Genomic DNA, 57,671 nt, shown 5'->3' with positions numbered 1-57,671 from the left:
ATACTTACCGGTTCCCACTGCTACCACACTCATTGCATCCTGCACAGTCAGTGTGCTTACTCCTGTTCTCTGCTCAATCAGCGTATCTATCCCATGAAGAAGGGCACCTCCGCCTGTAAGTACGATTCCTCTGTCTACAATATCCGCAGCCAGTTCCGGCGGTGTCTTTTCCAGAACTCCATGGACAGTCTCCACAATCTGACTTGTAGCATCCTTTAATGCCATGCGAATCTCTTCAGAAGTAAGTGTTACTGTCTTCGGCAGACCGGTGATCACGTTTCTCCCCCTGACTTCCATTGTTCTTGGATTTGACTCCTCAATAGCTGTTCCGATCTGTATTTTAATCTTCTCTGCCATGTCTTCTCCGATAAAAAGTCCATGGTTCTTTCTCACATAATTCAGTATAGCCTGATTAAAGTTGTCCCCTGCAACCTTCACTGACGCAGAAACCACAACCCCTGCAAGGGAAATAACAGCAACATCCGAAGTTCCGGCTCCAATATCCACAACCAGATTTCCAAAGGGCTTGGTCACATCCACCCCGGCTCCGATTGCCGCAGCTATAGGCTCCTCTACCATATAGACATCTCTGGCACCTGCCTGATAGGTTGCTTCCTCCACTGCTTTTCTTTCAATCTCTGTAATTCCGCTTGGAACACAGATACTGATCCTGGGCTTGCGGAAAGCTCTTCTTCCTATTGCTCTGGATATAAAATATTTCAGCATCTTCTCTGTAACTGTATAATCAACGATCACACCCTGTCTGATAGGACGGATGACCTCCATATCTGAAGTAATGCGCCCCTCCATCAGGCGGGCTTCTTCACCAATCGCACGTATCTTCTCTGTATTTTTATCATAAACTACAATGGAAGGCTCATTTAATACAAGCCCCTTTCCCGTAGAATAAGCCAGACTGTTCCTGGTTCCCAGGTCAATTCCAATATCACTTGCCGGCATGGAAATCCCCTTTCTGTTTTTGCGTTCTCTTAATCCTCTTCAACTGATCATTATTTTTTACAGCCTTTACAGAGGACTTATCCGGTTTGTTTATAACAACTCCATAAAACAATGCAACCAAAACGGTCCAACAGGGCTTCACACCATGATAAGCCGGATCAGGATACATTATTTACGAGGACTGCTATAAATAATCTCTTCTATTATATACAACTTCCATTTAAAAAGAAAGTCCTGCAATATGATTTCAAAATTATTTCAGGTATTTCTTTACATATTTTCCGGTATAGGAAACCGGTGACTGTGCCACCTCCTCAGGAGTTCCCAGGGCAACTACGGTACCGCCTTTATCTCCGCCCTCCGGTCCGATATCAATGATATAATCTGCAGTCTTAATCACATCCAGATTATGCTCGATCACAACTACTGTATTACCGCCCTCTGATAATCGTTTCAGAATCTCCACCAGCTTATGCACATCCGCAAAATGCAGACCTGTGGTAGGCTCATCAAGAATGTAGATTGTCTTACCTGTGCTGCGTTTACTCAGCTCTGTGGCAAGCTTGATCCTCTGTGCCTCTCCTCCGGAAAGCTCTGTGGACGGCTGTCCCAGCCGGATATAGGAAAGTCCTACATCATAAAGAGTCTGTATCTTTCTTTTAATGGAAGGAACATTTTCAAAAAAGGTCAGTGCCTCTTCTACAGTCATGTTCAGTACATCGTAAATGCTCTTATCCTTATATTTCACTTCCAGAGTTTCTCTGTTATATCTTTTTCCTTTGCAGACTTCACATGGTACATATACGTCCGGAAGGAAATGCATCTCAATCTTGATAATACCGTCACCGCTGCATGCCTCACATCTTCCGCCCTTTACATTAAAGCTGAAACGTCCTTTCTTATATCCTTTTGCCTTGGCATCTGCTGTTGCTGCAAAAAGATCTCTGATCTGGTCAAATACCCCTGTATAGGTCGCAGGATTGGAACGCGGTGTACGGCCAATAGGTGACTGGTCAATATTGATAACCTTATCCAGTTGGTCTGTTCCCAGAATATCCTTATGTTTTCCCGGAATCACTCTTGCCCGGTTCAGGTCTCTTGCCAGACGTTTATAAAGAATCTCATTAATCAGAGAGCTCTTTCCGGAACCGGAAACTCCTGTGATACAGGTCATGATCCCAAGGGGAATTTTCACATCAATATTCTTGAGATTATTCTCTGCCGCTCCCTTGATAGTAAGAAAACCAGTTGGCTTCCGTCTCTCCGAAGGTACCGGAATCTTTAATTTCCCGCTCAGATAAGCTCCTGTAATGGAATCCTCATTCTTCATCAGATCCTCTGCTGTTCCCATGGCAACCAGTTGTCCGCCATGCTCCCCTGCACCGGGTCCGATATCTACAATACAGTCTGCAGCACGCATGGTATCTTCATCATGCTCTACAACGATCAGGCTGTTTCCAAGATCACGCAGCTTCATCAGTGAACTAAGCAGTCTGTCATTATCCCTCTGATGCAGTCCGATGCTTGGTTCATCCAGAATATAGGCAACTCCCACCAGTCCGGAACCGATCTGGGTAGCCAGACGGATTCTCTGCGCCTCGCCGCCGGAAAGAGTTCCTGTCGCACGTCCCAATGAAAGATAATCCAGTCCTACATCTGACAGGAAACTTACCCTTGCCCTGATTTCCTTCAGAATCTGCCGGCCAATAAGCTGCTGCTGCTCAGAAAGCTGCATATCTGCCAGAAATGCTTTCAGCCTCTCTATGGAAAGATTGGTGATCTCATAAATATTCTTATCCGCCACAGTCACAGCCAGTGATTCTTTCTTTAATCTCTGACCTTTACAGGTTTTGCACGGAGTAATGCGCATGAAGGATTCATACTCCTGCTTCATGGTATCAGAACCCGTCTCTTTGTAACGCTGCTCCACATTTCGGATCAGTCCGGGGAATGCCACATCATAAACACCCTCCCCACGCTGTCCTTTATAGTAAACCTTTACAGAATGTCCATTGGTTCCATTGATCAGAATGTCCTGTATCTTCTCCGGATACTCCTCAAAAGGTGTTGCCAGGCTGAAATCATATTCTCTGGCAAGGGCATCCAGGATTGCTCTGGAAAAGCTTCCCTCATTTGTGCAGGACTGCCATCCTGTAACCACAATGGCACCATCCAGGATACTCAGAGATTTATCCGGGATCATCAGGTCAATATCAAATTCCATTTTATACCCAAGTCCCAGACAATCCGGGCAGGCACCAAAAGGATTATTGAAAGAAAAGCTTCTCGGTTCAATCTCATCCACACTGATACCGCAGTCAGGGCAGGAAAAGCTCTGGCTGAAATTGTGGATATTTCCGTCCATAGTATCTACCATCAGAAGTCCCTCTGCCAGATCCAGAACTGTCTCAACGGAATCTGAGAGTCTCTTCTCAATCCCCGGCTTCACGATCAGACGGTCTACCACAATCTCTATGTTATGCTTGATATTCTTGTCCAGACTGATCTCCTCAGAAAGTTCATACAGGTTTCCGTCAATCTGCACACGTACATATCCGCTTCTCTTTGCCTGCTCCAGAAGCTTTGCATGAGTTCCCTTGCGGCCCCGCACAACAGGAGCCAGAAGCTGGATCTTCGTTCTCTCCGGAAAAGACATGATACTGTCCACCATCTGGTCAACTGTCTGCTTCTTAATCTCTCTTCCGCACTTCGGACAATGGGGAATTCCCACTCTGGCATACAGAAGTCGAAAATAATCATAGATTTCTGTCACTGTTCCTACTGTGGAACGTGGATTGCGGTTGGTAGATTTCTGATCAATGGAAATGGCAGGCGGCAGACCTTCAATACTCTCCACATCCGGCTTCTCCATCTGACCCAGGAACTGTCTTGCATAAGAAGAGAGAGATTCCATATAACGGCGCTGTCCCTCTGCATAGATGGTATCAAAAGCCAGCGAGGATTTACCGGAGCCGCTCAGTCCTGTAAATACCACAAACTTATCTCTGGGAATATCCACACTTAAATTCTTAAGATTATTAACATTAGCACCTCTGATTCTGATAAAGTGCTTCTTCGTTGTATCTGCTGCCATTGTGGGCCTCCTGTTTCTCATTTATAAATAATAACTGTTTCTTACCTTGACAGTTACACCTTTGTCGTATTTTATGATATTCATGGATTGTTGCACAGTTTCGCTGCTCCGCAATCCTCATGGCATCAGTATAGTACAGGAACATTTGTTCGTCAAGGCGTTTACGGCAAAAAATCCGCCATAACAGAATTGCTTACATGGATTCCTTCTCTGCTCAGAAAAATCCTTCCATTTTCTTCCAAAAGCAGTCCCATTGACTTATATTTTCTCAGAACATCCCCGTATATTGCATCTATTTCACTGCCAAACTGCCGCTCAAACTCAGCTTTTGAGATTCCTCTGGTCATGCGAAGTCCCAGGAACATGAACTCCGCCATCTCATCCTCTCTGGTGAGGGGCGGCTCCTTTTCTCTTATTTTTTCCGGAATTCTGCTGTTTTCCAGATATTTTTTCATATCCGGTGTATTGGCAAAACGTTCCTTTCCATAAAGGGAGGAAGCCCCCAGGCCAAACCCCAGATAATCCTGTCGGATCCAATAGCCCACGTTATGCCTGCATTCTCTGCCCTTCTTTGCGTAATTGGAAATCTCATACTGCTCAAAGCCATATTCTCTCAGAATCTGTACTGTTGCCTCATACATATTGTACTCCGTATCTTCATCCGGCAAACTCAGCGTCCGCGATGCAAAAGGTGTGCCCTCCTCAATAATCAGGCTGTATGCGGAAATATGTTCCGGTTCCAGTCCTGCAACAGTGCGAAGATTGTGGATCCATCCTTCATAAGTCTGATCCGGGATTGCACTCATCAGATCAATATTGATATTGTCGAACCCTGCATCTCTTGCACTTCTGTAGGTCTCCAGAAACTGCTCATAATTGTGGATCCTTCCAAGAATTTTCAATTCCCTGTCATCCGGTGACTGTAAGCCTATACTCAGGCGATTGATTCCATATGTTCTGTATGCCTGCAGTTTGTTTCTGTCTGCAGTCCCCGGGTTTACTTCTATGGTAATCTCAGCATGATCCGCAATCTGAAATTTTCGTCTTATATGATTTAAAATATCTCCTATGAATCTCTCATCCAAAACAGAAGGAGTGCCCCCTCCAATAAATACAGAGGATACACTCCTTCCTTTTCCTTCTTCTGCTGCATTGATTTCTTCAAGCAGAGCTTCTACATAATCAGCCTGCTTCTTTGGACCTGACGGACCGGAAAGGAAATCACAGTAATCACATTTTTTTATGCAAAATGGAATGTGGATATAGATTTCCATGGGAGAATCTGTGATATTCCTTCTCTCCATTGTAATCTGCTCCTGTTATGACCTGTTTTCTATTCCTCAGTATCTGATGTACTGCTGTCTTGCTCATTGTTATCTGCTGAGTCGACACTGTTATCTGTACTGCCGGCATCACTTTGGCTGTCTGAACTTTCCGCAGATGAGATACCTGCTGCATTCTGCTCTGTCAGATACGTATTTACCATTGTCAGATTACCATTGGTGGTAACTGCTGCGGAATCTACCTGATCCGGTGCCGGAGTGGGACTTGTCTCTTCCGGTGCAACACTGATCTGGATCACTTTGGAGGACGTTTCATCTACCTCCTTGGTTTTCCCACATCCGGAGACAGAAATTCCAAGCAATAACATACATAGTATAACTGTTTTTCGCTTAATCATTTTCTTCAATATCTTAACCTTTTGTTGAGATGAGCACTATTCACAGGTAACTGTTCAGTACCTTCACAGTTATGTGGACAACAGACTGCCGAATAGTTACATTCATACTTTATTTATCATCCAGTTTCAATACACTCATAAATGCTTTCTGCGGAATCTCCACATTGCCTACCTGACGCATACGTTTCTTACCTTCCTTCTGTTTCTCCAGAAGTTTCTTCTTACGGGAAATATCACCGCCGTAACATTTGGCAAGTACATCCTTACGCATGGCTCTGACTGTCTCTCTGGCAATAATCTTGCTTCCGATAGCTGCCTGGATCGGAATTTCAAAAAGCTGACGTGGAATCTCGTCTTTTAATTTCTCGCACATCTTACGGCCTCTCTCATAGGCTGTATCTGCATGCACGATAAAGGAAAGAGCATCCACCTCTTCTTTGTTTACCAGAATATCCAGTTTCACAAGCTCACTGCGCTCATATCCGCAGAGCTCGTAATCCAGAGAAGCATAGCCTCTTGAGCGGGATTTGAGGGCATCAAAGAAATCATAGATAATCTCATTTAACGGCAGCTTATATTTCAGAAGCGCACGTGTTTCTTCCATATAATCCATTCCCAGATACTGCCCTCTTCGTTCCTGGCAAAGATCCATAATTGCACCGATAAATTCGGTTGTTACCATGATCTCGGCATTTACCATTGGTTCTTCCATATATTCAATCTCTGACGGGTCCGGCAGATTGCTTGGATTTGTCAGATTGATAACTTCGCCGTTAGTTTTGTGTACTTTGTAAATAACACCGGGAGCTGTGGTCACAAGATCAAGGTTGTATTCTCTTTCCAGTCGCTCCTGAATAATCTCAAGATGGAGCAATCCCAGAAAACCGCATCGGAAACCAAAGCCAAGGGCTACGGATGTCTCTGGTTCATAGAACAGAGAGGCATCATTGAGCTGAAGCTTCTCAAGAGCATCTCTCAGATCACCGTATTTGGCACCGTCTGCCGGGTATAATCCGCAATATACCATAGGGTTTACTTTCTTATAGCCCGGAAGTGCTTCTGCACATGGTCTTTCCTTGTCTGTAACTGTATCACCTACACGGGTGTCGCCAAGATTTTTGATGCTGGCTGTAATGTATCCTACCATACCTGCTGTCAGTTCCTCGCATGGAATGAACTGACCTGCACCGAAGTATCCGACTTCCACAACTTCTGTGGTAAAACCTGTTGCCATCATATGGATCTGGGTGCCTCTTTTCACACGGCCATCCATGACACGGCAGAATACAATAACGCCTTTGTATGCATCATAAACGGAGTCAAAGATCAGGGCTTTTAATGGTGCATCTACATCACCATGCGGTGCCGGGATCTTTGTTACAATCTGTTCCAGGACTTCTTCTACATTAAGTCCTGTTTTAGCAGAAATTCTTGGTGCGTCATGGGCTTCAAGGCCGATGACATCTTCGATTTCATTTACCACACGATCCGGTTCTGCACTTGGCAGGTCGATTTTGTTGATAACCGGAAGGACATCCAGATCATGGTCAAGGGCGAGATATACATTTGCCAGCGTCTGGGCTTCGATTCCCTGAGCTGCATCTACTACCAGGATTGCACCGTCGCAGGCTGCAAGGCTTCGGGATACTTCGTAGTTGAAGTCTACATGGCCGGGGGTGTCGATCAGGTTGAAGATATATTCTTCGCCGTCTTTGGCTTTGTATACGATTCGTACTGCCTGAGATTTAATGGTGATTCCACGTTCTCTTTCGAGTTCCATGTTGTCCAGTACCTGTGACTGCATTTCACGTTCGGTCAGGGTACCTGTCATTTCGATGATTCGATCGGCAAGAGTGGATTTGCCGTGGTCTATGTGTGCAATAATACAGAAATTTCTGATTTTGCTCTGGTCTATCATTAAGGATTTCCCTCCTGAGTTCTTTCTTATATACTGTAATTGATGGGTTTGCTAATTCTGTATTATAGCATATGGAGCGAGGGTTTGTCATCTATTTATCTACAGGGACGCACAGAAATCAATCTGCATTATTTATGAGGATTGTTATAGCCTTGCAGTACCTTGTCTAAGATGTCGGCAAATGGTTCCATAGCATTTTTTACTTCCTGGACAGTGTTGGTCTGGGCTCCGGCTTCCAGAAGAAGGGAGCGGGGACGGAGGTGGAGGTTGTAGCGGTAACCTGCAAGGTAAATTCCCCGGTAAAATTGAGGATAGTATTGGGCTGCCTGGTATTCCAGCTGGAAGGAGAATGCCAGATTTTGCTGTATGTAAGGATTGGGCAGATAGTCCAGAGAACCTTTGGATGACGTGTAGCTCAATCCATTGTAAAAAAGAATCTGGGCTGTTGGCTTTCCGTTGATTTCCGTTACAAGATGGCGGTCTTCGGGGATGCCGTCCCGGTGCAGGTCTATGATTACCTGAATATCCGGGTTTTCCTGAAGATAAGGTTCCAGATAATCACGGGCATAATCATAAGCGGCGCTGCGATCCAGTTCACCGCCTGCCATGTCGAACTGCTCTTTGAGATGGACTACCTGATAACCATAGTTTTCTGTGAGAAGCTGTGTCAGATAATCTCCTACTCCTACAATCGTGTCGGATTCTTCCCCCTCTCTGGAATCTGCGAAGGTTTCCTGAGAATGGCTGTGATAGATCAGGATCTGAGGAGTATCGGTTTCTTTGGTGATTTTTAAGTCCTGTTTCAGAAAATCTTCGGCATTGATCTGTACGGCATCTGCTTCTGTGTTGGAATCTACGATATAGAATTGTCCCAGAAGATAATTATAATCTGCCAGTTTTTCGGGGGACAGGTCGATCATTGGATGAGGAACTGCAGCAGCAATGGTTTCTGTACTGTCCTGAATATTCCGGACATTCTGCGCTGCTGACTTTGGCGGCTTCTGTGATTTGTCCGGTTCAGGATTTTCCGGTGACGCAGTTGTTTTTTCCGGCTTAGGTGTCTTGTCTGATTCTGATATTTTCGCTGATTTTACTGTTTTTGAGGGGATTGCTGTTTCTTCCGGTACCGGTGTAGATTCTGGTGTCTGTAATTCTTCAGATTCACCTTTTTCTGCCAGCAATTGTTCGGACCGTGCACGCTCCCCCAGATATTTTCCGTTTTCTCCTGCTATTTTTTTATAAGTTTCAATATCTTCATAGGAACTCATATGAGCTCTTTTTTCCAGAAAGCGGTACAGGGGCAGATGCCTGTACACATTTTCTCCTGTAAAAAATGTCCCTGGCAATACTGCCAGAGTGGCAAAAAAGCACATGCTAAGCAGAATGCAGAACGCTTTCTGAACGTTTGTCACATGGATCACCTCTTGACTTATCCTATGTCCATGTTTTCTCATTTATAACCGGTTCACACTGACGGAACAATTTTCCGGTCAGCCGCCTATTTCCTCAAACGCCATATTCAGTCCTTCTGAGATTGTGAAGCTCAGATATTTTACTGTCTCGTCCACATCTTTAGGAGTTACAAACATGGTGTGAAGATGAGGAGATATCATTTCTTCCAGAAATTCTTTCTGTTCTGCCTCTTCCAACGTTTCCAGAAGGTGTGCCATAGAATCATGAACAATAGTTGCCGCATCTACTACAGTGGGTATTCCGATCCCGATCACTTTTACCTGCAGATTTTCTTCTGTAAGTCCCACCCTGTGATTGCCCACACCGGAACCCGGGTTAATTCCTGTATCTGTGATCTGGATCGTACGGTTCAGGCGTCTGGTGCTTCTTGCTGCCAGTGCATCAATGGCGACCACTATGTCCGGCTTTGTCTCTGCCACGATTCCCTGTATGATCTCAGATGTCTCCATGCCTGTCTGCGCCATTACTCCCGGGATAATTCCGCTGATACGGTGCATTCTTTCTTTCCCAAGACTCTGCAGGCCATACTCTCTTATCATATGCCTTGTTATATGAAGATTCTCTACCACATGGGGTCCCAGGGAATCGGCTGTGATTGCTGAATTTCCCAGGCCTACTACCAGAATGGACTGCTCACGTTCCAGATTGATCATATTCTGTAAATGACGGGCAATTTCCAGGGAAATTTCTCTGTGATAATCCTCATCATGTACAGAAAGCCCCGGAGCTTCTATTGTAATATAGCTTCCCTGAGGCCGTCCCATTGTCCGGGCACCGTTTTCTGTGGTGATCTTTACCACAGTGGTACGGATATCTTTCTCTTCATTATAATCTTCGTGGATTTCCACCCCCCGGACTTCTACTTTTTTTTCTGTAAACCGTTCGGTTGTCTCCAGTGCCAGGTCTGTTCTTATTCCGTAATTATCCAGCATCTCTTTTCCCTCCGTACTTCATTCAATATTTGTTACTGTTTACTCCGTTCTTATAACAACTTTTTATATCTATTTTTAGCTTTTTTTATGGAAATATGTATTGACAAGAAAAGCTATTTGAGATAATATATATAAGCATGTTCATAGGAGCGCCCGTGTCTGTTTCTATGACAGGAGTATAATAATATTTTACCGAATTAAATTGGAGGTGTACGAATTGGCTAACATTAAATCTGCTAAGAAAAGAATTTTAGTAAACAGAACTAAAGCAGCAAGAAACAAAGCAATCAAATCTGCAGTTAAAACTTCTATGAAGAAAGTTGAAGCAGCAGTAGCAAATAAAGATAAGGCAGCTGCAGAAGTAGCATTAAAGGATGCTGTTTCCACAATCAGCAAAGCTACATCCAAAGGTGTTTATCATAAAAACAACTGTGCAAGAAAAGTTGCCCGTTTAGCTAAAGCTGTTAACAGCATTAACTAATTATAGATTGAATTTTTAATTATAAGCTTATGATTAAAAAGGACAGCCATCACCGTCATGTGGCTGTCTTTTTTGTTATTATCTTTTGTAACTGCCAGAATATCCGGCAGTTACCGTTTTTCCTATTTTACTTTACTACTGTACTTAATGATCAGTAATTCTACGCTCAGCTTATCTTCCAGTCGTCCTGTTTTTACTGATTCTTCCGCATCCACAAAATCTTTTACTGCCTGTTCCAGTTCAGATATGGTGTAAGCTCTGGCACATGTTGTAATGTTTCTCACAACAAATCCGGGAACTCCCAGTTTCGAAGCTATTTCTGTCTGTGCAAGTCCTGCTGCTGCAAACTGTTTTGCCAACAGCAGCTGGCGATACTGCTTCGCAAGAAGAAACAGTATCCTCATCGGTGGCTCTTTCAATGTCAGCAGATCATAATAAAGTTCCAGTGCACGCTTCTGATTTTTCTCTGTTACTGCACGCACCATATCAAAAATTCTGTTGGTTGTCTGGGTGGTGCAGATTTCTTCAATATCCTCTGCAGTCACCACATCCCTGCCTTCTGTATAACTGATAAGCTTCTCCATCTCCATCCTGAGATTCCCCATATCAGTTCCTGTTTTGGTCAGCAGAAGTTCCATGTCTCTCTGGGTGATCTTTTTCCCGGCTTTCCCCAGGATCCCTGCTGCCCAGCGCATCAGAGTTTTTTCATCCTGTCTGATAAATTCCGCAATACTTCCGCAGGCTTTTACTGCTTTGTACATGCGGTTTCTCTTGTCTACTTCCGTTTCTGCAAAAACCAGATACAGATAGTCCGGCAGCTCTTTCATATAATCTGCCAGTTCCTCACACTTATTTTTGAAAAAACCTGTATCTTCCAGCAAAACAACTCTGCGCTCTGCGAAAAATGGCATGGTTTCACAGAGGTCGATCAACTGTTTTACATCAATCCCCTTGCCTTCATAGTGATTGAAGTTCATAGTATCCCCATCCGGATTCAGTGCCTTTACCAGATTCTGTTTATACTGTTGTTTCAGATATGCTTCCTCTCCATAGAGAAGATACACCTGTTTAAAATTTCCTGATTTAATGTCTGCCTGTATGTTTTTCAATTTTCTACTCCTGAGGCTGTTTTGTCTGTAACTGTTCAGCAATCTGTTGTTCTATTCACAGATACCAAGATATCAGACTGCAGAGCAGTTACTTTGTTACTGTTCTCAGTAACGTTACTTTTATTGTATCAATTCCATGACATAATAGCCAGCAGAAAATTTCAGATTATTATTCAGCCGCCCAGCTCCACCATTCTGTGAATGCATCTTCCGGCGCCTTCCATGATATTTTCCGGAAGGAGGATTTCTTCCCCGCCCTGTCCTTTCAGGCAGTTGTAGATGTCCATTAAGGTGGTAACCTTCATATTCATGCATGTAAGCTGTACTGCAACCGGGTAAAATTTCTTATCAGGACATTCAAACTGAAGATGCTCTACAATGCTGTTTTCTGTTCCGATGATAAATTCTTTATGTTCAGATTTCTTTGCAAATTCCATGATTCCTGTGGTGGAGCCTACATAATCAGCCTGCTCTACTACTTCCTGACGGCATTCCGGGTGTACCAGGAAAAGTGCATCCGGATGCGCTGCGCGGGCTTTTTCTACATCTTTTGCACTGACCACGATATGTCTCGGACATCCGCCTTTATAAAATGCAAAAGTTTTCTCCGGAAGCTTTTCCGCCACATAATGTCCCAGGTTCGGATCCGGAATAAATAAAATCTTATCCTGCTCCAGCTTTTTGCAGATTTCAACTGCTGATGAGGACGTAACGCATACGTCACATTCTGTTTTCAGTTCTGAAGTTGTATTAATATAGGCGACAACTGCATAATCCGGATACTGTGCTTTTAATTCACGCAGACCTTCCAGATCCAACTGCTCTGCCATAGGACATCCGGCTACAGGATTAGCCAGCCAGACTTTTTTCTTCGGGCTTAAAATCTTGCAGGTTTCTGCCATAAAACGAACGCCGCACATGATCACACCGCTGCAGTCTCTTTTGGATGCCTGTACACTCAGGCCATAGGAATCTCCTGTATAGTCTGCTACTTCCAGAATCTCCTGACCCTGATATGCGTGTGCAAGAATACAGATATCCTGTTCTTTTTTCATTCGCAGGATTTCCTGCTGAATTTCTGCTATTGTCATCTTCTGAATCCCTTCTTACTTATATATTATGATGTTTTTCCTTTTCCCATGGCTGAAGTGGTGCAAGGAAACCTGCTTTCTTTAACTGTTCTCCGATCAGATCCAGCCTTTCCTGGCTGGATGCTTCTATCAGATGATAATGATACCCGGAAGTAGCACTGCTTAATACGCTGGAATGGCTGCTATTGATCGCCCGGACAAATTCATTCACATCCTGTCTGGAACGAATATCCATCTCTGCAGTGACACGGCCATAAACCCTGTGGCTGATGCTGATATTTTTCACTCGCCCGCCACAGTCCACGATCAGATTCAGTTCCTCCGCTGCCTGTTCCTGCCCATGGCGTACTTTAAATTCTCTGGTGCATGCAATATCTTTATCCTGCTGCAACACATATCCTCTGGTCGTTGACAGGATTCCCGGTGTAGATGCACGTATCACAGCCATATCCTGCACGATCACCTGTCTGCTTACTCCGAACTGTGATGCCATCGCCCTGGCAGCCACAGGTTTTTCTTCCTGCTGAAGGAGCTTTAAAATTTCAGTTCTTCTCTGAGCAGTATTCATACTTTCCCATCCTTTCTCCACGATATAATCCTATAGCAAATTATCCGCTGCAAAACAGCTTCGCTGCCATGTTATTATATTGCATGAAGATTCTTCATGGAAATGTCAAGGATTGGAGCAGAATGTGTCAGTGCACCGCTGGAAACAAAATCCACACCTGTTTCCAGGATTTTGGCGATATTTTCCTTTGTGATATTTCCGGAGCATTCTGTCTGTGCCCGGCCTGCGATAAGCTCTACTGCTTCTTTCATCATTTCCGGTGTCATATTGTCAAGCATAATGATATCTGCTCCTGCTTCTACTGCTTCTTTTACCTGTTCCATAGTCTCTACTTCAATCTCGATCTTACGGACAAATGGTGCATATTCTTTTGCCATGGCCACTGCTTTCGCTACGCTTCCGGCTGCTCCGATATGATTATCCTTAAGCAGTACTCCGTCAGAAAGATTATATCTGTGGTTGCATCCGCCGCCTATGCGTACAGCATATTTTTCAAAAACACGACAGTTCGGAGTTGTCTTTCTGGTGTCCAGAAGTGTTACCTTACTTCCTTCCAGAAGCTTTGAAACCTGTTTTGTATAAGTAGCGATACCACTCATTCTCTGGAGATAATTCAGGGCAACTCTCTCTCCGGAAAGAAGCACCCGGATATCTCCTGTTACTGTTCCAAGAAGATCGCCCTTCTTTACTGCCTCACCGTCTTTAAAGTTGAAACTGATCTCTGTTTTCTCATCCAGAATCTGGAATACTCTCGCATATACATCCAGTCCGGCAATGATTCCGTCTTCCTTTGCGATCAGATCTACGGTTCCTTTTACTGCGCTTCGCATCACTGCATTCGTGGAAACATCCTCACTGGTAATGTCCTCCTGAAGCGCCATACGGATCAGCTTGTCTGCCTGCATTTTCATTGTAATACTATTCATGACTTTTTTTCATCCTTTCAATCTCTTTTAATACGGTTTCGTGGCAGGCATTAAGCAGTTCTTCTCTGCTTTCATACATATTCATATCAATTGCATCTGCCCGCACATATTCCGGTGTCTGTCCAAATATCATATCATCTGCAGCCTTTCTTGCAAAGACCAGAGATTCCAGAAGAGAATTACTTGCCAGACGGTTTCTTCCATGGACGCCATTACAGCTTGTCTCTCCACAGGCATAAAGTCCCTTCATGGAAGTTTTGCTTCCCAGATTTACCTTGATCCCACCCATAAAATAATGCTGTGCCGGAACAACCGGGATTGGCTCTTTTCTCGGATCAAAGCCTTCTTCCACGCACTGTTCATAAATATGAGGAAAATGTTCCAGAATTGTTTTCTCTCCCAGAGGGCGCATATCTTCCCATACAAACTCTGTTCCATCCTTTTCCATCTGGGCAAAAATCTTCTGGCTCAGCAGATCTCTCGGCTGTAATTCGTTTGTAAAACGCTGTCCGTTCTTATCATACAGGAGTGCACCTTCTCCTCTGACTGATTCTGAAACCAGGAAACGCCGTCCGGATTTCTTTGAATAGAGAGTTGTCGGATGAATCTGGATATAGTCCAGATTTTCCATTTCCACATGGTGCTTCATGGCAATTCCCACACCATCTCCTGCAATATGCGAAAAGTTGGTAGAGTTTTTAAAAAGCCCGCCGATTCCGCCGCAGGCAAGAACCACATACTGAGAATAAACAGGAAATGCCTGGTCATTCCGGTCCATTGCAATGATTCCGCAGACTGTATTGTCTTTGGAGATCAGGTCTACCATAGTCATATATTCACAAATTTCAATATTTTCTTTTATTTTTGCAGCAGTTAAGAGAGTCTGTGTGATTTCTTTTCCTGTAATATCTTCATGAAAAAGAATCCTTGGCTGGGAATGTGCTCCCTCTCTGGTAAATGCCAGATTTCCAAGACCATCCCTTGCAAAATCCACATGATAACGCAGAAGATCTCTGATAATATCATTGGAGCTGCGGATCATCAGATCTACTGCCCGTTTATTATTCTCATAATGTCCTGCCCGCATGGTATCTTCAAAATAATTTTCATAGTCATCTTCGCCGCGCAGCATACAGATTCCGCCCTGTGCCAGGAATGAATCTGACTGGTCTGCCTCCTGCTTGGTGATAAGCAGGATTTTCATTTTCTCCGGAAGGTTCAGTGCACAGTACAGTCCGGCTGCCCCTGTTCCCACAATAATGACATCATAATGTTCTTTCATCTTTCTTTCCTCACATCATGCCTGATTTTCGTTTGTCTGTGCAATTATACTCCCCGGATATACAGGTGTCAAGACACCTGTATATAATTATGACAACATTGTTTGCTTTGAGGTTACTGTTCAAACACCATTATCCCGAGACATACCGCGCGAATTTATGCGATTAGCATAAGTTCTGTGCATCGCGAAGCGTGTTGCTTTGAACGTAACCACTTTGAAAATCCTACTGCTTATTGCTTTTCACATCTCCACAGGGGTCTTACTTGATTCGGTTAAAGGCAGAAACAGATTTTCCATTGACTATTGTAACCGCCCCACAGTCTCTGGTGATCAGTACTCTGCTTCCACTCTTCTTCAGCCGTTCCAGCGTATCCGGCGACGGATGCCCGTATGTGTTTGTTGCAGAACAGGAAACAACAGCCAGTTCCGGTCTGACGATTTCCAGAAACTCTGCTCCTGTAGAATATCTGGAACCGTGATGAGCAGTTTTCAGGAAGTCCACATCTTCAAGACACCCATTCTGTATCAGCTCTTTTTCTGTCTCCATCCCGATATCTCCGGTAAAAAGCCCTTTGAAATCTTTACTTATCATTTCCAGAACCATCGCATCTTCATTTACTTCCTTCCCTGATGCTCCGGACTCCGGCCACAGAGCCTTCAGTCTGACAGTTCCATATCTGATCTCATCTCCTGCTTTCACAGTAAGCACCCGGACTCCCGCTGCCTCTGCCAACTTTGTCAGTTCCTGATAATTTTTATTTTCCTGAATATCGCTCCATTTGGGCAGGATCAGATTCTCTATACGCAGAGAAGTCAGATCTTTCCCAACAAATTCCAGAAGTTCCCGCACCCCGCTGATATGATCTTCATCTGTGTGGGAAACATAAATTCCGTCCAGTCTGGAAATCCCTCTGCTCTTCAGATATGGAAGCAGTTGGTATTTTCCCAGTTCATTCTTATTCGTACTGCCCCCGTCGATCAGGATATTCCATCTGTTTTCTATTTCTACCACAATTCCGTCTCCCTGTCCCACATCCAGACAGGCGATACGGAAATCTTCATGCGGTCTGTAACTGATCAGCAGAATTGCAAAACATACCATACCTGCATATACAGCCCGGATTTTCCACGCAAAGATCTCACCATTTTCACTTTTCTTCACGCCCGCTCTGTATATCCACACCGCCGCTGCCAGGAGCAGATAATATCCCACGATCTGCCACATCTCTGACTTTCCGCCAATCCATGTACAAAACGAAAGTCGCCCCAGCAGCACTGTCAGGAACTCATATCCTCTCAGAATAATCCTGCCCGGAACAACAGCCAGAAATGCTCCTCTGACAGTGACTAAGCCAAGCAACGCACCAACCGTTCCACTTCCCAGTACGATTCCCACAGTAGGAAGCACAAGCAGATTCAGAAAAATCCCCATCACCGACACTTCTCCGTAAAACCACAGCACTATGGGAAGTGTGGTAAGCTGCACGACTCCGGATGCCAGAAATGACACCAGAAGTTTATCTCTGATTTTCCCCTTATCCTTAAACTCACTTCGTTTTTTCCGGTTTAATACATCCATCCCCTCCTGCACTAACGGCCAGACACAGCCAATCCCAATCACCGATCCAAAAGACAGCAGAAAACCTCCATCAAGCAGATACGCCGGGTTTTCCATAAGGATCAGAATCGCCGCTGCCGCCATTCCTGTAGGCATATCATAAATCCGTCCTGCGATCTTTGCACCTACAGAAAGTAAAAACATACATACGGCCCGCATAGTTGAAACAGTCCCTCCTGTCATCATCCCATACTGAAGCATGAGCACCAGTGACAGCAAGCCGGCTGGCCAGATACCCAGACCGATTTTTTTCAGCAGATTATACAGTCCCATTCCAAGAAGACTGATATGAAGCCCCGAAATCGCCAGGATATGGATAATTCCTGCCATCTGATAACGCATTTTCAACTCCGGATCCAGATTTGTTTTATCTCCCAGCACGATTGCTTCAAACGCTCCAGCTTCCATTCCACAGGTTTTCTCCAGAATACCTGCAAATTTCTGCTGCATATCGATCAGGAACTGCCCATATACAGAATGACTCTGCGACTGCTTCTTTATCCTTCCTTTCTTCATTACATAGTAGATCCTCTGGCAGCCATAGTATGCTTTGCTGTCAAATTCTCCCGGATTCGTGGGACTTTGCACCTCTTCCAGTTTTCCGGACACCAGAACAAGACTTCCTGCCAGAAGTTTATCAACATCACTGTTACCGCTATGATTCTTTTTTTGTTTTAAATAAACCTTTATATTATCAATGGAAACTTTTTCAGAATTGTAAATAAGATAAGTATTTCTAAGATATACAGATTGAAAATCTTCATTCTCCCGGCACCTGACCACCTCCCCGCAGATGGTGGATTCCGGATGCTTTCTGATCCATGTCTGCACAGACTGTGGCAGCGGATTCCCCCTTATCAGGGAAAATCCCAGCCAGTCTGTCACACACAGAAAAACAACCAGAAGCATGCACAGGATACACACAGGGCGTCTCCTCACTTTTGTGCCTCCTCTTTGTTTATGAATATCACTCTTTTTATTTGACTACCAGCTTATCATTTTTTTCATAAAAACGATACAGCTCCATTTTCTCACCAAAGGTATCCAACTTGTCCTTCCCGCCGACCGTAATCTGCACTTTGTCTGCATCCAGCACATCCAGCAGTGAATTTACCACAGAATATACCGGTATTTTCTCCGATACATCCAGCGCATAGGAAGAAAATACTCCATCAAATGCCACATAACAGATTCTGTCTGCTATGGTCACATTCAGAACCTCCGTATTCTCCGGAATTGTAGGGTAATGCCCTTTTTCCAGCGGTCCCTTCATTAACTGTTCCAGAACGATCCTCTCTTTGGGGATACTGCGTTTATACCGCACAGTACGCTGTTCTTTTACCAGCTTCTGACCACTCTTATCAGTAAAATAAAGCGTAAAGGTATTGCTGCAATAGGCATCCGGTTCAGTCCCCGTGAACTCGGCAAAGGTATCTGCAGTCATATTTCCCACCGCCTGTCCTTTGGAATCCGTCAGATCTTCATTTTCTATTGTAAAACGTACAGAATTAATTCCCGGAACCTGAAGGAAAGTCTTCACAACGCCTGCCCGCACAAGCAGTTCTCTGGCGCGGCTCATGCTGCTGTACTGACTGTTAAAGTTTACCACCAGCACGTCCTCTTCTATACTGTAATTCATCTGTACTCCTTCAGGAAGCAGACTGATCCGGTTCTGCGAATCTGTCTGCTGGCTGTTCATCCGCTGCATCATATCCTTAAGCATATAGTCTGCAGTTGTCTCCTCCGGAGAGTAACCTTCTTTCTGAAGCTGAGTTTCATCAGAGCTGATATGGTACAGATAATATTTGGCATCCTGCTTACCCGGATCTTCATGCACCTCCACAGAACACCCGGCCGTAAGGATGCTTAGTATTAACGCTGTTATAATAATTGAAAGTTTCTTTTTCACAATGGCACCTCCTATGACGGTATATAAGACAGAGGAATACGCACAGAAAATGTAGTTCCCTCTCCCTCTTTACTGAGTACTTTAATCGTTCCATGGTGCATTGCAATAGAACTTTTGGTGATCGCCAGTCCCAGACCGGTTCCCCCGATTTCTTTTGAATGTGATTTGTCCACACGATAGAAACGCTCAAAGATCCTCTCAATACTGTCCTCAGGAATTCCCATACCGGAATCTGCCACTGTTACATAGAAATATTTATGGTCTGCATCCAGAGACACACGGACCCAGCCATCATCTACATTATATTTGATACCATTTTCCACCAGATTGCTGATAGCAAGAGTAAACTTCACCTCATCCACATCTGCATCCACAGGGCGGAAGCAATCCAGGATCAGATCAATATTGCGCTTGTCTGCAATGGGACGCAAGCGCTTGAGGATATCCTCCAGAAGCTGATTGATATCCATATGGGTGATGTTCACATCTGCTGCTTTCTTATCCATCTTTACCAGTGAGAGCAGATCTGTAATAATCTTATTCTCTCTGTCGATCTCAGCAGTAATATCGCCCATAAACTCCTGATACAGTTCCTCCGGGACTCCCTGCTGTCCAACCAGAGAATCTGCCAGAACCTTCATGGAAGTCAGAGGTGTCTTCAGTTCATGGGACACATTGGATACAAACTCCTGCCTGGATTCATCAAGGATTTTCATGCGGTTGACCATCTTGTTGAATGCATCTGTAATCAGTTCTGTCTCCGTGTAGTCAGGAACACTGATCTCTTCATCCAGCATGCCATCTGTCAGATCTTCAATGGCCTTCGTCACTCTTGCAAGTGGTTTTACAAGTATTGTAGAGAGCAGCCATGCCAGAAATACTGAAAGAACAACAATACTTCCGATCAGCATCACGCTTCTCTGTTCCATCTCTGCCAGTGTTTCCGCAATATCAAAAGCCGAAACACTTACCAGCATCACGCCCTGAAGCTGCTGCACATCTGGACTCTGTACAGGAACCGCAATCTCCAGTACTTTACTCCTTGCGTCATAATTGCTTGTCTCTTCTCCTTTCAGACAGGCTACAGCCAGTGAACTGAGAAGCGTCTTTCCCTCCTCTGTGTGGAAGGTATCACTCACTATCTTAAAATCTCTGTCAGCCAGCAGGATGCGTCCGTTATACACATTGGAAAACAGTTCCAGCTTACTGTTTACAACCTCTGAATCTGTATCATTGAGATAATTCTCCCTGATGATCAGATTACATAAAATATCGCACTGATCACCCACTGTCTCTGTAAGCATTACAACCGCCCGGTTCTGATAGTTATGAAGCATCGTATATGTTACAATAACCCCCGGCACGATTCCCAGAATGATCAGGATGATCAGAATACGAAAACGCAGACTTCTGAAAAAATTTTTTCTTTTTTTCACCTTTTCAACTCCGTTCTCTTCTGTCATGCAGTTTGATGCATGCTTTCTGTCTGTTCGTAAAACAGTCATTGTTTATCGAATCCTTATCATCTTATCACAGAAAAATGGGCTTTTCTACATCTTAGTGAAAAGTAATTTATTTTTTCAATGGCATTGCTGTAGTTTGAATTTTTGAATACATTTCAGGATCATTAATATTGGAAAAATACCGGTCCGGGATCTGGCTTTCGTAGCATTCATATCCATTTCTCTGCAGAAAAGCAAATACCGCGCCTTTGCGCAGAGTGATTTCTTCAAGCATGGCATCTGCCAGATCTGTACGGTATACTCCCATAAGAGGTTCCTCATGCCCGCCGTGACTCATAATCACTGCTTTTGCATCTGAACACAGAGATTGGCGAATCAGTGCCACCAGTTCTTCTGCCGGAACCAGAGGAACATCTACGCCAAGTACCAGGCAGTATGGATTCTTTGCTTTACGAAAACAGGCTTCCAGCCCTCCCAGCGGACCTTTTCCCGGGAAGCGGTCTGGTATAACGGGATATTTATATTTTTTCTCGCCATGATAGCCTGACAGAAGAATATCACTGATTCCAAGCTTTTCTCCTTTTTCTATCTGCATCTCAAGAAATGTCTTTCCGTCTATTGTCAGATCTGATTTGTCCCGTCCCATGCGGCTGCTGGCACCGCCAGCAAGAATAATCATAGAAATTTCTTTCTTTCGCATTGTCAGTTTTCCTTTTTGTTTATATAAATCATCAATAAAAGTATTGATTTTTTCTTTATATTATATATAAAATCACAGACAGAAATGTCTGTATAGCGATTAGAGCGTCTTACATACCTCACCCACCAATCTGTGACATTCCTCTGATTTCATCCTGCTCTGTCTTCGCTTCATAAAAATTATGGCTCACCGGTTTATTCCAGATCACCTGATAAATTGCTTTTTTCAGTTCCGAATCCGCGCAGCCGCCGCGCATAAGCTCCCGCAGGTCTGTACCTTCCTGATACTGGAGGCATCCTTTCATGAATCCTTCGGATGTAAGACGTACTCGGTTGCACTGATTGCAGAATTTATGAGTCATTGCACTGATAAATCCGATTTTTCCCTTGAAGCCTGCAATTTCATAGTAATGGCATGGACCGTTTCCGTAGCGTTCATTGACTGCATGCATCGGACCGTAGGCTTCTTCCAGTACTGCTTTGATAGATTCTTCATCCTGGAATGGGAACTGTTTTCCATATCCAATGGGCATCATTTCTATAAAACGCACATGGATTGGATATTTTTTTGCAAGTCCTGCAACAGCAATAAAATTCTCTTTTTCTTTAATTATCGGCACACTGTTAATCTTAAGTAAAAATCCAGGATAAGCAAGCGCTGCTTCGATTCCTTCAAATACTTTATCCAGACCATCTCTCCTGGTTACTTTTTTAAACAGTTCCTGATCCAGTGTGTCAAGACTGATATTGATCGCATCGATTCCTGCATCCATCAGCTCGTCAAGCTGCTCTCCCAGCAAGATTCCATTTGTAGTTAATGTCACTTTTTCAATTCCCGGAATTGCTTTAATCTGCTTTGCCAGTCCGGGACAGCCTTTTCGTACAAGAGGCTCTCCTCCTGTCAGCTTAATCTTACGGATCCCCAGTTCTGCCCCGCACCTGCAGATTCGAAGGATCTCGTCATATGTGAGGATTTCATCATGCGAAAGTGATTTTACACCTTCCTCCGGCATACAGTAAATGCACCGCAGATTGCATCTATCTGTGAGGGAAATCCTCAGATAATCTATGTCTCTTCCATGTTTATCTTTCATTGGCTCTACCTGCCTTTTACTTTTTGATAATTACAATTCATTTCAAATTGCCTACGACAATGTTTTCTCTCATAATCGTTTGACACTCTCTACTCCGCAGTCTATACTTGAAGTATCAAAAGTCAGGCGGATAAACTCATCCGCTTCGCTACACAGCTCTGCACCAAATAACTGCTCCGCAGTTTATTCGGCTAAATCCTTACGAACGAAAGGAACTGTCCTATGAAAATCAACGAACAATACCACAATCTGAATCTTCTCGAAAATGTCACTTACAAGTTTCTGGGACGTGACGGAGAGGTTCATGAGGAAACAGAACCCATTCTTGTGGAACACATGATGGATGTATATGTAAATGAACGTCTGACCATGAAACTGGTCTGTATCCCACAACATCTGGCTGAACTGGTTCTGGGGCGTCTTTTTACTGAAGGAATCATCTCTTCTGCTGATGACGTTGACCAGATCTACATCTGTGAATTCGGCAAACGTGCCCGCGTGATCCTGAGTAAAAATAAATCCGGGCAGTCTCATGAGGAAAATGAAGATTATGTTGCTCCTACTCCGACCTGCTGCACCGGAAATCGTGTTCTTAATGATTATTTTATCACAGATCAGCCAATGACGCCAGTTACACCTGTCCCATGGAAAAAACAGTGGATCTTTGACCTTGCAGACTGTTTCGCCAATGGTACCCCGCTTCACAGCCAGACCTGGGCAACTCACAGCTGTTTCCTTGCCTGTGACGGAGAACTGCTCTTTCAGTGCGAAGATATCGGACGCCATAATGCTCTGGATAAGGCCATCGGTTATGCCCTGCGCCATAATATTGACCTGAAGAAATGCGTGGTTTATTCCAGTGGACGTATCCCTACAGATATGGCGATCAAGGCAATCCGCGCCGGAATACCGGTTCTGGCAAGCAAGGCATCCCCTTCCGCCGAGGCAGTTGCCATGGCCAAAGAATACCACCTTACCCTTATCTGTGCCGCGCGACGTGACCGTATGAAACTCTTTACCGGAAATAATCCGACAGAATAAATTCTGCAATACACTCTGCATTGTCCAGTTCAAAGAATGGAACATTTTCCAGTACAGACAGTGCATCTCTTTCCTCTGCATCCAGGTTTGTGGCGATCGCCATCAGTTTTTCCGGATTGCAGACACTTTCTGCCGAATTTCCCTTACGGATAATTTCAATTTTCGGATAAGTACTGTATTTAAATCCTTCCAGTAAGATCAGATCTGCCTCCGGAAAAAATTCTGTCAGCTCTTTTTCGGAAATCTGCGGCTGCTGTTTTACCAGCATATATTTGCCTGCTGAAAAAACTGCTGTGCCGTAGGCTCCGGACTGAAGCTGACAGTATGTATCCGTTCCCGGTACGTCCGGCACGAAATCATGCCCGTCATGCTTCAGCACCGCCACTTTAAGACCCTTGTCTTTAAAAATCTCCAAAAGCCTGCAGATCAGAGTTGTTTTCCCTGAATTCTTTACACCGCTGATTGCAAATATTCTTTTTCTTTCCACCTGTTTGCTGCTCCTCTCAAAGCAAAATCGCGCTCACTTTATCCCCTGCATTCAGGCTTCTGCTTTCCTGATTTTCCATGGTTTTTGTATCAATCAGGCAATTGCAGCCAGCCATGGAACTGAGGACTCCGTTAGAATGAAGACCCTTGGGAAGATGAAATTTTCCATTTTCCAGATATGCCCGGATAAAGCGGCGACCCTTAATTCCTTTTTCAAAGTTATCAGCCATAATGCCATTTACTTCTTTCAGACCAATTGATGAATCCTGCATCATCTTTTCCAGTGCAGGACGAATCAAAAGTTCTATACTGACTGCAACACCAAAAGGATTTCCGGAGAGACTGATGATCGGAATCTCTCTTTCTGAAGCGCAATGATCTGTTGCAGTTATATCGGAAGTCTTTTTATATGCAGAAAACAGTGTAGGCATTCCCGGTTTCATCTTTACCCTCCAGAAAATCCGCTCTGCCCCCATCAGTCTCAGGGACTCATGCATAATGTCCTTCTTGCCTACAGATACACCTCCGGTAGTGATGATCATATCTGCCGCTTTTGCTGCTTCTTTTAATTTCTCAGACATAACCGTCGGATCATCTTTGACTGCTTCCATATGGAAAGATTCGATTCCCAGTTCACGCAGTCTGGCAGACAGCATTGTCATATTGCTGTTGTAAATCTTTCCTTCCGGTAATGGAAGTCCCGGTTCTACCACTTCATCTCCTGTAGTCAGAAGCACGATTCTCGGCTGACGGTAAACCGGCACTTTCGCCACTCCCATTCCGGCCAGAATTGCTGCCTCCACATATCCGATATGTGACCCTTTCTTCAGAAGTGTAGTTCCTTTTTTGAAATCCTCTCCTGAAAAGCAATAATTACTCCATCGCTTCTGTTCACTGTAAACTTCTACCGTATCTTCTCCATAATCGGTATCCTCCTGATAAATACAGCAGTTGCAGCCATTGGGTATTGCAGCACCTGTCATAATGCGCACTGCCTGTCCCTGCTGGATTTCTCTTTCCGAATACTGTCCGGCATCGATTTCTTCCATGACTTTCAGCCTCACCGGATGCTCTTTAGTGGCACCTGCAAGGTCCTCTGCCTTACACGCATAGCCATCTACCGGAGAGCGGTCAAAAGGAGGATTGTCAAACCCTGCCACCATATCCTGCGCCAGGACTCTTCCCCCTGCTTTATTCAGTTCTGTTTCTTCTGTCTCATTTATTACAGGCGTATGCTGCAGAATCTGTTCCACTGCCTGTTCTACACTGATTCCCTCCACGCACTAATTCCTCCTCTTGTATATTTACATTTTTTCCACCAGGGCAACTGGCGGACATATTAATTTTACCCTTTGAACTCTATAGCAATTTCAGAGAATAATATCACTACGGCACTCCATTAGAACCTTATTTTTTATAAATCAGATTGTCTTCAGCATTTCGGAAATTGCTATAACATCATAATATTCAGCCCACTGCTGAAGAATTACATATTTTTCATCTCTGTTGGAGAATGCTTTCTCCTTCTCTCAGCACTCCTGCCTCCAGAATCTGACAGAATACAAACCAGGGCTCCATGGGCGTGCATACCTTTTCTCCCTTATAAGCATCTGATGCAGGACCGCCCGCACCGATCCTGACTGCTTCCAGAAGTACATCTCCACAACGAAATCTGTTCCCCTCCGCAATACTGTTCCAGTCAATCCCTTCCACAAGGAGATTTTCTCCAAACCGGCCATATCTGAATTCTTCTCCTGAATGTTCGAAATATTCTTTTACCTTCTCATAAGGAAGAAGACTGACCTGCTTTCTTCCGCCCATTCCATAATGCACATCTCCCACAAGTCCCTGCAGATCAGCTTCACATTCATGAATGTTCTGCGAGCAGGTCTTGCGTTCCTTACTGATGCATACACATAATATCTTCGCCATTTTCTGTCTCATCCTTCCTGATGTCTCTTTATAAAACCACGTACTGCTGTTTTTCCTGCTTTCTCAGATCGCCCAGAATGCAATATTCACATTCTTTCCTGCATTCTGCAGATACTCCACAAGTTCTTCTGCTGCCTGTTCTTTCCTTTTTTCTGTGATTCCCAGTTCCACGTTACTCTTATTGATAGCACCACCAAAGTAGAAATTAATATCCGTTGCCTGCTCAAACAGCATCGCACCAAGCAATGCTGCCGCATCCTTTTTTCGTTTCAGCCTGTTAAAGGACAGCCTGTCCTCCATCCATTCTTCACAATATTCAAGCAAATGCTCAATCGTAAGAAATCCCTCTGTCACCAGCTCTGTACCTTCCAGCTTATAATAGGCAGGAACGTCTCCGCTGGCAGTTTCACTAAGAGAGAGCAGCTCTTTATCCAGATATCTGGCAGCACACTGTGCAGTAGTTCCGCCGCAGATTACATGATATCCCTCTGAATCGAAAAAGGACTTCAGATATCGCTCATCATGCTCCTCCTTACTTGGCGGGCCGATCATAAGGTTTACCACCTGTTTATGCCGCATCCGCAGGACAATGGCTGTAATATCATCATCCGTTTCATTCAGATTCAGATCCAGGCTGGCCTCTGCCAGATAGCCTGCCATCTCCTGTGCACTCATCCCTTTATGGTACTTTGCCCTGCAGAAAGCCATTACATCATCTCTTCCCCAGCCGCCGTTGGTAGTTTTTCCCATTCCCGCATTGGTGACACCGTCGGACATAATGATCAGCATATCCTCATCTTTCAGTTCAAAACAGCTTTTATGGATTTCCTTCTCTTCGATCATACTTGTCTCCACCGGATAATCAAAGAGCTTGCCATCCCGGATCAGAATTGCATCCGGATTATCAAACTGATAAAGACTTACCTGTTTCCCCTGAAAATTCAGCACTGTAAAAGTGGCATATGCCAGATTTCTCACACTGCATACAGGAAGCGTTTTCGCCACTGCACGCACTGCCTCATCCAGTTCCACCTGATTAATGATCATAGTACTGAGCATGGTTGCAGTCAGCGTGGAAAGGATATTCGCCTTTACTCCGCTCCCAAGTCCGTCAGAAAGCACCAGAACATGGTCTTTATCATTTTCTTCAATCTTATAGCAGTCCCCACAGAGAAATTCTTTCTTTTTATTCAGGCTCACATGACCAAAATCCATGCATAAGCCGTCAAATTCCACATTCAGTCCATGATGCTTATTTCTTTTCATTCTCTTCTTCACTCTCCAGAAGTATGGTATTTTTCAGTTTTTCTACTGCCACTTTGGTGTCCGCAGCAGTTTCTCCAAGAAGTCCGGCGATCTGCTGCACGATCTTCAGCTGTTCTTCTACCAGCTTATCTGCCATACGCGCAGCTTCAATCTGGGCATTATGAATCTGATCTTTATGCTTCCGCTCCTTTGTAATATCCTTCATAATGCAGAGGATCATTTTATTTTCTTTATCATTCGTCATTACGCGATCCAGATAACATTTCTGATCCTCCAGATAAATCTCATCCTGCATCAGATTCCGTTCAAAAGCCAGTATACTCGCCAGACTGTAATCATCCATGATCTCCGATACCGGTTTCCCGATCAGGCGCCGCTTTTTCGGCATATTGAACAATTTGGACGCCGCCTCATTCATCTGAATGATCTTCAGATTATAATCCACAGTTACCAGAAGTCCGGGCATGGCATTAAAGACTTTATTGGAGTAACTTTCCTGTTTTGCCCGCATATATGGAATGCACATGGCAACCTCAGCTTTATTCTGGATAATGGCAATTGCCTTTTCCCTGCATGTGTTATACCCACAGGCACCGCAGTTTAATTCATCCTTTGGAGAAAATTTCCCCATTTCCGCCAGAGCATCCCTGATTTCTTCCTCTGAGACCTCTTCCTGTTCCTGTGCAGGACAGTAACCGAAATTCTTTCTCAATTCAAATCCCGGAAGTTCATAGTCTCCCTGCTCTCTGTGAAAATCTTTTCCAAAAGCTGCATTCTTCACTGCCAGAACATCTGCCAGATAACGTCCTTTCTTCATCTGAAAAGAAGGACCTGCCACACATCCCCCGCTGCATGCATACATCTCAAGAAAACAGTTTGCAAAATCCTCCGGATGAAGTTCTTCCAGAACCTCCCTGCACTGTTCCATCCCACTTACGGAAAGTTTGCGGATTCCTTTTACAGAGCCAATCAGATCCGTTAAGCCGTCTGCAATCGCAATTTCTCTGGAACGGTAGGCAATCTGTTCAGGTTCTTCCTCAGTTATGGAAATTCCTTCTTTTTTCATCCATTGAGCAAGCTCTTCCAATGTAATAACATAATCCACTTCATTTCCTGAATCTCTCAGTTCTGACATAGCCGAAATACATGGACTTACATAGACAATCCTTGCCTTCGGATATTGTTTTTTCAGATAACTGGCATGAAACTGCATCATAGAGGCAGATTGTACCAGATTTCCCAGAAGATGCGGATAATGTTTCTTGACAAGCTGCACAATTACAGGACAGGCGGAAGAGATCATCACTCCCTGTTCCTTCTGCTCCGGAAAAAGTGTTCTGTACTGCGCAGTCATCAGGCTTGCACCTTCCCCTGCATCTGCCACATCTGCAAATCCCAGTTTCTTCATTGCTTCTCTTATCCCGTTGATACCGGTTACCCCAAAACGTGCCAGATACGCCGGATGAAGAGAGGCAACAACCTGTGCTTTATTTTCCATTGCACTGCGGATCGCAGGGATCATATTCTGCTCTTCCTTGGCATCCTGCGGGCAGACAAGGATACATTTCTCACAGTAAATACACTGGCTTTCTATGATCCTGGCCTGATGATCATGAACACGGATTGCCTTGACCGGGCAGTTCCGGACACATTTATAACAGTTTTTGCAACTGACTTTTTTAAACTGAAGGATTGACTGAAATCTCTGCATGCCTCGTACTCCTTATTATGTAACACTATATTTTTCACAAAAAATTATCTGTAACCGTTCCGTACTTTCACAGAATGATGTACTGCCGAATGATTATTTTTGCCTTTCCATAAAGGAATATGGAGCTGCCGCAAGGACAGCAGATCCATGTGCGACAGCCCCATATAATATTTACGATATCAGATCCGGAACTTTGTCTCCGATATTGTTTTATGCTTTCTCAATCTTAATTGCGCATACCTTATATTCAGGAATTCTTGCGTATTTGTCAAGTGCGGCGTTGGTCAGCCAGTTTGCATTTCCATCCGGGAAGTGGAATGGCATCCAGCTCTCACCCGGTGAGGTCTTTGTACCTACACGAGCGGTAGATTCAATGGATCCTCGTCTGGAAGAAACTCTGACTTTATCACCGTTTTTGATACCCAGCTTATCGGCATCTACGATGTTCATTTCGATAAATGACTTACCTTCGATCTCCATAAGCTCAGGTGTCTTTCCCGTCATGGCTCTTGTTGTATAATGATACAGAATACGTCCTGTCATAAGGATGATCGGATATTCCTCATCCGGAAGTTCTGCTGACGGTACATATTTTGCAGGGTAGAACCAGCCAAGACCACGGGAGAATTTACCAACATGCATGATTGGTGTTCCCGGATGATCCTTGGAGGTACATGGCCACTGAAGTCCCTGTCCATGAACTTCTTCACTGTCAAGACGTTCATGGCTGATACCTGCGAAGCTCGGTGTCAGGGATGCGATCTCATCCATGATCTGAGCAGAAGTCAGATGTGGCTGCGGATATCCCATACGGTTCATCAGATCGATAATAATATCTGTATCCAGTCTCATCTCGCCAGGTACTGTGACAGCCTTGCGCACCCTCTGTACGCGGCGCTCTGTATTGGTAAATGTACCCTCTTTTTCTGCATAGCTTACACCAGGAAGGATAACATCTGCATACTGAGCTGTCTCTGTCATGAAAAGTTCCTGAAGTACAAAGAAATCAAGACTCTTTAATGCTTTGATAATGTGTGTGGTATCCGGATCAGTAACTACCGGGTCCTCACCATAGATATACAGACCTTTGATCTCGCCTGTGATTGCCTTCGGGAATACATCGGTTGCATGAGTTCCGATATTCGGATCAAGTTTTACACCCCATGCTTTCTCGAACTTCTCACGAACTGCAGGATCAGTAACCTTCTGATATCCTGGATATACATTCGGCTGAGCACCCATATCGCAGGCACCCTGTACGTTATTCTGTCCACGAAGCGGGTTAACACCACAGCCTTCACGTCCAAGCTTGCCAACCATCATTGCCATATTGGACATGGACATAACGCCCTCTGTACCTGTGGAATGTTCGGTTACACCAAGGCAGTAGATGATCGGAGCGCGGTCTGCTTTTGCATACATGATTGCTGCTTTTCTCAGATCGTCTGCGTCAATGTGGCAGATTTCAGCTACCTTCTCAGGTATGTAATCTTTTACGATTTCCTTTAATTCTTCAAAACCTTCGGTACGCTCTGCAATGAACTTGTCATCCTGAAGACCTTCAGAAAGGATCACATTCATGATGCCGTTTGCAAAAGCAACATTTGTACCAGGTTTCAGTTTCAGATGGATATCTGCTTTCTTAGCCAGACCAATATCACGAGGATCAACTACGATCAGCTTGCAGCCTCTCTTGACCGCCTGACGGATCTGCATGCCGACTACAGGATGTGCTTCCTCAGGGTTGGAACCAACCAGCATGATCAGATCTGCATTCTTTGTGATATCCTCAATTGGGTTTGTCATGGCACCTGAGCCAAGAGTCATCGCAAGACCTGCTACAGATGCGGAATGACATACACGTGCACAGTTATCTGTATTGTTGGTGCCGAAGCAGCAGCGAACCATCTTCTGTACCATGTAAATATCTTCATTGGGTGATCTGGAACATGCAAAGCCTGCAAGAGAATCAGAGCCATACTGTTTCTTGATCTCCATAAATTTGGAAGCAACAAGATCCAGCGCCTCATCCCATGTTGCACGTTCGAATTCACCTGTTTCTTTATTCTTGATCAGCGGATATTTAATACGCTCCGGCGACTGTACGAAATCGAAGCATCCGCTGCGGCCCTTAACACAGAGCAATCCTTTGTTGGACGGTCCGTTTACAGCTTCTGTATCTACGATCTTTCCGTCTTTTACAAGGAGATAATACTGGCAGCCTGTTGCACAGTGCGGACAGGTAGTCAGGATCTTCTTGTCAATCTGGTACGGACGGTATTTCTTTCTGCGCTTCATGGTCAGTGCACCTGTCGGACAGGCCTGTACACAGTTACCGCAGGATTCACAGATACCTTCGTTCCATTTATGTTTGTAATGTGCACCGATCACTGACTGGAAACCACGATCCATAGTGTCGATGGCACCTCTTCCCACAATCTCCTTACATGTATTCACGCAGCGATGGCAGAGAATACACAGGCTTGGATCATAGGTAAAGAATTTATTGGTATCATCTATCGGCATATCCTTCATTTCACCAGGATAGCTTGTCTCAGTCACACCATATTCAAAACAGTAGTCCTGTAATTTACAGTCACCGTTTGCCTCACAGGAGAAGCAGTGTACACGATGGTCAGAAAGAAGGAGGTCAAGGGTATCTTTACGATATGCAACTACCTTCTCTGACATTGTCTGTACTTCATCACCTTCTGAACAGCGAAGTGTACATGCCGTATCAAATTTGGTTCTTCCATTGTTTGTTACCTCTACCACGCACAAACGACAAGAACCATCCGGCAATACATCTTCCAGATAGCAGAGTGTAGGAATCTCCACTCCGATCTGTCTGGCAGCCTGCAGAATGGTCGTACCTTTTTCCACTTCTACAGGAATTCCATCTATTGTCAAATGAATCATCTTTTCACCCTCCTTAATTCACAGAAATTGCGCCGAATACACAATTTTCCAGACATGTTCCGCACTTAATACACTTGGAGGTATCAATGCTGTGAGGCTCTTTCTTATTGCCTGTGATCGCACCAACCGGACAGTTTCTCGCACACTTGGTACATCCTTTACATTTCTCAGGATCGATCACATAAGAACGCATTGCCTTACATACATGAGCCGCGCACTTTTTATCAACAATATGCTCTACATATTCATCTCTGAAGTTCCTTAATGTGGAAAGCACAGGAAGCGGTGCACTCTTTCCAAGTCCGCAGAGTGAACGGTCCTTGATGAAATTTCCAAGATGCTCCAGTTTATCCAGATCCTCTACTTCACCCTTTCCGTCTACGATCCTCTCAAGGATTTCAAGCATACGTTTGGTACCGATACGGCAGGGACCACATTTACCGCAGGATTCTCTCTGGGTGAAGCCCATGAAAAAACGTGCAACCTCTACCATACAGGTATGTTCATCCATAACTACCAGACCACCGGAACCAACGATCGCACCGTATTTCTTAACAGAATCGAAATCAAGGGGTACATCCAGATGTTCTTCTGTCAGACATCCACCGGATGGTCCGCCGATCTGAACAGCTTTAAACGCAGCACCGGATTTCAGTCCTCCGCCGATATCAAAAATGATTTCTCTTAAGGTTGTTCCCATCGGGACCTCGATCAGACCTGTATTCTCAATAGAACCTGTCAGTGAGAAGGTTTTTGTTCCAGGTGATCCCTCTGTACCGATACTTCTGTACCAGTCTGCACCTTTGAGAATAATCTCCGGAATATTTGCATAAGTTTCTACGTTATTCAGAACAGTAGGTTTCGCCCATAATCCCTGTTCAACTGTACGGGGCGGTTTTACACGAGGCATGCCTCTGCTTCCTTCGATAGATGCAGTCAGGGCAGAACCCTCGCCACATACGAAAGCTCCTGCTCCACGGTTGATATGCATATGGAAGGAGAATCCTGTTCCAAGGATGTCATCACCTAACAGTCCCACTTCTTCCAGAACTGCAATCGCATGTTTCAGTCGTGCTACAGACTGAGGATACTCCGCACGTACATAAATATAACCATGCTGTGCTCTTACTGCGTAAGCTGCAAGCATCATACCCTCGATCAGACGGTAAGGATCACCTTCCATTACGGAACCATCCATAAATGCTCCCGGGTCACCCTCATCGCCGTTACAAACTACATAATGAACAGGGTCAGCCTGGCGTGCTACCTGAATCCATTTCTTACCTGCCGGGAAGCCGCCGCCGCCACGTCCGCGGATACCGGATTTATCAACCTGATCAATAACCAGATCCGGATCCATCTCAAACATTGCTTTCTCCAGAGCCTGGAAACCGCCGCTTGCTATGTACTCATTCAGAGATTCTGCATCAAACTTACCACAGTTCTTCAGAACAATACGTGTCTGTTTCGCGATAAACGGAATATCTTCCGGTCCGCGGCTTACTTTGCCGCCTTTCTGGTAAAGCAGTCTCTCGATAGTCTCATTACCCTGAACACTCTTCTCAAAAATCTCCTGGCAGTCTTCGATCTGAACCTTTGTGTACTGGATTACATCGTCGCCCTTCTGGATACGAACCAGTGGTCCAAGTTCACAGACACCCTGACATCCTGTTTTCTTTACACCTACATGTGCATCTTTGTCATGAGGTCCAAACTCAATGGTAACTCCCGGAGCATCCTTGGCAATCTCCATGAATTTCTCATAGATTTTCTGAGAACCGGTTGCCACACATCCGGTACCTGAACAGACAAGAATACGGCAGTCATAAGAATTAAGTTCTTTCACAGCTTCTTCTCTGATCTGCTCCAATACTTCCTTATTCTGGATCATCCCTGTTCGCCCCCTCTCAGTTTATCGATCAGCTCATCTGCCTTCTCCGGAGTCATTCTCGGATATACCTCTTCATTGACCATCATAGTCGGTGCAAGTCCGCAGGCACCAAGACAGGAAACTGTTTCCACAGTAAACATCATATCGTCTGTCGTCTTCTTTGTCTTTGACAGCCCCAGTTTCTTATAAAGTTCTTCCAGAACCGGTATTGATTTTCTTACATGACAGGCTGTTCCGTCACAGACCTTGATCACATATTTACCTTTCGCATCAAATGAGAAATTCTCATAGAATGTGGCAACACTGAACGCTTTCGCTTCTGTTACACCGATCTGCTCCGCAACATATGTAAGCAATTCTTCCGGGAGATATCTGTACACCCCCTGGATATCCTGCATGATCGGAATCAGTGATGCCGGCTTTTTACCATAGAAAGCAATGATCTCATCCGCTTTCTGATAAAATGACTGATCTAGCATTTCGCACCCTCCTTATACCTGTTTTTCTCTTTTTATTGCACTCTTTACATATTGTAACGTTAATTATATGCCTTTTTCGTCATTTTCACAAGCGCATTTATAGATATTTTCTAAATTTTTATCATTTTTCTCTATAAATGTTTGTTTTGTTTGTCTAACTTTTATCAATTCCGTGTGATTTTTAACAGATACTGAACAAAACCGAATCAAACAAAACAATACTGATTTATTCGGAAAATATTGAAAATCAGAAAGATACATGCGCAAAAAAGGAAGCATGACTGGTCTTAGTCCTGCTTCCTCTTTTTCCATTTAGTTTCATAATAATCCTTCTGTTTCTATATCTGTTTTTTATGTGTTCCGGCCTTTTTTGTTTTCCTCTTTTTCTTATCAAAAAGATTTACTTTCCATAGACACAAGAATTTTTACACCCTCCTTAACTCTATTTCAATTTCATCTTCCGTATCCGTGTTATCTAATCGGCTTACCTGTAATCTGCTATCCATAATCTGTCATTTAATCCTTTCTTTTATTATATTGCAATCCTGTCCTTACGGCAATCCTGAAATTCTAATAAATTCCGTTCTGCATATTCTTTTTCTGTATATACACAGCAGCATATTTTTTTAAAAATTTACTTACTGTTCTCTTATATTTCTCAGGATCTGTGCGGTAACTCCCAGCATGATCTGCTCCATGAACAATAAACAGTTCTTTTTCACTTCTGCACCGGTGATAAAGACTATATGCCATGGAAACCGGTGCTATACAATCCTTATCACCATGAATGATCAGAATCGGCACATTTGTTTCAGACAATGCTTTTCCTGCATCTGCTTCGTATAAACTGAAATGTCCGTAAATTCTCGTACCAGCTTCCATAAAAATCTTAAATATTCCTTCCGGAAACCACCTTGGCAGTTTCTCCACAGCATTTAAGGTAATCATTTCCATAGGAGAGATATACCCGCAGTCTTCAATAATCCCACATACCGAATCCGGCAGATCCAGATTACTGCTCATCATTACTGCCGCACCACTCATCGAAATTCCCATAAGAAACAATGGTGTATTTTCGCCAAAACGATCAGCAGCCCATTCTGCCCAGTCACGGCAGTCATATCTTTCCCTTATTCCCAGTGTGGCAATTGTTCCTCCACTTTCATCATGTGCCCGTGACGTAACCAGAAGAAGATTCCAATTCATTTCTTTCGTAATCCTGTATATAGCTACTCCATCTACAGCAGAATGGCTCCAGAGTCCATGAAAGAAAAGAACAACCGGTGCTTCTTTTTTTCGTTCATAATAATTTCCAGCCAGTTTCATTCCGTCCTCTGCTGAAATAATAATACTTTCATTTATTTCTCTTTTTATGTTATATGCATCTATAAGTTCTTCATATTCAACTTCGTCCGCTTTTCCCAGATCTGGCCAGGGTGTTTCTCTTCGTATACATGCTTTCTGAAACAGCACATTACTTCCCCAGAGAAAAACAACAATCCCTGCTGCCAGAATGATTACAGACATTTTTATCAAAAACTGAGAGATCCGTAAGTTTCGTGAATTTTCTTTTTGATCCGCCTTTTTCATATCTGATATCTGCCTCGTAATAAAAAATATTTTCAAACATATCTGCCCCGGAACTTTTACAATTCCGATTATATCTGAAAAATTTTTTTATTCAACCAGTCTGTCACGAAATAGCAAAAAATAGCACGAATTGAAAAATCCGCTTCATTACACATCTCTGCCATAACATAAAAAGATCAGCATTCCTGACAGATCCAGTTGTAAATAACTGTTCATTCATCAGAAATGCTGATCTTTTATTTTTTCTCTTATTTCTGTCCTTTGGAATTTCCAATTTCTTTTCTGTCCCGCAAATGTCATGGATATCTTATGATATCCTGCATTCTACTGTGCCTGGAAATAATATCCGACCCCCCATTTGGTATGGACATACTTCGGTTCGCTTGGGTTGGTTTCAATTTTTTCACGGAGACGGCGGATATGTACGTCTACAGTACGGACATCACCCGGATACTCATATCCCCATACAATATTCAGCAGGTTCTCACGGCTGTAAACCTTATTCGGGTTAAATACCAGAAGTTCCAGCACATCAAATTCCTTAGCAGTCAGATTGATTTCTTTTCCGGCGATGAACACACGTCTGCCTTCACAGTCCATGCGGAGATCGCCAACTTCGATGCTCTTTGCCTTTTCTTTCTCATCGTGATCGCTTCCTGCACGGCGCATAATCGCTTTGATACGTGCCTTGACTTCCAGGATATTGAAGGGTTTGGTGATATAATCATCCGCACCATATTCAAGACCAAGAATCTTATCCATATCTTCACCCTTGGCTGTCAGCATCACGATCGGCACATTGGAAAATTCGCGGATCTGCTGGCATACTTCCAGCCCGTCCATCTTCGGCAGCATCAGATCCAGAAGGATAATATCATATTTTTTATCTTTTGCTTTCTCTACTGCCTCTTCTCCATCATAAGCGCAGTCTACCTCCATACCATCCTGTTCCAGACTAAAACGGATTCCTTTTACGATCAGTTTCTCATCATCTACTACCAAAACTTTCCTGCTCATTCGGTTCTCCTTATCCTACTACTATCTCATCTTTTATCTTTGCAAAAGTACCTTCTTTGATACCCTGTACATTCATAATATCCTCTATCGCAGCAAATGGCCCGTTCTCTTCTCTGTAGGCAATGATCGCCTGCGCACGTGTTGCACCGATCCCCGTCAGCGTAGTAAGCTGAGCTTCATCTGCTGTATTTATGTTGATCCTGTTATCCTGCTGAACCTGAGCGGTCATCCCTGTATTCTGTCCTGTCCCGGCACTTCCATTCATCTGTCCATCTGATGCTCCGGCCATCTCTGCAGGATCCAGCCCCTGCCGCTCCATCTCTTCCTGTGTGAGAATATAAAGCTGCTGTCCATCTGTCAGAACTCCAGCACGGTTTACACAGGTTAGAGCTGCCTCGGGAAGATATCCTCCCGCCGCCTCAATCGCCTGAAACACCCGGCTCCCGGCTGCCAGCTGAAAAACTCCCGGATTCGCAACTGCTCCGCAGACATCAACATAGATCATCTCTGGCTGTGTTTCCCCGGCTGAATTTATCTCCGTCCCATTACCTGCATCTGAACCATCTGATTCTGCCTGTTTTTTCCGGGACTCTGCAGAACTGCCATCATCATTCTGTCGGTCATCTGTATCTTTCTTCGACTTCTGTCCTGATGTTTTCTCTTCTGATGACTCCGCATCCACCTCTGCCTTTGCTTCCTGCAATCCATCTATCAGAAACTGTGCCTCTGTGCTCTTACATCCTGTCAGTCCTGTAAGAAACAAAGTTCCACATAATATCAGTGTCACAGTATAACAACACCTGTTTTTTATTTTTGTCATAAGGGTCCTCCTCTTATTTCTCAGAGTAAGAGTCCCCCTGTCCATAATGCCACCCTTATTGTAACGAAATCTTAATGATTTTACAATAGTAAACTCTTATTTTTGCCACTTAAATATAACAATTCCGGAAATCGCGATCAGCAATCCTAGGATTTTGCGCCATTCAAAGGGTTCTTTATCTACCCCAAACAATCCAAATAATTCAATTACATAAGCAACTGCCAGCTGCGAAATAACGATCAGCATTGCTGCCTTTGCCGGTCCAAGTGCTCCCATACTCTGGATTACTGTAATTGTAATAAACGCTCCGATCACACCACCAAGGAGTGTATATTTATTGTCCACTTGCCAGAGTGCAGCTACACTTTCCCGTCCTGTGAAAAGCCAGGCCAGAACACAGACTACAAAAGCTGACAGCTGCACCCAGCCGGTTGATACCCAGAGACTGGTCTGCTTTGTCACCTCCGTGTTAAAAACACCCTGAATACTCATCAGTGCCCCTGAAATCAATGCCACTATAAATCCCCACATAAATCTGCCCTCCTGGATAATATGATCATTCTGCTTACTCCGGTAATCATTCTTATGTCGAAAAGAGGCACCGCTGTTTAGCAGTACCTCTTTTATTCTTTATTATTAGTTTATTCATTCCGCGCAAAATCATGCACACAGTATAAATCCTGTTTTTATTTTTCTTTCATATAATCCATACAGTTTCTCACATTCCATGCATATCCATCCTGCTTCGCCTGTATATAGCGGATATTTTCCCATAAGAAAAAGATACATACCAAGATACCCGTCTTCGGAATCAGCCTTTTCTTTATAAATAAGTTTCCCACTCTCTTTCCTGTAGATTCCCATTTTCCCATCTGTTTCCAGCAAAATCCCGGTATGCCAGTCCAGATATCTGCCAACAGCTTTTTTCTCTGTTTCAGTCATGGGGCAATTCTTTATTTCTGGCCTCACTCATCCTTCTGTAAATCTCCGGCTCTGTAAGAAGCCTCCTGCATTCTCTGTAAATATCCTCCATCTTCGTGCCTGCAAGCTTTAAGGTTCCGGCTTCCACACCTTCCGGACGTTCTGTTGTATCTCTCATGACCAGTACAGGTTTTCCCAGTGCAGGAGCTTCTTCCTGGATTCCGCCACTGTCTGTCATGATCAGATAACTGGCTTTCATCAGATTATGGAATTCTACCACATCTAACGGTTCGATCAGATGTATTATCTCACATCCACCGAATTCCTCATCTGCAATTTTTCTGACCTGCGGATTCAAATGTACAGGATAAATAACCTTCACATCTGTAAATTCCTCCACGATCCTGCGTATAGCCCGGAACATATCACGCATGGGTTCTCCCAGATTCTCCCTTTTGTGTGCTGTCACAGCAATCAGTCTGCTGCCTTTTGCCCATTCTATCTCCGGATGATAAAAATCATTTCTCACCGTATAGTGCAAAGCATCAATTCCTGTATTTCCTGTGATAAAAATCTGCGCCATAGCCTTGGCAGGCCATTGCGCAGCGATTTGGTGCAATCCAATTTATAACATTTCACTTCCAGAACAAAAAATTATTTTCTAATAGTAATTTCATCAAAAACACTCATATCCGTGGTACGCACAGTTTTGATTGTAAGTGTCTTTCCCTGTATTGTAATAGCAGAAATCAGAGGTGTTTTTTCTGTTTCTCCATCATAAAAGGCAATATAGCCTTTTTTTCCACTCTCCTTCTCATAAAACTTGCTTCCAGTAGAAGATGTTCCGGACAGATATAGCGTTTCCCCCTGTTTTTTTAGTCCGGACGCATTTCCGGTGGACTTCATTCCTTTCATTAGGTATGTTCTCGCATACAGATGATCATGACCGGACAATACAAGGTCTACGTCCAATTCAGAAAATGCCTCGTTATACACTTTTCGGAGATTCAGTATTTTTTCCTCATCTGAATGCGGTCCTGCGCTAAACATTGAATAATGCATAGTAACAATAATCCATTCCGGATTTGTATTTTGAATCGCCTTTTTTAAATATTCTATCTGAGTTGCGTAACTGCCGCTGTTTGAATTCAATGCGAAAAACAGAACTCCGTCACGGGCAAAATAGTAGTTCGCATCATCCCATACACCTGGAGGCATAAACTGCTCTTCATAAATCTCCTTTACGGTGTCATGATTCCCTTTGTTTACCGCCACTGGTATATTTTTCAGTTCATCCGGACTTCTAAATTCATAGTATTCTTCTATTGCTATATCCGTTTTCGAACTGTCACTTTGGTCGCCTGCCGATATCAGAAATTCTGCATTCGGCAGAATGTGCTTTCCCACCTCCAGCGTCCTCTTCCACGCTTCTCCATCCTGCTGTACGCTTTCGCCGGCACCAATCTGAGGATCTCCGACAAATAAAAACTTTACTCCCTCTCCCTGTTTTGCAGTCGTAAAATTAAAAACTTCTGAATGTGCACCATTTTTTCTGTTACATAATCGATAGCTGTAAGTTTCACCAGCTCGAAGATTCGATAATCTTGCCTTATAACAATACTGCCCTTCTATCTCAACTCGTTCCATTTCCAACTCTGTATAATTGTAGAAGTCATCTACTTTTCTACAGTATTGTACATTATAACCTCCTTTTTGAGGCGTAAGCCAATTAACCAGCATCTGGTTGTTTGTATCACCCGGCTGAAGGATAAGACCATCGGCATCCAGTGTTTCCACTTCATTCCATTCCGGCGTTCCTTTAAACTCCTTAAAGTCAAAATAGACATCAGAGCTGTCTTCATGTATCTGATGAACCTCAACTGCAATGCAGTTTGTTCCGTTTTTTAGTGCAGTAGTATTTTCTACTGAAAAAACCCTGTTCCAAGATGTTTCTACTCCCTCTTTCGCTCCATACCCGGTTCCTGGGTCATAACCTTCTGTCGGTTCATTATCTTTGTATATTTCTTTTCCATTCAGATATATGATTACAGAATCATCAAACTGTATTTCTCCTGAAAGCTGAAATATCTCTCTGGCATCGTCCACCTCAAATTCTGTTCTAAAATAATATACTGGCAAAGCCTTCTTTTTAGCAGAATAATAGTTCAGCAGATTCGAGGGATATTTTCCTCCCACACGATCATTCAGTTCTCCATAATAACTCCCAAAACTTCCCTTGGCCTCTTTCCAGTCTTCTGTCAGATATCCAGCTTCGTTCCAGCGTTTTCCGTTGCTATCAATCGACGGTTCTCCTTCCGTATCCTTATACTGCCAATATGTTATACCGGTTTCTACATAATGAAATTTTTCATCTCCTTGAATTTCCAATAGTTCATCTTCAAGTATATTTTCATCAGCATAACGGTTCTGAACGAAAGCAATACCCATTACTGCCACCAAAATAAAAAACGCAAAAGTTGTTCCTACTGCCAGTTTAAATTTCTCGTATTTCTTGTTCATACCGTGTCCTTCATTTCCATCTTTCATATAACCTTCTCCACCGATATCATACTATTCTCTATTAAGCTTCTTTCTTTCAAGAGTTCCCCATGTATCTTTGTATTTCCGATACCCGATCAGCGCGTTCATCCTCACAATCATAAGAATAAATCGCAGTCCTATCAGTTCAAATCCACTTAAAAGTATAGCTTTCAACACATCCTTCCATGATATGCGCATTTTTCTCATATACAGTCGACTGAAAAATGATATAAGCGTAAGAATGCACCCAAATGCTGCATATACCAAAAAAAACAATATCATAAAAGGTTCGTTAACCAGATTTACCACATATGAAAGGATAATCGTCAGTATTCCAAAGACTTCAATATACGGCGAAAGCAGTTCATAAATCCAAAAATATAGAAACGAAACCGCCCCTAAAAGTCCGTACTCTTTTTTCCCTACTGCATTTTTATACTTTGTCAGACTTTCAAAAAGCCCGATATGCCATCGTCTCCTTTGTTTTATCAAATCTTTGAGATTTCTCGGTACCTGGCTCCAGCAGATTGCGTCTGGCGCATACTGTATAGAATAATCAATATGATTTGATCTGCAGAAAACATGAAGCTTCACAACAAGTTCCATATCCTCTCCCATTGTGGAATCGTCATATCCACCTGCAAGAAGAACTGTTTCTTTTTTAAATATGCCAAATGCCCCTGATATAATCAGGTTTCCGTTATAGCGGTTCATAAAGATTCTGGAAGCAAGAAACGAACGCTCATATTCAAGCACCTGCATTGCTACGATCAACTTTTTAGGCATACTATAGTCACTTACTTCGCCTTTTACTAATCGGATACCATTAGATACAGCAATCTGCCCGCCACAGGCTACTACTTTATCATCTTCCAGTATCGGTTTTGCGATTTCATAAAGAGAATTACGTTGCAACATCGAATCCGCATCCATACAAATAAAATATGGATAATTTGATATATTAATTCCCATATTCAGGCTGTCTGCCTTACCTCCATTTTCTTTTTGAACCAAAGTAATGGAAATCCCATTATAGACTGTTTCATAAATTGCCTGCTCCTTCTTGCAGTGAACTCTTTTTCTGATGGGCCTATTTATTCTTTTCATGTGGAAAGAATCCACCAGATATTCTACTGTTCGATCTGTTGATCCATCATCTACAACGATAATTTCATAAAGTTTATAATCCTGTTCCAAAAGTGAAAAAACCGTATCTACAACTGTCATTTCTTCGTTGTGTGCAGGAACAATTATACTGATGGGAATATAAAAATCATGACGGAGTGTTCCTTTCATCTTTTCGTCCATTCGTTTCTCGTAAAGTTCCGATGCTCCTACAACAACTGACAAAAAAAGGAAAGTGCTATAACCAATCAAATAAATAACAAAAAAAACGTCAACAAAAAACAAAAATAGTTTAATCGCATCCATCATCTGTACTTTCCTCCGTTCCCATAAATTTATATGCCATCATTTCTTTTGCATATATATCTTTTTCGTTCTGTATGAGCTTTCCTTTTTGTTCGTGATCAATTAATTTTCCAAGAGACTGAGCACTATTATAGCGAATATACCAGTTTCGACTTTCACAGCCTTTTTTCAACGCGTCTATAGTCCTTTTCCCTGGATACGATTCAAGGGCCAGTGCACTAAGCGCAGCATATTCCCAATCTGATTCACGCCACTCCTCAACCAGACAGCACAGATATTCCCACGCCTTGTCATACTTATACTTTCGAAAATAACGAATTACTGCCAGTCGAAGCTCTCTGTCATTTTCTTCATCTTTAAGAACAATAAGTAGTCGTTCGGTAAAGTTTCCGGATATCATTCGGAAAAAGTTTACAAAACATATTTTGTAATATGTTGAATAATGAGTCCAGTTTTTCCATAATTCTTCAGCCAGCAATTCCCTGTCTCCTTGAAAAGAAAGCAAGCCATCTGTTACCATTTTTGAGCTGTGTTCTATCCGCATTCTAGTCAAAATATGATATGCTTTTATCACGTGTTCAGGCTGTCCGCCAGCATACAAGGCATAGAGTGCATTTTCGCGGCAGTAGATAGAATGATCCGATACAAGCCATTCCATCTGAAGTGCAAACGGGTCTCTGGCTCCCGGACCACACAGATGATGCTGCTCTATGATGTATGCCATAAGTGCTTTCTCCATGCCTCTTTTTTTCATATAAGCACTACTGAGCTTATAGAACAGATCTCTGTTATTTCTGACCCATTTTTCTATATCTTCCTGTTTTCCCTTCGCTTCCAGTTCTTCTACTGCCTGTTGGAATAAAATAAGTCCAGAGCTTTTGCTCAATTTTCTAGTCCAGAATTTTTCTTCTTTTTGGGATATCTTTTCGACTCCTGATGTTTCAAGCATTTCACAAAGTTTGTTCATATACTTTCTTACCATTTCAGGATCTCTTTTTCTCTTAAAAAAGTCTCTGGCGAAATAAACCAAATTAAACAATAAAAGACATATACATATGGCCATATATAAATAAATTAACAAATTTACTTGAAATACCATGAAAACTATCGCCCTTTCATATATTAACCACCCTTTAGGATTTAATCCTTATCCTTCCACAATTCCTGCAGATCGTAATATCCTTGTTTTAATCGTTCATGCCATGTGGGATTTGTGCCCCATCCTTTCAATTCAACCGTTCCCATTTTAATAGGAAACTGCACATTTGCATCTGTCCCTACACCGGCATACATCTCTGAAATTTCTATTCCTTCTATTCCATAATTTTCATAGTAATCATCATGGATCACCATCTCCGAAGGATTATAGAAGTTCAACAAAGACCATGGTAATCTGATCTCAATCTCATCCCCATTTACAATAAAATCAGATAATGAGTTGAAATCCGCCGAATCCGGATTCCCATTTCCATACGTAAGTGTTCCTGTATCAAAAGTTTCTGCACTTTCAAACCCTTCAGGGGTGATTTCAAAACTTGGATCATTTGCAACCTGCAGCATCAGATGTATCGGAACAAATTTTCCAGTATCTTTTTCAGGGACATTTAGATATGCGTCTTCACCATAAACTCTCTGAGAATACATCGCTCTTAGCGCTTCATATCTTTCCTGTACAAGAATTTTGGTATCCTCCCGCCCCGAAATAATCAGTACAAAATCCGCCTCTTGTTCAAATAGCGGCGCTATACCGTCGCATGCTGTGCTTCCTGATTTTGGTGTCGTATCAATCGGAACATAAAGTGTTTCATTTCCAAAGTGAAAATCATCTTTGTGAACTCTGAAATAAACATATTTTTCATCATACTTGCAACTAAGCGACATGGTATCCGTCTCCATCACTATATCTGTTTCTTCCCATTCCGAAACATCTCCGTCAACATAGCAGACACTCTCTACTTCACCCGGATCAAAAGACAGAATACCAAAATACTGTTCATTCGTCTGATAGTCACTCCAGTAACACGTCTTTGTCAAATCCGTATAAGCCATAGTGTTCCACGTTCGCTTGAACCATTCATCCTGCCAAGTAAACGCTACAGATCCTGCGCACCCTGATGCCATGATATCCTTGTAGCACTGTACTAGTGCTTTTCCTTGTTCCTCCTCGCTCATCCCACCTTGTGAACGCCCTGTATTTCGATCCGACTGCGCTCTTCCTCTCGATGAAGGAACTCCATATTCCGAGATAATAACCGGCATGGTATGATGTGCGTTTATTGCAGTCAGATATGCCCTATATGAGTTAAACGTCCCGTCTTCGTCTGTAAATTCTTCTCTGCTTTCAATCTTCATTCCCAGAACATCCATGAATCCGAGATAATCCGGGAAATACGGATAGATATGGTAAGACGCAAACTGTCCTGATAGAAACTCATCTGTCGTTTTTATATGCTCTACATCCACCTGTTCAAATTTTCTAAAATACCATTCTACAGTCTGATTCCACTCAAGCGGATCTGTTGTTGGCCAGTTAGAAAAAGCAATCAGACGCTGACTTGAATATTTTTCCGTTTCGTATTCTATAATTTTATCCCCTACCTGCGCAAGCATTGTTTCAAAAGGCGTTGCTTCTTCTGTCGTGCGCATATATTTCCCCTCATACGAATCCCTTTCCTCCTGCATATGATCCGTAAAAGCAACTGTTGTATCTTCCCACTCCACACCTAGGATATATCCCAACACCCATGGAGAAATATCTTTTGTATAACTCCCGCTCCCAAGATCTTCTCCTAGTGAAAACCTCTTATTTCCATGTATCATATCCACCAGAATCCTGGAATCCCTCAGAAACTCATTAAGAAAATCTTTGCTGTAAGCATCTCTGTGTGAGTAAAGAACATAATCATCGATCCATACTCCATGGATAATATAAAGTGGATCGGGATTATCATGATTAAATTCCCAGACAGCATCATAAAAATCATCCTGTAACAGGGTGTACACCCTCACACAGTTGGCTCCCATATCCTTAATCATCCGGAACCATCTCAGATAGGTTTCCTTATCAATAGCATAATCCGTGGCAAAATGACCTGGAATTCCCACTCCCATATCAACACCGCGTATTTCAAATGGTTCCATTCCGTTCCCAGTATCTACAAGAATCTCCTTGTCTGAAACTGTTGTAAACGTTTTAACCTCTTTATTCATGTTAAAACTAAGGGTACTCCCTATCCTGTCAGAAACAAACATCCAGCAGGTCACCGCTATAATGACTGCTGTACATGCTATAATAAACTTTTTCATATGTATCTCCTGTAATCTTAAACAGCTCATCTTTTTCCGTTAAAACTGATCAGTGGTTAAATTTTTTAACGGCAGATTCATGACAGTATTGTTTTAATACCTCAATATTCTCATCCAACCACTCCAACCTCCCGATCAGCTCATCCGTCATCTGACCCACAGCCTCCTCGTAGCTTTCCGGATTTCTTTCATCTGGATGAAGCTTGTTTCGACTGTCGAGATTCTCGGAATTAAAGCTATATCCCCATACAGCATAATTCCGGTCCACAGCTTCTCCCTGATATTCCGTTACATCCTGTATATACTGCAAAATATTTTCATTGCTTAATATTCCCTGTCGGAATTCCCTATATCTATCAATAATTAAATTGATATAGTTCTCATCTTTTATCATCATCCAGAACCATGGTGCCTGTACAGAAACAAACTGTCGTATATGAAAGTCATCTTCGTTGTCCGTACTTATATTGCCGAGATCATTGTTAAAATCCCATACACATGGCTTGATTTTTCCATTTACATCTTTATAAAAATAAGTAGACAGATTCCCCGTATCATGCTGAAGAAATACTTCTGCAATAATAAAATAGTCAGCAAATTCTTCAATATCGACATAATTATTAAATCCATAAGCAAGCGTATCGTAATCATAAGAATATAACGCTTTTTCAAATTTGCTAAGATCTTTTTCAATGTAGTCCTTGATTGCAGGTGTAATCTGCTCTTCTCCCGGATAAACAAGATCAAAAAATGAATCTTTTCTAAGTACAGATACATATTTTGTAAAATTATTCAGTGCAGATACCGGAAGACTTGTAGCATTATCAATTTCTACAATGTAGCCTGTAACATTTTTCGTTAAGTTTGGGCGCGCTATATCCACTCTTCCTTTACCCCTGCTGATAGTTTCCATCATCACATAAACTCCCTGATACGCCCCGTTCAGAATCACCTCACAAAATCTGACATCTGGTGCAAAATCCATAAGCTCACCAGAAAAATTCATAGCCATATAATTACGCATCAGAGTTTTATCTAAAAATGGGCCGTGGAGTACCCAGTCATGTGCCGCCTCCATGCCCATTATCCTTCTATCCTGCTCAGTACCATCTCCATCTACTGTCGTAACAGCGTAAGATTTTTTATCAAACCATCTCGAGGTATTTCCCCGGACTCTTATTCTTATACTTGTACTAACTGCGGGTTTGTCATTGACCGTATTATATGTATCCAGATTGTCAATAATCTGCATCGTTGCGGCAAGTTCACTTTCTCCTTCTGACGTAGTCGTATATTTTCTATGTGAATATCCTTCTTCATAATATGGCACTCCAGGAATTTCTTCAGAGGTTTCTATTTTAACCACGGGCAAATGCGTTTTTAATTTTTCTATGTCTACTGCCTCGCTGTTATACTGAGATTCTGATATTTGTTCCGCATTTATGGCTTCCTGTACATCTGGGATTGTATCTTCTACTGAAAGATATTCTTTATGTTGATGTGTTCTGTATTTTTTCCCTCCCAGTTCTGTCTGAGTCCAAAACGTACCGATTACTGTAAGTGCTGCTATAATCAGTACCCAATATTTGTTTTTCAAAATATTCCTCCTTTGACTGTTTCAAGAATGACACACTAACACTATTAGTTACTAATATCATCATCCTGAGCAACTACATTCACATATTCCACGTGTTCAATCTCATATAGACAGTCCGCAATACTCTCTGCGCGGTTGCTTGCTTTCTCAAATATTTTCAGTGGAATCTCATAAATCAGTTCTACTGTCCGTTCGGTGGTATTTTCAACTCGCAGATCAATTCTCCGTGAAAAATATTCACTAACAACAGACATAATTCTTTTATCCGTACTTCTTGCTCCCCGAACAATCAAAAGCATACGACTTTCATTCTTAATTCTGCCAAGAACGAGAAGTATCAGAAATACAATTGCACTACCGATTCCCGCTGTTATGTAATCTCCAACTCCACATGTAAGACCAACTACTACTGTCCAGAAAATATATACCGTATCTCTCGAATCCTTGATAGCCGTCCTAAAACGGACAATTGACAAAGCACCTACCATACCGAGTGATAACGCCACGTTATTACCGATTGCCGTCATAACTACTGTTGTCAGAACAGCAAGTACAACGAGGCTTGTATTAAACTTCCGACTGTATATTGTACCTGTATGTGACATATAGTATGAAAGATAAATCACAAATCCCAACGCCGCAGCAACAAGAATTTGTGTTAATATTTCTGTCATACTTAAAACTTCTACCTGCTGAATTAATTCATTTAAAAAACTTCTCATTTAACTCTCTCCTCCTTAAAATCTAAAAACTGCCTGACGGGCAAGTGCATATTTACTGACTGCCGTCTCACTTTTATTACTGATTTGCAAAATATTTTTTATATAAGCCAACAGAAAATTGTTATATTTCACCTCCATTACTACACACCCTGGATGTATAACTGGAAAACAGCCTGCATATTCTTCCAAAAATCTTCCAGTTAATTTTGACGCTGATATATTGCTGTCAAAGGTAATCCTTGTGTCATTTTCTTTGAAAACAAACGCCATTCTCTTATATTCAACAATGACTTTCGGTATATAACAATTCGTCTTAAGAACACCATAACATTCCGTTGCGAAAGGATCACTATATTCAAGAAGTACTTCATAATGTCCCTTCATTAATTCTTCAGCATGTTCTCTGGAAATAGTCAGGGAACGCTTCAACTGATTACTTCCCTGTTTTTGTTTCATCTCTAAAAATGCTGTCCTACTTTGAGGACTGTAAATCCGCAGACGCATTTTCCTGCGACACTCAACACCCGCCAATTTTTCTTCAAAATCTTTGTTTCCCAATGTATCGAAGTACAGGGAACGTACCATATATCCATCCTTACCGTTATGAGAATCTTCTTTAAATAGTTCAGCAAACTGACGGCTAAAACGATAATACTGTTCCCCGCTTATTAGAAATTTTCTTTCCTGACGAAACACCTTTTTAATCTGCATTCTTTTCCTCCAACATCTCTCTTACGGGTCTGCTCCAATGATAATCTCTGGTCACATTTATATTTTTATATTCCTTCTGAAGTTTCTCCCAAGTCTCTTTCGCATTGTCGATTCCCTTATTCCGATAAGTTTTATTTTCTGTAAGACCATGCTTTCCAACCTCCTGAAACTCCAATATGCAATGTAACTCCTTTCCGTATTTTTCAGAAAGCGCAGCCTCTGTTCTGATTGCCTCGATTTCATTACCGCAGCTATAATTCATAACCGCTACTTCATCACAAGTCTCTTTTATTAGTTCTTCAAGCCCTGACGTCAATCCCTGATTGTCATAATGCCGTGGTATACAAATCGCTGTACGGAGATGATTTTTTTGAGCGAATTTATATCCTTTTTTCATACAGCTTATATATCTGTCCATATACTCTTCCGGATTCTCTTTCCAGGAATCCGATATATACGGTTCTATATCCAACATAACTCCGTCAAACTTCTCTTTTTCTGAAGATTGTACATTATACTGAACGATTTTTTCCAGATGTGCCAACAGCGTTGCTCCATCCTCTTCATATCCCCATTCTACAGCGCCAAGGAGTGCATACACTTCTATCTTCCTATTGTGTAAGGCTTTTACAAATTTTCCTGTAGCCTCCACTTCTGTCATTCCATTTGTCTCCTGATACCACTTGGTAATTCCAAGCTCTTTTGCAAGGTAAAGTGCCTCCTCCGGTTCACAAACAGCTTCCTCTGACCACTCGAACATTCCTGTTTCCTGATATACCTTGTCCTGTTCTTTTCCTTTTCTGACACAGCCGGATACTGTCAACATAAATATAAAAATATATACTACAGTAGCCGTTCTTCTCTTGTTTTGTTTCACTCTATCGCATCCTCCCTACATTATTCACGAATCATTTTTACCTATAGAAGGCTTGATTTCGCTACAATCGTCTACCAGATAGAGACCAATACCAAAACAATGCTCAAAATCAAGCTGACTTTTGCTTTCAGAACTTTCTGCATTGACAAATTTCCTTTCCCTTTTGAGATATTTTCTTATATATTATCATCGAAAGTAGCTTTCCCAAAATCAATAGAATTTGCGCGAGTGGACATTTTTCTGCGCGAATGGACATTATAGCGATTGACACTTGTTCTCTTTCGGGGTACGCTTATAAAAAAGAATCCATCTGGTCAGATCATCGATCTGAGTCCACATAAGCAGAAAACCAAGCAGGAGCAGTATGACAATATACAGAATACATTTCTTTTTATCTGCCTCAATTCTTCGATAGGTTCTGGTGTAATCAATTACTTTCTTTTCTTTCATAGACCCCTCCTTTTGTCTCGCCTCGCTACGTAACTCTACATCGAAGTCTCTCAGAAATTTTTCACATCTCCTCCCCGTAGATTACAGCACTGCAGCCCTTCTGCTTTTTGCTCTGATACATTGCCCTGTCAGCCTTTCTGTATAACTGATCAAAAGAAACCTCTTCATATCCATCATAAAAACACGCACCCAGACTTATTTCTATGTTCTTCCCCTGCATCTCTATGATATCTATCTGTCGGATATTTTCAAAAAATCTCTCAAAAAATTTCTCTGCTACCCTTTGTTCCAGCATTCCCGGTATAAACATGGCGAACTCATCACCTCCGAGCCGCAAAACCACATCGCTGTCACGACATGTTTTCTGTAGTTTCTCCGCAATGGCTATGATCACCTTATCTCCTACAGAGTGTCCGTAATTGTCATTGATGGATTTAAATTTGTCACAGTCGATCAGGCAAAGCAATCCTCCTGTTTTTTCCTTTAAAAATTCAGTAATCTTTTTTTCTCCGCTTCCACGATTACATAATCCTGTCATAAGATCTGTCTGCGCCAGATAAATCAGCCTGTTCTCACGCTTTTTTTCTTCTTCTATACACTCAATACAGAAAAGTACATGCAGAAGTTTTCCATCTTCATCGTAGTCTACAGGAATAAATCTGCTTCGGTTCCAGCCTGATATTTTATCTGTAAATTCATGTGTTATGCTGTTTTCTCCAAGAAGCCGTTCTTCCAGCGTACTGATATCTACAAACTCCAATGATTCCTGAAGTTGTGATTCCGTACACATTTTCTCAGCGATATTCTTGATATGTCCGCAAAAATCATCTCTGATTTCATATTCTCCCATTTTAAAATCTTTTCCCAAATATTCCGCAATCTGATCTGTCATTTTTATAATATGATATCTTTTTGTCTGCACATCAACCAAATACATAGATGCATAGATTTTGGAAAGCGACGAATAACTGCTGAGCTTTGCCTCTTTATTTGACTTTATAAACGAATTACGCAATTTCAGAAATGAGATAAGAAGCGTTCCTATCATATCCAGAAAAGTAGTAAGTCCCCTGTAATCACTCTTTGGAGGATTATCCACACCGAAAAAACCACTTATCTCATCTTTATAACGCAAAGGACATACCACCACTTTATTACGTCCATATCGACATTCTGCAATCTGTCTATCTCAGGAATTACTCCCTGTGCACACCATTCATACGTATTGTCTGTGCCATGTCTTTCTTTACAGTCTTCGAAAATATATATTCTGTCAGAACCGATATGTCTGCCGAAAAAACGGATAAATTCATTAATCTGCTCGTCAGGTGTATGGTAATTGAGTGCGGATATAAGTGCTTCATTTATGACCAGTTCATACTTTATGATTGTCTTCATGTTGCTTTCCTCCTGAATGTCGTTCTCATCTTATTTTTTTACATTCAAGCCAGATGGAAAGACCTTCTTTTATTTTCTGCTCTTCCATTTGCTGTACTCCCATTTGTTATCCTCATTATAAAAAAGTCATAAATTTTTTCAATAATTCTGTCACGAAACGACAGAAAATGACACGAATTGTAAATCCATGGTATTGTTTTGTGATATATTGTTACCGGATAAATACTCTCAAACTCCTCATACTTCATCCTCTGCCTCTTCATAATCCTCATAAGACTTAATCTCTGCATAAAGATGTGTGTCTCCTTTCACATTTTCCTCTGGCTCATGCAATTCTTTACATTCCTTATCTGTATACAAAACGTAATAAGAACTATCATCATGAAGCATGATCCATACGTGATTATCTGCAGGAACAGTGATTGCATAATCCTTTTCCAGCTCTGTGCCAGGAGCTGCAGTAACTGTTACATTACGTACATCACCTTCTGCTTTTTCTGCTTCCTCGTACTTTTCGCAGAGATCTGCTACATCCTCAGGTCTGTCCACGCCGTAGGAGAATTCCATCTTCGAAGCTTCTTCTGAAGTGCCGTCCTTATGATTCAGAATCTGAGTATGTTTCAATGGTCTGTAATCATCCGAAGCAACCACATATTCCATAGAAATCCAGTCTCCCTCTGTGTAGGATTCTCCATCTCCCTGAGAATTCAATGCGCTCTGCGTAAGTTCTTCAGGTACCTTTGTCTGTATAATGATCGTATCACCATCTTCCTTCAGATCCGTCACTTCTTCCTCTATGGTTTCATCTGTGTAAAAGCTTATAAGATCATCTGCATTTCCATCTGCTTCATCAATATACAGACAGGAGAGATACTCATCTCCTTCTTTTCCGTATTTTAATTCGCCATCTTTATAGAGCATCTGGGTAGTACCATACATATCTACATACATCACTTCAGAATCTTCATAGTCATATACCTTTGTATTCTGCAGTATATATTCACAGGTAGCTTCATAGCTTTTATGATTGCTTACAAGACTGTCTGTTTCTCCTGCTTTCATCATCTGTTCCAGTGCATTGTCTTTTGTCAGTTCAGGTAACGTATCCGATGCCTGAACACTCACATATCCTGCTCCCAGAGTTCCCATAATCAGCGCCGTCACAATAATCATTCTTTTCTTCATTTTTTAGTCTCCTTTTCTTATATTTTTTCCTTTACGATGCCAGTAAAAGCGAACTTTCGGGCATATATACCGTATCAAAAGCTCTCCTCATTTTGACAGTTTTCTGTATCTGTATTATTTATGTTATTTGAATTTGACTTCCCTGTCTATATTTTTGCGTGAATAGTCAAAATATGGCGTAAAAAGACCTCTGTCTGGTTTGATTTTACCATCTGCCAATGGTATACTTATTTTTAATAAGTAACCTGGCCATTATCTATCTTTATGACGGGAGGGTTTTATGATAGCATTGCGTTATTTCTGCGGATTTTCTCTTCAGATTTTTCCTTATGCATTTTTCTGTTTGTATCCATTCCGGGATCGTTTCCGCCTAAGCACAAAAAAGACAATGCTCATGGCACTGTCCATTTTTATTGTAATGGTCATTCCGTTTTCTCTTATCGCACAGTTCAACATCGGTGGTGATTACAAAGAGCTGATCTGGAATGTTATTTTTTATATTGCCCTGCTACTGTTCGGAGTGTTGTATTGTTTTATCATCCAGGCAAAAATAGCAGAAAAACTGTTTGTATTTTTTGTTGTAATGAGCTACGGATTCTTTGTTACAAGCACCGTTACCTTTTTGCACCGTACTTTCCGGTTCCCATCCGATTATTTTATGTATCCGCCCTTTGCACTGGCTCTCACACTTATCATAAATCTGGTTCTTGCGAAACCATTTCTCATGCTGATGGAGCGAATCCGTACTATGATCAATGCAGATCTGGAATCACGGATCTGGAAGATTCTCTGCTCCCTCCCTGCTTTGTTTATTCTGATTGCCAGCATTGCACAGTTCTCAAGCATAATAAATCTTTCCAATAATATAGTTGTCCATGTTATGTTTGTACTGTTTGCAGTATTTGCTTTCATGGTGTATGCCGTATTCTTCAGTGTCATGGGATACATCCGCAGCAAACAGGAAGAACAGCGGATTTCCGAGCGCATACTGGAAAACTACCGGAATCAGGCAGAAAACAACGAACATATTCTGGAAATACATCATGAGATCCGGCATCATATGAATGCCCTGTCCTCCTATCTTAAACAGGAAGACTATGCAGGTGCCAGACAGTATACACAGAAATTTACTGAAGAAGCCGAACAGCTTCCTTTTGTCACCTACACAGCCAATGCTCTGGTCAATTCCATCCTTTCGGAATTTGCAGAACGTGCCAGCCGTTATAAAACCATAGTGGAGTACAGTATTATCATTGGCAGAAAACTCAACATGGAAGACATTGATTTGTGCCGGATGTTGACAAATATATTGGAAAATGCAGTAGAAGGGTGTCAGAAGGTCTCTGAAGGACAGCGGATCATCCGGCTGAATCTCCATTCAAAGGGAAATTTTCTGTTTGTTAAATGTGAAAACTCCTGCAATGAGGATAACTTGAGAATCACGAATGGAAAATATAAATCCAGTAAAAAGAACAGCGACAGACACGGTTACGGTCTTAAAATCATCAATGGAATCGCCGAAAAATACAATGGTATACTGAGCGTACAGGTACGTGGTGGCTTTTTTGCTGTAACAACAACGCTTTGTCTTGACGAAAATAACGAATAACAGGAGGCTTTCACTATGTACCATATTGTCATCTGTGATGATGAACCGATTTTTTTAACACAGATATCAGAAATGATCAGCGATATTTTAGCATCCATGGGAGAATCCTGCGAGATTCGAAAATATACTTCTATTGCAGAATTAAAAAATACATTGCAGAATACTCCCAAAAGCTGTGACATTCTGATTCTTGATATTATGCTGGGTGAAAACAATGGAATCAGCTTTGCAGAATGTCTCCGTGACACCAGAAACCAAATTCCCGTTATCTTCATTTCCAGCAGTAAGGAATTTGTATTCGATGCATATTCTGCTGAACCTGTAGGTTATATCCTCAAGCCGGTCAGCCGTCAAAAACTTGCAGAAGCACTAACCCGTGCAATCCGACATCTGATTCCGAAATCCATTATAATCGACACTCCGTCCAGAACTGTATCCTTTCATATCAGGGATATTACCTATATTGAAATAATCAATAAAGAACTGCAGATTCACCTTCAGGACGGTACTGTCACAAAGATATATAAGTCCCTTTCTGCAGTCCGTGAAATTCTGCCGAAAGATATCTTCGTGCAATGTCACAGATGCTACATTGTTTCTCTGTATGCTGTCCGTTCAATCAGACGCTTTGAAATCACATTGAATAATCATGAAATAATCCCGGTCAGCAAATACAGCTACCGGGATGTCCAGGAACAATTACAGCAATACGCTGCAAAATGGTTTTAATTTCTCCAAACAGCTCAAAAATCATTTCATCTCTCGCAATTATCTTTTATCAGTCAATCAGCTATAAATGCAAACAGCAGAAAACGGCGGTCTTATCGACCGCCGTCCAGACTGTAGACAACCACCGTTTTAACCGGTGGTTGTTTACCAGTTTTCCTTCAGATTCCCAGAACAGCGGATATCTTAATTTCTTTTTCTGTTTCACTGAGATCAAAGTCACCGCCATCTTCCACAGTCATATGTACCTCATACAGTACGTCTTCGGATAATGTATCCGGTGTTTCACCATCTTCTGTCTGAATATGCCATTTCTCTGCCGGAACTTCTTTCAAGGTACCATCTGTACCATATGCATACAGCTTCAGAGAACCTGTTTCCCCGGAGATTCCTTTCATACGTATTGCAACGGTCGTATTCGGATGTACGTTCTCAATTGTGATCGTATTCAGCCATCCTTCCACATCTCCCTGGCCGCCGTCTGCCGCAAATTTCTCCTGACTTAACACATTGCGCATTGCCTGATCCAGATCCACCTTGCGGTAAGGCATTTCCGGCAGATATACAAACCTGTCCTGCAGTCTCAGAAGTTCCAGATAGCCGGTCGGACAATAGAGCGCATTTCCGCTGTTTCCCGCATACATACCGATAGCCATGTTGTTGTATCCCGGTTTGTCAGAAATATCCATGGTAAATGCAGTCTCGCCTGTCTCAAAATCAAGCATGATATACTGCCACATACCAGTTTCCATATCCTGAACATATCCGTAAATATATCCTGTTGCAGTGGACAGCTTCATCATGGAAGTGTCAGACAGATCACTTCTGCACCAGATACTCTTCATCTCATATCCGTCCTCCGTCTTAACTGTATCCACACGTTCTATACCCGGCGCGATCATTTTATTGCCCTGTCTCAGCCAGCCCACATCATAAATATTCTCATAGCTTTGTATTGAGGAATCATTATCTGCTTCTCCAAGCTTCGCACTTCCTGCACCAAACCAGTTACATACGATCGTGCTTACTGTTCCCTCTCCATCATCATATACAATTGCAGAATTTTCCACAGACACCTGTGTACCTTCCGGAAGCTCATCTATAACAGGCATGCTCGCAACCTGCTCTCCTGTTTTCATATCCACCGCAATAAGATTTACCGGATCCTGATTATCTGTAAACATAACCAGATCTTTGGTCAGAGACGGGGAACATCCACCTCCCCATGCAAGACCGCCACCTGTCGTCTCATCGCCTTCTTTGCTTTCCTTGGCACCCACACTTTTATAGGAAGTTTCCCAGACTTTTTTCACACCATTATCCGCCTGGAGCAGATAACACTTCAAATTTGTCAGAATGACCGCACCCTCCTTAGATGCCGCAATACCATTCTCTGCACCCTCTCCCGGTTCCAGTTCATATACAAACACTGCATCTGACAGATCCACATCTTCTCCATTCAAGATCTTATCGATAGCTGCACGCGAAACATAGCCAAAGGTTCCCTGCTGTTTTCTGTCAGGATAAATGCGGAAGCCTCCTGTTGCAAACCAGAGATTTCCCTCATAATCAAAAACTACAGATAACAGATTCTGATCCAGTGTTTTTCCAAGTGCAGCCTCTGCTGCCGCTTTAATATCAATATCCAGCACTTTCTCAAATTCCGGAAGTACATTTCCCTCCTCATCTGTAGCCTTAAGCATAAGTACCCGATTATCGTTCGTCGGACACACAATGCGATTGCTCTCATCTACAAAAGAATATGAACTCTGTATCAGATAGCTTCCATTGTCATGCTGTTTTGGTGAAAAATAGCCCAAGGTCTGTGCCTCATCTGCATTAATATCACGGATCGCCAGGCCACCCAGAAGCGGAACCACAGAATGTCCATAGGAATCAAAAAAGACTGCCGGGGAAGCATTGGGATTAACTTTTTCATAAGAAACATTGATCTCAGAATAAATATCAACAGGCAATACCTCATCTGTTGAATCTGTATTATAGCAGTCATGATGAATATTGGAATCACTTGCTGCCATATAAGGATTCACATCCATAACCTTCGGTGTAAGTGTCTTTATAGGCAGTTCTGATGTCTGACCTGCATTTTCCTCTGTCTGTGTTTCTTCTACCTGTGTTTCCTCTGCACGTACCATATTTATTGACGGTTCAGATGTTGTAGCTGCTATAAAAGCGATCATTGCAAGAATTAAAGCTCTTTTCTTCATAATTGTTTTTCCTCCTGAGTGTTTTTGTCATATTACATTTCTGTGTTCAAACCAAATGGAGAGTCCTTCTTTTATTTTCTGCTCTTCCACAGGTTTCATAAAAAAATATTCTATCCGCATCCTGAACGCATGAAGCGAAAAATCAAGATCACTGCACCAGATAATCCCACATTTCGGATACAGGGAACGGAGATGTTCTGCCGCATTCAGCCCGGACACCCCAGGCAATGCAAGAAACACCACTGCCGGTACTGTTTTTCGTGTCCGCCCGAAAAACCGTTCCTGATCCTGATAGATTTCAATCAATGGAAAAACATTCTTTTCTGTACAGTAATTTCTGATGTATTCCGCACAGTTCTGTCCTTCCTGTTCCTGATCAGTCAATATGGCAATACAATACACGACATCCCTCCTCTTCCATTTGATGTACTCCCATTTGTTATCCTCATTATAAAAAAGTCAGAAATTTTTTCAATAATTCTGTCACGAAACGACAGAAAATGACACGAATTGTAAATC

General features: G+C 42.5%; 49 protein-coding genes and 1 pseudogene (1 of these 50 running past the window's edge). 4 read left to right on the top strand and 46 right to left on the bottom strand.

The genetic code is table 11. The annotated features are described in order from the left end of the window. The 7 genes from G4417_RS04295 to gpr all read right to left on the bottom strand — a co-directional run. Positions 1-960 carry the 5' portion of a rod shape-determining protein gene (locus G4417_RS04295; protein ID WP_173682735.1) on the bottom strand. It extends 30 nt beyond the left edge of the window, so 960 of the gene's 990 nt are visible here — the first part of the coding sequence; the start codon lies at positions 958-960; its stop codon lies beyond the left edge, outside the window. A 253-nt stretch (positions 961-1,213) separates the two neighbouring features. After that, entirely contained in the window at positions 1,214-4,054 is a 2,841-nt protein-coding gene (uvrA, locus tag G4417_RS04290) for an excinuclease ABC subunit UvrA (protein ID WP_173682734.1), read from the bottom strand. Positions 4,055-4,215: 161 nt separating this feature from the next. Then, positions 4,216-5,358, bottom strand: coding sequence for a radical SAM family heme chaperone HemW (gene hemW / locus G4417_RS04285; RefSeq protein ID WP_173682733.1), 1,143 nt, complete (start codon positions 5,356-5,358; stop codon positions 4,216-4,218). A 29-nt stretch (positions 5,359-5,387) separates the two neighbouring features. Then, the gene (locus tag G4417_RS04280) at positions 5,388-5,705 is read right to left on the bottom strand and encodes a hypothetical protein (RefSeq protein ID WP_173717666.1); all 318 of its coding nucleotides are present in this window, start codon (positions 5,703-5,705) and stop codon (positions 5,388-5,390) included. Positions 5,706-5,844: 139 nt separating this feature from the next. Next, positions 5,845-7,653, bottom strand: coding sequence for a translation elongation factor 4 (gene lepA / locus G4417_RS04275; RefSeq protein ID WP_173682731.1), 1,809 nt, complete (start codon positions 7,651-7,653; stop codon positions 5,845-5,847). A 128-nt stretch (positions 7,654-7,781) separates the two neighbouring features. Then, positions 7,782-9,065, bottom strand: coding sequence for a stage II sporulation protein P (locus tag G4417_RS04270; RefSeq protein WP_330598144.1), 1,284 nt, complete (start codon positions 9,063-9,065; stop codon positions 7,782-7,784). A 78-nt stretch (positions 9,066-9,143) separates the two neighbouring features. Continuing rightward, the gene (gpr, locus tag G4417_RS04265; protein WP_173682730.1) at positions 9,144-10,058 is read right to left on the bottom strand and encodes a GPR endopeptidase; all 915 of its coding nucleotides are present in this window, start codon (positions 10,056-10,058) and stop codon (positions 9,144-9,146) included. Positions 10,059-10,275: 217 nt separating this feature from the next. Between gpr and rpsT the strand changes: the two genes are divergently transcribed. After that, positions 10,276-10,539: a 30S ribosomal protein S20 gene (gene rpsT, locus G4417_RS04260; protein ID WP_173682729.1), complete on the top strand. Its 264-nt coding sequence runs from the start codon at positions 10,276-10,278 to the stop codon at positions 10,537-10,539. Between the two features lie 122 nt (positions 10,540-10,661). Here rpsT and holA read toward each other — a convergent pair whose 3' ends face one another. The 10 genes from holA to moaA all read right to left on the bottom strand — a co-directional run bounded on the left by holA (position 10,662) and on the right by moaA (position 22,298). Further along, on the bottom strand, positions 10,662-11,648 hold the full coding sequence (holA, locus tag G4417_RS04255; protein WP_008706160.1) for a DNA polymerase III subunit delta: 987 nt from the start codon (positions 11,646-11,648) through the stop codon (positions 10,662-10,664). 173 nt (positions 11,649-11,821) lie between these two features. Next, the gene (gene nadA, locus G4417_RS04250; RefSeq protein ID WP_173682728.1) at positions 11,822-12,739 is read right to left on the bottom strand and encodes a quinolinate synthase NadA; all 918 of its coding nucleotides are present in this window, start codon (positions 12,737-12,739) and stop codon (positions 11,822-11,824) included. A 19-nt stretch (positions 12,740-12,758) separates the two neighbouring features. Continuing rightward, positions 12,759-13,307, bottom strand: coding sequence for a transcription repressor NadR (locus G4417_RS04245; protein WP_173682727.1), 549 nt, complete (start codon positions 13,305-13,307; stop codon positions 12,759-12,761). A 74-nt stretch (positions 13,308-13,381) separates the two neighbouring features. After that, entirely contained in the window at positions 13,382-14,233 is an 852-nt protein-coding gene (gene nadC / locus G4417_RS04240; RefSeq protein WP_022380105.1) for a carboxylating nicotinate-nucleotide diphosphorylase, read from the bottom strand. Further along, positions 14,226-15,515, bottom strand: a complete 1,290-nt coding sequence (locus tag G4417_RS04235) for an L-aspartate oxidase (protein ID WP_173682726.1) — start codon at positions 15,513-15,515, stop codon at positions 14,226-14,228. Before G4417_RS04235 ends, nadC begins: the two co-directional genes overlap by 8 nt. Positions 15,516-15,774: 259 nt before the next feature. Continuing rightward, a complete protein-coding gene (locus G4417_RS04230; protein ID WP_173682725.1) occupies positions 15,775-18,072 on the bottom strand; it encodes a DNA internalization-related competence protein ComEC/Rec2 in 2,298 nt (765 codons plus the stop codon). 37 nt (positions 18,073-18,109) lie between these two features. Continuing rightward, positions 18,110-19,042, bottom strand: a complete 933-nt coding sequence (locus tag G4417_RS04225) for a GerMN domain-containing protein (protein WP_173682724.1) — start codon at positions 19,040-19,042, stop codon at positions 18,110-18,112. A gap of 11 nt (positions 19,043-19,053) precedes the next feature. Next, on the bottom strand, positions 19,054-20,505 hold the full coding sequence (locus G4417_RS04220) for a sensor histidine kinase (protein ID WP_173682794.1): 1,452 nt from the start codon (positions 20,503-20,505) through the stop codon (positions 19,054-19,056). Between the two features lie 109 nt (positions 20,506-20,614). Beyond that, positions 20,615-21,205, bottom strand: coding sequence for a molybdenum cofactor guanylyltransferase (gene mobA, locus G4417_RS04215; RefSeq protein WP_173682723.1), 591 nt, complete (start codon positions 21,203-21,205; stop codon positions 20,615-20,617). A gap of 118 nt (positions 21,206-21,323) precedes the next feature. Beyond that, a complete protein-coding gene (moaA, locus tag G4417_RS04210; RefSeq protein WP_173682722.1) occupies positions 21,324-22,298 on the bottom strand; it encodes a GTP 3',8-cyclase MoaA in 975 nt (324 codons plus the stop codon). Between the two features lie 222 nt (positions 22,299-22,520). Between moaA and fdhD the strand changes: the two genes are divergently transcribed. Next, positions 22,521-23,339, top strand: a complete 819-nt coding sequence (gene fdhD, locus G4417_RS04205; protein WP_243872071.1) for a formate dehydrogenase accessory sulfurtransferase FdhD — start codon at positions 22,521-22,523, stop codon at positions 23,337-23,339. Here the strand turns inward: fdhD and mobB are convergent. The 27 genes and pseudogenes from mobB to G4417_RS04075 form a co-directional block, all read right to left on the bottom strand. Continuing rightward, complete coding sequence (gene mobB, locus G4417_RS04200; protein ID WP_173682721.1) at positions 23,314-23,826, bottom strand: molybdopterin-guanine dinucleotide biosynthesis protein B; 513 nt, start codon at positions 23,824-23,826, stop codon at positions 23,314-23,316. The genes fdhD and mobB overlap by 26 nt on opposite strands. A gap of 16 nt (positions 23,827-23,842) precedes the next feature. After that, the gene (gene glp / locus G4417_RS04195; protein ID WP_173682720.1) at positions 23,843-25,105 is read right to left on the bottom strand and encodes a gephyrin-like molybdotransferase Glp; all 1,263 of its coding nucleotides are present in this window, start codon (positions 25,103-25,105) and stop codon (positions 23,843-23,845) included. A 217-nt stretch (positions 25,106-25,322) separates the two neighbouring features. After that, positions 25,323-25,757, bottom strand: a complete 435-nt coding sequence (locus G4417_RS04190) for an MOSC domain-containing protein (protein ID WP_173682719.1) — start codon at positions 25,755-25,757, stop codon at positions 25,323-25,325. 63 nt (positions 25,758-25,820) lie between these two features. Continuing rightward, positions 25,821-27,023, bottom strand: coding sequence for a PP2C family protein-serine/threonine phosphatase (locus G4417_RS04185; protein ID WP_202048486.1), 1,203 nt, complete (start codon positions 27,021-27,023; stop codon positions 25,821-25,823). Further along, on the bottom strand, positions 27,010-28,734 hold the full coding sequence (locus G4417_RS04180) for a [Fe-Fe] hydrogenase large subunit C-terminal domain-containing protein (protein WP_173682718.1): 1,725 nt from the start codon (positions 28,732-28,734) through the stop codon (positions 27,010-27,012). The genes G4417_RS04185 and G4417_RS04180 overlap by 14 nt, the downstream gene beginning before the upstream one ends. A gap of 210 nt (positions 28,735-28,944) precedes the next feature. Continuing rightward, positions 28,945-31,653 carry a formate dehydrogenase subunit alpha gene (gene fdhF / locus G4417_RS04175; protein WP_173682717.1) on the bottom strand — a complete coding sequence of 903 codons (2,709 nt, stop codon included), beginning with the start codon at positions 31,651-31,653 and terminating at the stop codon, positions 28,945-28,947. A 13-nt stretch (positions 31,654-31,666) separates the two neighbouring features. Continuing rightward, positions 31,667-33,544, bottom strand: a complete 1,878-nt coding sequence (locus G4417_RS04170) for an NADH-quinone oxidoreductase subunit NuoF (RefSeq protein WP_022380635.1) — start codon at positions 33,542-33,544, stop codon at positions 31,667-31,669. Further along, positions 33,541-34,023 (bottom strand): complex I 24 kDa subunit family protein, encoded by a 483-nt coding sequence (locus tag G4417_RS04165; protein ID WP_008706192.1) that lies wholly within the window; start codon positions 34,021-34,023, stop codon positions 33,541-33,543. The genes G4417_RS04170 and G4417_RS04165 overlap by 4 nt, the downstream gene beginning before the upstream one ends. A gap of 63 nt (positions 34,024-34,086) precedes the next feature. Beyond that, complete coding sequence (locus G4417_RS04160) at positions 34,087-34,335, bottom strand: hypothetical protein (protein WP_173682716.1); 249 nt, start codon at positions 34,333-34,335, stop codon at positions 34,087-34,089. A 258-nt stretch (positions 34,336-34,593) separates the two neighbouring features. Continuing rightward, entirely contained in the window at positions 34,594-35,550 is a 957-nt protein-coding gene (locus G4417_RS04155) for an alpha/beta hydrolase (RefSeq protein WP_173717665.1), read from the bottom strand. A gap of 387 nt (positions 35,551-35,937) precedes the next feature. Continuing rightward, entirely contained in the window at positions 35,938-36,630 is a 693-nt protein-coding gene (locus tag G4417_RS04150) for a response regulator transcription factor (RefSeq protein WP_173682714.1), read from the bottom strand. Between the two features lie 10 nt (positions 36,631-36,640). Then, positions 36,641-37,450, bottom strand: a complete 810-nt coding sequence (locus G4417_RS04145; protein WP_242859958.1) for a ComEA family DNA-binding protein — start codon at positions 37,448-37,450, stop codon at positions 36,641-36,643. A gap of 96 nt (positions 37,451-37,546) precedes the next feature. Continuing rightward, a complete protein-coding gene (locus tag G4417_RS04140; protein ID WP_118566432.1) occupies positions 37,547-37,981 on the bottom strand; it encodes a DMT family transporter in 435 nt (144 codons plus the stop codon). Between the two features lie 129 nt (positions 37,982-38,110). Beyond that, positions 38,111-38,392: a hypothetical protein gene (locus G4417_RS04135; RefSeq protein ID WP_022380630.1), complete on the bottom strand. Its 282-nt coding sequence runs from the start codon at positions 38,390-38,392 to the stop codon at positions 38,111-38,113. After that, positions 38,385-38,960 (bottom strand): annotated as a pseudogene (gene wecB, locus G4417_RS04130) (non-hydrolyzing UDP-N-acetylglucosamine 2-epimerase); the annotation flags it as partial. The gene G4417_RS04135 and the pseudogene wecB, both read right to left, overlap by 8 nt. Positions 38,961-39,025: 65 nt before the next feature. Next, positions 39,026-40,918 (bottom strand): purple acid phosphatase family protein, encoded by a 1,893-nt coding sequence (locus G4417_RS04125; RefSeq protein WP_029676957.1) that lies wholly within the window; start codon positions 40,916-40,918, stop codon positions 39,026-39,028. Between the two features lie 24 nt (positions 40,919-40,942). After that, positions 40,943-42,220 (bottom strand): glycosyltransferase family 2 protein, encoded by a 1,278-nt coding sequence (locus G4417_RS04120; protein WP_226839593.1) that lies wholly within the window; start codon positions 42,218-42,220, stop codon positions 40,943-40,945. A 109-nt stretch (positions 42,221-42,329) separates the two neighbouring features. Then, on the bottom strand, positions 42,330-43,229 hold the full coding sequence (locus G4417_RS04115; RefSeq protein ID WP_161280934.1) for a HEAT repeat domain-containing protein: 900 nt from the start codon (positions 43,227-43,229) through the stop codon (positions 42,330-42,332). Positions 43,230-43,483: 254 nt separating this feature from the next. Next, entirely contained in the window at positions 43,484-45,649 is a 2,166-nt protein-coding gene (locus G4417_RS04110) for a hypothetical protein (protein ID WP_055060720.1), read from the bottom strand. A 49-nt stretch (positions 45,650-45,698) separates the two neighbouring features. After that, positions 45,699-47,246 (bottom strand): CotH kinase family protein, encoded by a 1,548-nt coding sequence (locus tag G4417_RS04105; protein WP_118614422.1) that lies wholly within the window; start codon positions 47,244-47,246, stop codon positions 45,699-45,701. Between the two features lie 44 nt (positions 47,247-47,290). Then, positions 47,291-47,968 (bottom strand): DUF4956 domain-containing protein, encoded by a 678-nt coding sequence (locus G4417_RS04100; RefSeq protein ID WP_055053044.1) that lies wholly within the window; start codon positions 47,966-47,968, stop codon positions 47,291-47,293. A 15-nt stretch (positions 47,969-47,983) separates the two neighbouring features. After that, positions 47,984-48,679: a polyphosphate polymerase domain-containing protein gene (locus tag G4417_RS04095; RefSeq protein WP_202048485.1), complete on the bottom strand. Its 696-nt coding sequence runs from the start codon at positions 48,677-48,679 to the stop codon at positions 47,984-47,986. Next, positions 48,669-49,556, bottom strand: a complete 888-nt coding sequence (locus tag G4417_RS04090; RefSeq protein WP_055053045.1) for a hypothetical protein — start codon at positions 49,554-49,556, stop codon at positions 48,669-48,671. The genes G4417_RS04095 and G4417_RS04090 overlap by 11 nt, the downstream gene beginning before the upstream one ends. 255 nt (positions 49,557-49,811) lie before the next feature. Continuing rightward, entirely contained in the window at positions 49,812-50,006 is a 195-nt protein-coding gene (locus tag G4417_RS04085) for a hypothetical protein (RefSeq protein WP_025578631.1), read from the bottom strand. Positions 50,007-50,067: 61 nt separating this feature from the next. Then, entirely contained in the window at positions 50,068-51,141 is a 1,074-nt protein-coding gene (locus tag G4417_RS04080) for a GGDEF domain-containing protein (RefSeq protein WP_243872070.1), read from the bottom strand. Continuing rightward, on the bottom strand, positions 51,120-51,404 hold the full coding sequence (locus G4417_RS16910; protein WP_243872069.1) for a hypothetical protein: 285 nt from the start codon (positions 51,402-51,404) through the stop codon (positions 51,120-51,122). Before G4417_RS16910 ends, G4417_RS04080 begins: the two co-directional genes overlap by 22 nt. Positions 51,405-51,641: 237 nt before the next feature. After that, positions 51,642-52,589, bottom strand: a complete 948-nt coding sequence (locus tag G4417_RS04075) for a hypothetical protein (protein ID WP_173682713.1) — start codon at positions 52,587-52,589, stop codon at positions 51,642-51,644. 280 nt (positions 52,590-52,869) lie between these two features. Here G4417_RS04075 and G4417_RS04070 point away from each other — a divergent pair, with 280 nt between their 5' ends. Then, positions 52,870-54,198: an ATP-binding protein gene (locus G4417_RS04070; protein ID WP_173679583.1), complete on the top strand. Its 1,329-nt coding sequence runs from the start codon at positions 52,870-52,872 to the stop codon at positions 54,196-54,198. Between the two features lie 15 nt (positions 54,199-54,213). After that, positions 54,214-54,927, top strand: coding sequence for a LytR/AlgR family response regulator transcription factor (locus G4417_RS04065; RefSeq protein ID WP_173679582.1), 714 nt, complete (start codon positions 54,214-54,216; stop codon positions 54,925-54,927). A gap of 158 nt (positions 54,928-55,085) precedes the next feature. On the opposite strand, the gene G4417_RS04060 is transcribed toward G4417_RS04065, so the two are convergent. Next, positions 55,086-57,152: a hypothetical protein gene (locus G4417_RS04060; RefSeq protein WP_173682712.1), complete on the bottom strand. Its 2,067-nt coding sequence runs from the start codon at positions 57,150-57,152 to the stop codon at positions 55,086-55,088. Positions 57,153-57,179: 27 nt separating this feature from the next. After that, positions 57,180-57,554, bottom strand: a complete 375-nt coding sequence (locus G4417_RS04055) for a response regulator (RefSeq protein WP_118509938.1) — start codon at positions 57,552-57,554, stop codon at positions 57,180-57,182. Positions 57,555-57,671: the final 117 nt, after the last annotated feature.

This window comes from Blautia wexlerae (assembly GCF_013300825.1).
Lineage (GTDB): Bacteria > Bacillota > Clostridia > Lachnospirales > Lachnospiraceae > Blautia_A > Blautia_A wexlerae_B.
The sequence above is the reverse complement of the archived record's forward strand: the minus strand, read 5'-3'. Positions and strand labels throughout refer to the sequence as shown.

Excerpts from the sequence above, each read along its gene's own strand:
- uvrA (WP_173682734.1), bottom strand. The coding sequence starts at position 4,054 with ATGGCAGCAGATACAACGAAGAAGCACTTTATCAGAATCAGAGGTGCT.
- hemW (WP_173682733.1), bottom strand. The coding sequence starts at position 5,358 with ATGGAGAGAAGGAATATCACAGATTCTCCCATGGAAATCTATATCCAC.
- G4417_RS04280 (WP_173717666.1), bottom strand. The coding sequence starts at position 5,705 with ATGTTATTGCTTGGAATTTCTGTCTCCGGATGTGGGAAAACCAAGGAG.
- lepA (WP_173682731.1), bottom strand. The coding sequence starts at position 7,653 with ATGATAGACCAGAGCAAAATCAGAAATTTCTGTATTATTGCACACATA.
- gpr (WP_173682730.1), bottom strand. The coding sequence starts at position 10,058 with ATGCTGGATAATTACGGAATAAGAACAGACCTGGCACTGGAGACAACC.
- nadA (WP_173682728.1), bottom strand. The coding sequence starts at position 12,739 with ATGACAATAGCAGAAATTCAGCAGGAAATCCTGCGAATGAAAAAAGAA.
- G4417_RS04245 (WP_173682727.1), bottom strand. The coding sequence starts at position 13,307 with ATGAATACTGCTCAGAGAAGAACTGAAATTTTAAAGCTCCTTCAGCAG.
- nadC (WP_022380105.1), bottom strand. The coding sequence starts at position 14,233 with ATGAATAGTATTACAATGAAAATGCAGGCAGACAAGCTGATCCGTATG.
- G4417_RS04235 (WP_173682726.1), bottom strand. The coding sequence starts at position 15,515 with ATGAAAGAACATTATGATGTCATTATTGTGGGAACAGGGGCAGCCGGA.
- G4417_RS04220 (WP_173682794.1), bottom strand. The coding sequence starts at position 20,505 with ATGACAGAAGAGAACGGAGTTGAAAAGGTGAAAAAAAGAAAAAATTTT.
- mobA (WP_173682723.1), bottom strand. The coding sequence starts at position 21,205 with ATGCGAAAGAAAGAAATTTCTATGATTATTCTTGCTGGCGGTGCCAGC.
- moaA (WP_173682722.1), bottom strand. The coding sequence starts at position 22,298 with ATGAAAGATAAACATGGAAGAGACATAGATTATCTGAGGATTTCCCTC.
- fdhD (WP_243872071.1), top strand. The coding sequence starts at position 22,521 with ATGAAAATCAACGAACAATACCACAATCTGAATCTTCTCGAAAATGTC.
- G4417_RS04190 (WP_173682719.1), bottom strand. The coding sequence starts at position 25,757 with ATGGCGAAGATATTATGTGTATGCATCAGTAAGGAACGCAAGACCTGC.
- G4417_RS04185 (WP_202048486.1), bottom strand. The coding sequence starts at position 27,023 with ATGAAAAGAAATAAGCATCATGGACTGAATGTGGAATTTGACGGCTTA.
- G4417_RS04180 (WP_173682718.1), bottom strand. The coding sequence starts at position 28,734 with ATGCAGAGATTTCAGTCAATCCTTCAGTTTAAAAAAGTCAGTTGCAAA.
- fdhF (WP_173682717.1), bottom strand. The coding sequence starts at position 31,653 with ATGATTCATTTGACAATAGATGGAATTCCTGTAGAAGTGGAAAAAGGT.
- G4417_RS04170 (WP_022380635.1), bottom strand. The coding sequence starts at position 33,544 with ATGATCCAGAATAAGGAAGTATTGGAGCAGATCAGAGAAGAAGCTGTG.
- G4417_RS04165 (WP_008706192.1), bottom strand. The coding sequence starts at position 34,023 with ATGCTAGATCAGTCATTTTATCAGAAAGCGGATGAGATCATTGCTTTC.
- G4417_RS04160 (WP_173682716.1), bottom strand. The coding sequence starts at position 34,335 with ATGGAAAAAGAGGAAGCAGGACTAAGACCAGTCATGCTTCCTTTTTTG.
- G4417_RS04155 (WP_173717665.1), bottom strand. The coding sequence starts at position 35,550 with ATGTCTGTAATCATTCTGGCAGCAGGGATTGTTGTTTTTCTCTGGGGA.
- G4417_RS04150 (WP_173682714.1), bottom strand. The coding sequence starts at position 36,630 with ATGAGCAGGAAAGTTTTGGTAGTAGATGATGAGAAACTGATCGTAAAA.
- G4417_RS04145 (WP_242859958.1), bottom strand. The coding sequence starts at position 37,450 with ATGACAAAAATAAAAAACAGGTGTTGTTATACTGTGACACTGATATTA.
- G4417_RS04140 (WP_118566432.1), bottom strand. The coding sequence starts at position 37,981 with ATGTGGGGATTTATAGTGGCATTGATTTCAGGGGCACTGATGAGTATT.
- G4417_RS04135 (WP_022380630.1), bottom strand. The coding sequence starts at position 38,392 with ATGACTGAAACAGAGAAAAAAGCTGTTGGCAGATATCTGGACTGGCAT.
- G4417_RS04125 (WP_029676957.1), bottom strand. The coding sequence starts at position 40,918 with ATGAAAGATGGAAATGAAGGACACGGTATGAACAAGAAATACGAGAAA.
- G4417_RS04120 (WP_226839593.1), bottom strand. The coding sequence starts at position 42,220 with ATGGACGAAAAGATGAAAGGAACACTCCGTCATGATTTTTATATTCCC.
- G4417_RS04110 (WP_055060720.1), bottom strand. The coding sequence starts at position 45,649 with ATGAAAAAGTTTATTATAGCATGTACAGCAGTCATTATAGCGGTGACC.
- G4417_RS04100 (WP_055053044.1), bottom strand. The coding sequence starts at position 47,968 with ATGAGAAGTTTTTTAAATGAATTAATTCAGCAGGTAGAAGTTTTAAGT.
- G4417_RS04095 (WP_202048485.1), bottom strand. The coding sequence starts at position 48,679 with ATGCAGATTAAAAAGGTGTTTCGTCAGGAAAGAAAATTTCTAATAAGC.
- G4417_RS04085 (WP_025578631.1), bottom strand. The coding sequence starts at position 50,006 with ATGAAAGAAAAGAAAGTAATTGATTACACCAGAACCTATCGAAGAATT.
- G4417_RS16910 (WP_243872069.1), bottom strand. The coding sequence starts at position 51,404 with ATGAAGACAATCATAAAGTATGAACTGGTCATAAATGAAGCACTTATA.
- G4417_RS04075 (WP_173682713.1), bottom strand. The coding sequence starts at position 52,589 with ATGAAGAAAAGAATGATTATTGTGACGGCGCTGATTATGGGAACTCTG.
- G4417_RS04070 (WP_173679583.1), top strand. The coding sequence starts at position 52,870 with ATGATAGCATTGCGTTATTTCTGCGGATTTTCTCTTCAGATTTTTCCT.
- G4417_RS04065 (WP_173679582.1), top strand. The coding sequence starts at position 54,214 with ATGTACCATATTGTCATCTGTGATGATGAACCGATTTTTTTAACACAG.
- G4417_RS04060 (WP_173682712.1), bottom strand. The coding sequence starts at position 57,152 with ATGAAGAAAAGAGCTTTAATTCTTGCAATGATCGCTTTTATAGCAGCT.